The 57,671-nt window shown below is 73.9% G+C and carries 47 protein-coding genes and 1 pseudogene (2 of these 48 running past the window's edge); 14 read left to right on the top strand and 34 right to left on the bottom strand.

Annotated elements, in window-relative coordinates; translation table 11 throughout:
- The 5 genes and pseudogenes from ACGFI9_RS13100 to rimP all read right to left on the bottom strand — a co-directional run.
- On the bottom strand, positions 1–312 hold the 5' end (the start) of the coding sequence (locus tag ACGFI9_RS13100; protein WP_393178165.1) for a TRM11 family SAM-dependent methyltransferase. 744 nt of this gene lie to the left of the window's left edge; only the first 312 of its 1,056 coding nucleotides appear in the window; its start codon is at positions 310–312; its stop codon lies off the left edge, out of view.
- Positions 313–391: 79 nt separating this feature from the next.
- Positions 392–3,409, bottom strand: coding sequence for a translation initiation factor IF-2 (gene infB, locus ACGFI9_RS13095; RefSeq protein WP_393178164.1), 3,018 nt, complete (start codon positions 3,407–3,409; stop codon positions 392–394).
- Positions 3,410–3,502: 93 nt separating this feature from the next.
- Positions 3,503–3,839, bottom strand: a pseudogene (locus tag ACGFI9_RS13090) (YlxR family protein).
- A gap of 16 nt (positions 3,840–3,855) precedes the next feature.
- Positions 3,856–4,899, bottom strand: a complete 1,044-nt coding sequence (gene nusA / locus ACGFI9_RS13085) for a transcription termination factor NusA (RefSeq protein ID WP_393178163.1) — start codon at positions 4,897–4,899, stop codon at positions 3,856–3,858.
- Positions 4,896–5,582: a ribosome maturation factor RimP gene (rimP, locus tag ACGFI9_RS13080; protein WP_393178162.1), complete on the bottom strand. Its 687-nt coding sequence runs from the start codon at positions 5,580–5,582 to the stop codon at positions 4,896–4,898. Before rimP ends, nusA begins: the two co-directional genes overlap by 4 nt.
- Before the next feature lie 174 nt (positions 5,583–5,756).
- On the opposite strand from rimP, the gene ACGFI9_RS13075 reads away from it, so the two are divergent.
- From ACGFI9_RS13075 to ACGFI9_RS13045, 7 genes are all read left to right on the top strand, one after another.
- Complete coding sequence (locus ACGFI9_RS13075) at positions 5,757–6,263, top strand: hypothetical protein (protein ID WP_393178161.1); 507 nt, start codon at positions 5,757–5,759, stop codon at positions 6,261–6,263.
- On the top strand, positions 6,263–6,715 hold the full coding sequence (locus ACGFI9_RS13070) for a ferritin-like domain-containing protein (protein WP_393178467.1): 453 nt from the start codon (positions 6,263–6,265) through the stop codon (positions 6,713–6,715). Before ACGFI9_RS13075 ends, ACGFI9_RS13070 begins: the two co-directional genes overlap by 1 nt.
- A gap of 70 nt (positions 6,716–6,785) precedes the next feature.
- Positions 6,786–7,367 (top strand): PadR family transcriptional regulator, encoded by a 582-nt coding sequence (locus ACGFI9_RS13065; protein ID WP_393178160.1) that lies wholly within the window; start codon positions 6,786–6,788, stop codon positions 7,365–7,367.
- A gap of 37 nt (positions 7,368–7,404) precedes the next feature.
- Positions 7,405–8,127 (top strand): ABC transporter ATP-binding protein, encoded by a 723-nt coding sequence (locus ACGFI9_RS13060; protein WP_393178159.1) that lies wholly within the window; start codon positions 7,405–7,407, stop codon positions 8,125–8,127.
- Positions 8,124–10,829: an FtsX-like permease family protein gene (locus ACGFI9_RS13055; RefSeq protein WP_393178158.1), complete on the top strand. Its 2,706-nt coding sequence runs from the start codon at positions 8,124–8,126 to the stop codon at positions 10,827–10,829. The genes ACGFI9_RS13060 and ACGFI9_RS13055 overlap by 4 nt, the downstream gene beginning before the upstream one ends.
- Before the next feature lie 63 nt (positions 10,830–10,892).
- Complete coding sequence (locus ACGFI9_RS13050) at positions 10,893–11,369, top strand: nitroreductase family deazaflavin-dependent oxidoreductase (RefSeq protein ID WP_393178157.1); 477 nt, start codon at positions 10,893–10,895, stop codon at positions 11,367–11,369.
- Positions 11,370–11,538: 169 nt separating this feature from the next.
- Positions 11,539–12,276, top strand: a complete 738-nt coding sequence (locus ACGFI9_RS13045) for a nucleotidyltransferase domain-containing protein (protein WP_393178156.1) — start codon at positions 11,539–11,541, stop codon at positions 12,274–12,276.
- A 167-nt stretch (positions 12,277–12,443) separates the two neighbouring features.
- Here ACGFI9_RS13045 and ACGFI9_RS13040 read toward each other — a convergent pair whose 3' ends face one another.
- Both ACGFI9_RS13040 and map read right to left on the bottom strand, forming a co-directional pair.
- Entirely contained in the window at positions 12,444–13,160 is a 717-nt protein-coding gene (locus ACGFI9_RS13040; protein ID WP_393178155.1) for a VIT1/CCC1 transporter family protein, read from the bottom strand.
- Positions 13,157–14,014 (bottom strand): type I methionyl aminopeptidase, encoded by an 858-nt coding sequence (gene map, locus ACGFI9_RS13035; protein ID WP_393178154.1) that lies wholly within the window; start codon positions 14,012–14,014, stop codon positions 13,157–13,159. The genes ACGFI9_RS13040 and map overlap by 4 nt, the downstream gene beginning before the upstream one ends.
- 95 nt (positions 14,015–14,109) lie before the next feature.
- Here map and ACGFI9_RS13030 point away from each other — a divergent pair, with 95 nt between their 5' ends.
- Positions 14,110–14,424, top strand: coding sequence for an STAS domain-containing protein (locus tag ACGFI9_RS13030; protein ID WP_393178153.1), 315 nt, complete (start codon positions 14,110–14,112; stop codon positions 14,422–14,424).
- A 41-nt stretch (positions 14,425–14,465) separates the two neighbouring features.
- On the opposite strand, the gene ACGFI9_RS13025 is transcribed toward ACGFI9_RS13030, so the two are convergent.
- The 13 genes from ACGFI9_RS13025 to pcaF form a co-directional block, all read right to left on the bottom strand.
- Entirely contained in the window at positions 14,466–18,125 is a 3,660-nt protein-coding gene (locus ACGFI9_RS13025; protein ID WP_393178152.1) for a SpoIIE family protein phosphatase, read from the bottom strand.
- Between the two features lie 208 nt (positions 18,126–18,333).
- On the bottom strand, positions 18,334–19,029 hold the full coding sequence (locus ACGFI9_RS13020; RefSeq protein WP_393178151.1) for a gamma-glutamyl-gamma-aminobutyrate hydrolase family protein: 696 nt from the start codon (positions 19,027–19,029) through the stop codon (positions 18,334–18,336).
- Positions 19,026–19,793 carry a 3-oxoacyl-ACP reductase gene (locus ACGFI9_RS13015; RefSeq protein WP_393178150.1) on the bottom strand — a complete coding sequence of 256 codons (768 nt, stop codon included), beginning with the start codon at positions 19,791–19,793 and terminating at the stop codon, positions 19,026–19,028. Before ACGFI9_RS13015 ends, ACGFI9_RS13020 begins: the two co-directional genes overlap by 4 nt.
- 5 nt (positions 19,794–19,798) lie before the next feature.
- Positions 19,799–21,154 carry an aldehyde dehydrogenase family protein gene (locus tag ACGFI9_RS13010; RefSeq protein WP_393178149.1) on the bottom strand — a complete coding sequence of 452 codons (1,356 nt, stop codon included), beginning with the start codon at positions 21,152–21,154 and terminating at the stop codon, positions 19,799–19,801.
- Positions 21,155–21,277: 123 nt separating this feature from the next.
- Positions 21,278–22,642: a glutamine synthetase family protein gene (locus ACGFI9_RS13005; RefSeq protein WP_393178148.1), complete on the bottom strand. Its 1,365-nt coding sequence runs from the start codon at positions 22,640–22,642 to the stop codon at positions 21,278–21,280.
- A gap of 63 nt (positions 22,643–22,705) precedes the next feature.
- Positions 22,706–23,524 (bottom strand): FadR/GntR family transcriptional regulator, encoded by an 819-nt coding sequence (locus ACGFI9_RS13000; protein WP_393178147.1) that lies wholly within the window; start codon positions 23,522–23,524, stop codon positions 22,706–22,708.
- A 72-nt stretch (positions 23,525–23,596) separates the two neighbouring features.
- Positions 23,597–25,162, bottom strand: a complete 1,566-nt coding sequence (locus ACGFI9_RS12995; protein WP_393178146.1) for an amino acid permease — start codon at positions 25,160–25,162, stop codon at positions 23,597–23,599.
- A 343-nt stretch (positions 25,163–25,505) separates the two neighbouring features.
- Positions 25,506–26,420 carry a UbiA family prenyltransferase gene (locus ACGFI9_RS12990; protein WP_393178145.1) on the bottom strand — a complete coding sequence of 305 codons (915 nt, stop codon included), beginning with the start codon at positions 26,418–26,420 and terminating at the stop codon, positions 25,506–25,508.
- Between the two features lie 35 nt (positions 26,421–26,455).
- Positions 26,456–27,244 carry an MBL fold metallo-hydrolase gene (locus ACGFI9_RS12985; protein WP_393178144.1) on the bottom strand — a complete coding sequence of 263 codons (789 nt, stop codon included), beginning with the start codon at positions 27,242–27,244 and terminating at the stop codon, positions 26,456–26,458.
- A gap of 34 nt (positions 27,245–27,278) precedes the next feature.
- Entirely contained in the window at positions 27,279–27,755 is a 477-nt protein-coding gene (locus ACGFI9_RS12980; protein ID WP_393178143.1) for a DUF456 domain-containing protein, read from the bottom strand.
- A 20-nt stretch (positions 27,756–27,775) separates the two neighbouring features.
- Positions 27,776–29,941: a putative bifunctional diguanylate cyclase/phosphodiesterase gene (locus tag ACGFI9_RS12975; RefSeq protein WP_393178142.1), complete on the bottom strand. Its 2,166-nt coding sequence runs from the start codon at positions 29,939–29,941 to the stop codon at positions 27,776–27,778.
- A gap of 6 nt (positions 29,942–29,947) precedes the next feature.
- Positions 29,948–30,766 (bottom strand): SAM-dependent methyltransferase, encoded by an 819-nt coding sequence (locus ACGFI9_RS12970; RefSeq protein ID WP_393178466.1) that lies wholly within the window; start codon positions 30,764–30,766, stop codon positions 29,948–29,950.
- Positions 30,767–30,928: 162 nt separating this feature from the next.
- Entirely contained in the window at positions 30,929–32,134 is a 1,206-nt protein-coding gene (gene pcaF, locus ACGFI9_RS12965) for a 3-oxoadipyl-CoA thiolase (protein ID WP_393178141.1), read from the bottom strand.
- A gap of 107 nt (positions 32,135–32,241) precedes the next feature.
- Between pcaF and ACGFI9_RS12960 the strand changes: the two genes are divergently transcribed.
- From ACGFI9_RS12960 to ACGFI9_RS12950, 3 genes are all read left to right on the top strand, one after another.
- Positions 32,242–33,207 (top strand): glutathione S-transferase family protein, encoded by a 966-nt coding sequence (locus tag ACGFI9_RS12960; RefSeq protein ID WP_393178140.1) that lies wholly within the window; start codon positions 32,242–32,244, stop codon positions 33,205–33,207.
- 580 nt (positions 33,208–33,787) lie between these two features.
- Positions 33,788–35,083: a dicarboxylate/amino acid:cation symporter gene (locus ACGFI9_RS12955; RefSeq protein WP_393178465.1), complete on the top strand. Its 1,296-nt coding sequence runs from the start codon at positions 33,788–33,790 to the stop codon at positions 35,081–35,083.
- A gap of 170 nt (positions 35,084–35,253) precedes the next feature.
- On the top strand, positions 35,254–36,321 hold the full coding sequence (locus ACGFI9_RS12950; RefSeq protein WP_393178139.1) for an NADH:flavin oxidoreductase/NADH oxidase: 1,068 nt from the start codon (positions 35,254–35,256) through the stop codon (positions 36,319–36,321).
- 70 nt (positions 36,322–36,391) lie between these two features.
- On the opposite strand, the gene ACGFI9_RS12945 is transcribed toward ACGFI9_RS12950, so the two are convergent.
- The 6 genes from ACGFI9_RS12945 to ACGFI9_RS12920 all read right to left on the bottom strand — a co-directional run bounded on the left by ACGFI9_RS12945 (position 36,392) and on the right by ACGFI9_RS12920 (position 45,867).
- A complete protein-coding gene (locus ACGFI9_RS12945; protein ID WP_393178138.1) occupies positions 36,392–39,889 on the bottom strand; it encodes an ATP-binding cassette domain-containing protein in 3,498 nt (1,165 codons plus the stop codon).
- Positions 39,890–39,965: 76 nt separating this feature from the next.
- The gene (locus ACGFI9_RS12940) at positions 39,966–40,559 is read right to left on the bottom strand and encodes a TetR/AcrR family transcriptional regulator (RefSeq protein WP_148794947.1); all 594 of its coding nucleotides are present in this window, start codon (positions 40,557–40,559) and stop codon (positions 39,966–39,968) included.
- A gap of 83 nt (positions 40,560–40,642) precedes the next feature.
- Positions 40,643–42,793, bottom strand: a complete 2,151-nt coding sequence (locus ACGFI9_RS12935) for a YhgE/Pip family protein (RefSeq protein WP_393178137.1) — start codon at positions 42,791–42,793, stop codon at positions 40,643–40,645.
- Positions 42,794–42,869: 76 nt separating this feature from the next.
- Positions 42,870–43,589, bottom strand: a complete 720-nt coding sequence (locus tag ACGFI9_RS12930) for an ATP-binding cassette domain-containing protein (RefSeq protein WP_393178136.1) — start codon at positions 43,587–43,589, stop codon at positions 42,870–42,872.
- 134 nt (positions 43,590–43,723) lie between these two features.
- Entirely contained in the window at positions 43,724–44,563 is an 840-nt protein-coding gene (locus tag ACGFI9_RS12925) for a GNAT family N-acetyltransferase (protein WP_393178135.1), read from the bottom strand.
- A gap of 80 nt (positions 44,564–44,643) precedes the next feature.
- Positions 44,644–45,867, bottom strand: a complete 1,224-nt coding sequence (locus ACGFI9_RS12920) for an MFS transporter (RefSeq protein ID WP_393178134.1) — start codon at positions 45,865–45,867, stop codon at positions 44,644–44,646.
- 122 nt (positions 45,868–45,989) lie between these two features.
- On the opposite strand from ACGFI9_RS12920, the gene ACGFI9_RS12915 reads away from it, so the two are divergent.
- On the top strand, positions 45,990–46,577 hold the full coding sequence (locus ACGFI9_RS12915) for a PadR family transcriptional regulator (RefSeq protein ID WP_393178133.1): 588 nt from the start codon (positions 45,990–45,992) through the stop codon (positions 46,575–46,577).
- Positions 46,578–46,673: 96 nt separating this feature from the next.
- Here the strand turns inward: ACGFI9_RS12915 and ispG are convergent, their stop codons facing one another.
- The 4 genes from ispG to ACGFI9_RS12895 all read right to left on the bottom strand — a co-directional run bounded on the left by ispG (position 46,674) and on the right by ACGFI9_RS12895 (position 50,999).
- Positions 46,674–47,846: a flavodoxin-dependent (E)-4-hydroxy-3-methylbut-2-enyl-diphosphate synthase gene (ispG, locus tag ACGFI9_RS12910; protein WP_302767651.1), complete on the bottom strand. Its 1,173-nt coding sequence runs from the start codon at positions 47,844–47,846 to the stop codon at positions 46,674–46,676.
- A gap of 9 nt (positions 47,847–47,855) precedes the next feature.
- On the bottom strand, positions 47,856–49,103 hold the full coding sequence (locus ACGFI9_RS12905) for a M50 family metallopeptidase (RefSeq protein ID WP_393178132.1): 1,248 nt from the start codon (positions 49,101–49,103) through the stop codon (positions 47,856–47,858).
- Entirely contained in the window at positions 49,103–50,314 is a 1,212-nt protein-coding gene (gene dxr, locus ACGFI9_RS12900) for a 1-deoxy-D-xylulose-5-phosphate reductoisomerase (protein WP_393178131.1), read from the bottom strand. The genes ACGFI9_RS12905 and dxr overlap by 1 nt, the downstream gene beginning before the upstream one ends.
- A gap of 427 nt (positions 50,315–50,741) precedes the next feature.
- Positions 50,742–50,999, bottom strand: coding sequence for a hypothetical protein (locus ACGFI9_RS12895; RefSeq protein ID WP_393178130.1), 258 nt, complete (start codon positions 50,997–50,999; stop codon positions 50,742–50,744).
- 153 nt (positions 51,000–51,152) lie between these two features.
- Here ACGFI9_RS12895 and ACGFI9_RS12890 point away from each other — a divergent pair, with 153 nt between their 5' ends.
- A complete protein-coding gene (locus ACGFI9_RS12890; RefSeq protein WP_393178129.1) occupies positions 51,153–52,754 on the top strand; it encodes a phytoene desaturase family protein in 1,602 nt (533 codons plus the stop codon).
- On the opposite strand, the gene ACGFI9_RS12885 is transcribed toward ACGFI9_RS12890, so the two are convergent.
- Positions 52,735–53,388, bottom strand: coding sequence for a TMEM175 family protein (locus ACGFI9_RS12885; RefSeq protein ID WP_393178464.1), 654 nt, complete (start codon positions 53,386–53,388; stop codon positions 52,735–52,737). The genes ACGFI9_RS12890 and ACGFI9_RS12885 overlap by 20 nt on opposite strands.
- 109 nt (positions 53,389–53,497) lie before the next feature.
- The gene (locus ACGFI9_RS12880) at positions 53,498–55,078 is read right to left on the bottom strand and encodes a Rieske 2Fe-2S domain-containing protein (protein WP_393178128.1); all 1,581 of its coding nucleotides are present in this window, start codon (positions 55,076–55,078) and stop codon (positions 53,498–53,500) included.
- Positions 55,079–55,312: 234 nt separating this feature from the next.
- On the opposite strand from ACGFI9_RS12880, the gene ACGFI9_RS12875 reads away from it, so the two are divergent.
- A complete protein-coding gene (locus tag ACGFI9_RS12875) occupies positions 55,313–55,537 on the top strand; it encodes a DUF2631 domain-containing protein (protein WP_393178127.1) in 225 nt (74 codons plus the stop codon).
- A 79-nt stretch (positions 55,538–55,616) separates the two neighbouring features.
- Here ACGFI9_RS12875 and ACGFI9_RS12870 read toward each other — a convergent pair whose 3' ends face one another.
- Both ACGFI9_RS12870 and rlmN read right to left on the bottom strand, forming a co-directional pair.
- On the bottom strand, positions 55,617–56,759 hold the full coding sequence (locus tag ACGFI9_RS12870) for a DivIVA domain-containing protein (RefSeq protein WP_393178126.1): 1,143 nt from the start codon (positions 56,757–56,759) through the stop codon (positions 55,617–55,619).
- A 22-nt stretch (positions 56,760–56,781) separates the two neighbouring features.
- On the bottom strand, positions 56,782–57,671 hold the 3' portion of the coding sequence (gene rlmN, locus ACGFI9_RS12865) for a 23S rRNA (adenine(2503)-C(2))-methyltransferase RlmN (RefSeq protein WP_393178125.1). The gene runs 256 nt beyond the window's last position; the window shows 890 of its 1,146 coding nt (coding positions 257–1,146); its start codon lies beyond the right edge, outside the window — the gene reads right to left on this strand; its stop codon occupies positions 56,782–56,784.

Here is a 57,671-nt window from a genome sequence, read left to right as displayed (position 1 = left end):
GTCGGAGTCGTACCGGGCGAGGGGAGACAGCGGCACCGGGCGCAGCAGGTCGTCCCCCACCCGCTCGAACAACGCGTACGCCGCCGACAGGTTGGCCAGGTAGGCCAGATCCCGCCCGCCGAGGCCGGGGTCGGATGCGGCGAAGGTCAGGTACTCCACCCCGCCGATCCGCTCCACGGCGGCGTCCACGGGAGCCGCGTCGAGCACTCCCGAGCCGGCGAAGATCTCCAGCTCGGCCCGGGCCAGCCGGCCCGCGGCGTCGGCGTAGACGCGGTTGGTGGAGGGGGCGAGAAGCAACGCGTACCTGAGCACGCCGGAGATTGTCGCAGTCTCCGGAGACGGTGACGGCCGGGGCCCGCAGGCCCCGGCCGTCGCCGGTCGTTCACGCCGCTCAGGCGCGCGGCTTCTCCCGCATCTCGAAGGTCTCGATGATGTCGCCGACCTGGACGTTGTTGAAACCGCCCAGCGTCAGACCACACTCGAAGCCCTCGCGGACCTCCGTCGCGTCGTCCTTGAACCGCTTGAGGGAGCTGATCGTGAGGTTGTCCGCCACGACCGCCCCGTCCCGCAGCAGCCGCGCCTTGGCGTTGCGGCGGATGAGGCCGGACCGGACGATGCAACCGGAGATGTTGCCGATCTTGGACGAGCGGAAGACGTCGCGGATCTCCGCGGTCCCCAGCTCGACCTCCTCGTACTCCGGCTTGAGCAGCCCCTTGAGCGCGGCGTCGATCTCCTCGATGGCCTGGTAGATGACCGTGTAGTACCGGATCTCCACGCCCTCGCGGTCGGCGATCTCGCGGACCTTGTTGGCGGCCCGCACGTTGAAGCCGATGATCGTGACCGCCTCGGACGAGGCGCTCGCGAGCATGACGTCGCTCTCGGTGATCGCACCCACGCCCCGGTGAATGATCCGAAGCTGGACCTCCTCCGGGATGTCGAGGTTGAACAGCGCGTCCTCGAGGGCCTCCACGGAACCGGAGACGTCGCCCTTGAGCACCAGGTTGAGCGAGGTCTTCTCGCCCTCCTTGAGCTGCTCCATGAGCGTCTCGAGGGTGGCCCGGCCACGGGAGTTGGCGAATGCCGCCGCCCGCCGTCGCGCCTGCCGCTGCTCAGCGATCTGCCGCACGGTCCGGTCGTCCTCGGCGGCCAGGAAGGTGTCACCCGCTCCCGGCACCGTGGTCAGACCCAGCACCATGACCGGACGCGCCGGACCGGCCTCGTCGACCGGCTTGCCGTTCTCGTCCAGCATGGCCCGGACCCGGCCGTGCGCCCCACCGGCGACGATCGAGTCGCCGGCCCGCAGGGTGCCCTTCTGCACCAGCACGGTCGCCACCGCACCGCGGCCCTTGTCCAGGTGCGCCTCGATCGCGACACCCTGCGCCGGCCCGTCGATCGGAGCGGTCAGCTCCAGCGACGCGTCGGCGGTCAGCAGCACGGCCTCCAGGAGGTCCTCGATGCCGATGCCGGGCTTGGCCGCCACGTTGACGAACATGGTGTCGCCGCCGTACTCCTCGGCGACCAGGCCGTACTCGGTCAGCTGCTGGCGGACCTTGTCCGGGTTGGCCTCCGGCTTGTCGACCTTGTTGACCGCGACCACGATCGGCACGTCCGCCGCCTTGGCGTGGTTGAGCGCCTCGATGGTCTGCGGCATCACGCCGTCGTCGGCCGCCACCACCAGGATCACGATGTCCGTGACCTGGGCACCACGGGCACGCATGGCGGTGAACGCCTCGTGACCCGGGGTGTCGATGAAGGTGATCGCCCGGTCCTCGCCGTCGTGCGGGACGTGGACCTGGTAGGCGCCGATGTGCTGGGTGATGCCACCCGCCTCGCCGGCCACGACGTTCGCCTTGCGGATCGCGTCGAGCAGCTTGGTCTTACCGTGGTCGACGTGACCCATGACGGTCACCACCGGCGGCCGGCTGACCAGGCGGTCCTCCGACACCACCGCGTCGAGGTCGATGTTGAACTGCGCGAGCAGCTCGCGGTCCTCGTCCTCCGGGCTGACGATCTGCACGTCGAAGCCGAGGTGCTCACCCAGCAGCAGCAGGGTGTCGTCGGAGCACGACTGGGTCGCGGTCACCATCTCGCCCAGGTTGAACATCTCCTGGACCAGCGAACCCGGGTTGGCGTTGATCTTGTCGGCGAAGTCCGACAGCGAGGCGCCACGGGACAGCCGGACGACCTGACCCTGACCACGGGGAGCACCCGAGGACATGGTCGGGGCCGACAGGTTGTCGAACTCCTGTCTGCGCTGCTTCTTGGACTTGCGACCGCGAGTCGGCTTGCCACCCGGACGCCCGAAGGCACCCGCGGCGCCGCCGCCACGGCCACGACCGCCACCACCCGGACGACCGGCACCACCGGCCGGGGCACCCGGACGGAAGCCACCACCGGCACCGCCGCCGCCACCGGGACCGCCGCGGAAGCCACCGCCACCGCCGCCGCCACCGGGACCGCCGCGGAAGCCACCGCCACCGCCGCCACCGGGACCGCCGCGGAAGCCGCCGCCGCCACCGGGGCGACCGGCGCCGCCACCGGGACCGCCACGACCGCCACCAGGACCGCCGGGGCGACCCGTGGTGGGGCGCTGGCTCGGCATGGAGGCCGGGCTGGGCCGCGGCGGCATGGAAGCCGGGCTGGGCCGCGGCGGCATGCCGGCCGGGCTCGGACGGGGGCCGCCGGCACCGGCGGCCGGGGGCCGCTGCTGCTGGCCGCCCTGGATGCCGAACGGGTTGTTGCCGGCGCCGCGCGCCGGCGGACGCCCGCCCGGACGACCGCCCGGACCCGGGGTCGGCGCGCCGGGACGACCGGCGGCCGGGGAACCCGGACGGGGCGGCACGGCGCCCGGACCCGGGCGCGGACCCGGACGGGGGCCACCCTCGGTCGGAGGCTCCCGGCGGACGTTCTCGCGCTGCTGCTGGCGGGCGGCCTGGGCAGCCTTGACCGCGGCCTCCTGCTCAGCCTTCAGCGCGGCGGCGCGCGCCTCGGCGGCCGCCACCTCGATGTCGTGCGCGCTCGCCGGCTTGGCGATCGGGGTCGCCGGCTGCGGCGGGCCGGGGACCGGGCCCTTGGGCTTCGGTCCAGGGGTCGGCCCGGCCGGCCGCCGGGGCGGCATCGGCTTGGCCGAGACCCGGGGGGCACCCGGGGTTGGGGACGGCGTCGGGGTCGGCGCCGGGCTCGGGGCGGCCGACGGCGGGCTCGGGGCGGCCGACGCCGGGGCAGCCGGCGCCGAGGGGCCACCGGCGGACGCGACGAAGGCGCCACGCAGCCGTCGGGCGACAGGCGCCTCGACGGTGCTCGACGCGGACTTGACGAACTCGCCCATTTCCTTCAGCTTGGCGAGAACGGTCTTGCTTTCGACCCCGAGCTCCTTAGCAAGCTCGTGTACGCGGGCCTTTCCTGCCACTGCACTCCTCACTCCGAGGTCGTGCGGGCAGCACCCGCAGCGACCTCACTCGTGCACTTGAAGCCTGGTCATTTCAGGGACTTCATCGTGTGCTCATGTTGGTCGTCCTACCTTGCTAGCGATCTCTCGTCCGGTCGGGCTGACCGGACGTAGAGGTTGGCGCGTCAATGTGCTCCGCCAGCGCACCGTGATCGATGATCCCGGTGATGCGCAGTGCCCGCCCGAAAGCGCGGCGCCGCACTGCCTGCGCGAAGCAGGCCGGATCAGGGTGCATGCTCGCTCCCCGACCCGGCAGTCTGCGGGCCGGATCGGGCCGGAGGCTGTAATGACCAGCCTCGTCGCCGACCGCGACGATCCGCAGCAACTCGCTGGCCGGCGCTTGCCTCCGACAGCCCACACAGGTGCGCTCCGGTTGCGCGCGTCGTGCCACTGGAGGAAGTCTACCCCTAGCTGTTCGAGATCGCGCCGCCCGGCTCGGGTACGTGATCAGCTCCGCTCCGACCGGCCCCGCCGGCCTGCTCGGCGTCGGACCGGATGTCGATCCGCCAACCGGTCAGGCGGGCAGCAAGTCGGGCATTCTGCCCTTCCCGGCCGATCGCGAGCGACAGCTGGAAGTCCGGGACGGTGACCCGGGCGGTCCGGCTGGCCAGGTCGACCACCTCGACCCGGAGCGCCTTGGCCGGCGAGAGCGCGTTGCCGACGAAGGTGGCCGGGTCGTCCGACCAGTCGATGATGTCGATCTTCTCGCCGTGCAGCTCGCTCATCACCGCGCGGACCCGCTGGCCCATCGGGCCGATGCAGGCGCCCTTGGCGTTCACGCCCGGGGCGGTCGAGCGCACCGCGATCTTCGTACGGTGACCCGCCTCACGGGCGATCGCACCGATCTCCACGGTGCCGTCCGCGATCTCCGGCACCTCGAGGGCGAAGAGCTTCTTCACCAGCGCGGGGTGCGATCGGGACAACGTGATCTGCGGGCCGCGCATTCCCTTGGCCACGTGCACCACGACGCAGCGGATCCGCTCGCCGTGCGCGTACCGCTCGCCGGGGACCTGCTCGGACTGGGGCAGGACGCCCTCCAGCTTGCCCAGGTCGACGCTGACGATGCCCTTCTCGGCGCGCGCCTCGTGCGCCTGCACCACCCCGGTGACCAGGTCGCCGTCGCGGCCGACGTACTCGCCGAAGTGCACCTCGTCGGTGGCCTCCCGCAGCCGCTGCAGGATCACCTGCTTCGCCGTCATGGCGGCGATCCGGCCGAAGTCGTGCGGGGTGTCGTCCCACTCCCGCACCACCGCGCCGTCGGCGTCCACCTCCTGCGCGTACACCGAGGCGGCGCCGGTCTTGCGGTCGATCTCCACCCGGGCGTGCGGCTCGGCGCCGTCGGTGTGCCGGTAGGCGGTCAGCAACGCGGTCTCGATCGCCGCGAGGATGGTGTCGAACGGGATCTCCCGCTCGCGCTCCAGTGCGCGCAGCGCCGCGAGGTCGATGTTCACCTCTCCTCGTCCTCCACATCATCATCGTCGTCGATTTCGTCGGTGTCGTCGCCGAACTCGTCCGCTTCGTCGATCTCGTCCAGGCGACTGAACTCCACCTGGACCCGACCGGGTCCGAGCTCGGCGTACGGGTGTGCCACCCGGCCGGCGTCCGTCTCCAGCACCACGCGCTCGTCGTCCGCCTCGACCACCCGGCCGGTGAGCTGCCGGTCCCCGGCGGTGCGCTGCTCGGGCAGCCCCGCCGCGCCGCGCACGGTCACCTTGACCAGCCGGCCGACGTTGCGCCGCCAGTGCCGCGGCAGGGTGAGCGGCCGGTCCACGCCGGGGGAGCTGACCTCCAGCTGGTACTCGCCGGCCACGATGTCGCCGCCGGCCTCCTCGGCCGCGTCCAGCGCGGCGGAGACCGCCCGGGAGACGTCGGCGACGCCGTCCAGGTTGATCCCGCCGTCGGCGTCCACGATCACGCGGACGACGTGCCGGCGACCGGCGCGGGAGACGGAGAGGTCCTCGAGGTCGTACCCGGCGGCGGTGACCACGGGCTCGATCACCTCGCGCAGCCGGGCCCGGCGGGCGGCCAGATCGCCACGCGGCGCGCCGCTCCGGTCCCCGGCACGGGGCCCGGCGGACCGGCGGGGTCGCCCGGAGGGCCCCGTCGGTCTGGTGGCACGGCCACGCTGCGTCATCTGGCACACCCTTCTGCTCCTGGGACGGGCCGCTCGGCCCGCCATGCCGGCACGCCACCGGGGCGTATGCGCCCGGTGGCTGCGCAGAGCGTAACGCGCGGGCGGGTCGCCGGACCCGGCGGCGCACCGACGCCACTGGCCCACGAGGCGGCGCCGATGGTGTTGACTTGTCCGGTGGCGACGGGCAAGACAACACAGCATCAGGGTGGTCCGGGGCATTCCCGGCGAAATCTCCTGCGCGCGGGGGCGCTGGTCGCGCTCGGCGGCGCCGCCGTGCCGCTGACCGGCTGTGATCCTTTCGACCGAGGGAACAACTCACCGCCCCCGGACCCGCTCGAACCGCTCGCGGCCGAGTCGGCCGCGCTGGAGGCCCGGCAGCGGGCGGCCGTCGCCGCCGCCCCGGCCCTCGCCGACCGGCTCACCGCGATCGCCGACGCGCACCGGGCGCACGCCGAGGAGCTGCGCAAGGTGATCGGCCGGGCGGCCCCCAGCGGCTCCCCCGCCGCCACCCCGACCCTGACCGCCACCGACCCGGAAGGCGTCCTCGCCGAGCTGCGCCAGGCGGAACAGCAGGGCCGGGAGAACGCGGCGAAGGCGTGCGCCGCCGCGCCGGCCGACCGGGCCGCGCTGCTCGGCTCGATCGCCGCGGCCCGGGCGACCCACGTGGAGGCGCTGAAGTGATCCCGCACCGGGCACCGACCAGCAGCGGGCCGACCCAGGCCCTCGCCGACGCGCTCACCGCGGAGTACGCGGCGATCTGGGCGTACGGGGTGATCGGCGTGCACCTCGCCGACAGCGCACGCCAGGCCGCCCGGAACGCGGAGGCGGCGCACCGGGCCCGCCGCGACGCGCTGATCCTCCAGCTCAGCGCGAACGGCGGCCAGGTCCCGCCCGACCAGGCCGGGTACGCCCTGCCGTACCCGGTGACCGACCGGGCGAGCGCGCTCCGGCTGGCGGTCGAGGTCGAGGAGCGGACCGCCGGCCACTGGCGGGCGGCGCTGCCGCACACCACCGGCGCCGACCGGAACCGCGCGCTCGCCGCGCTGACGGACTGCGCGCTGCGGGCCACCCGCTGGCGGCGCACCGCCGGCGTGACCCCGATCACGATCCCGTTCCCCGGACGCCCCGTCTGAGCCGAACGGCCCGTCACGGGGCGGATCGCTCCGGTTGCGGCCCGCATACCAGGTATGCATACTCCACGCCATGTCCATCCGCCACGGCCTGCTCGCCCTGCTCGAACGCGGCCAGATGTACGGCTACCAGCTGCGCGCCGCGTTCGAGGAGTCGACCGGCTCCACCTGGCCGCTGAACATCGGACAGGTCTACACCACCCTCGCTCGGCTGGAGCGCGACGGCCTGGTCCGCTCGCTGCCGGAGAGCGAGGGCGGGCAGCGGCCGTACGAGATCACCGATGCCGGGCGGGCGGACCTGGCGCTCTGGTTCGCCACCCCGATCAGCCGTGCCGACCGGCCCCGGGACGAGCTGTCGATCAAGCTGGCCCTGGCGCTCACCACCCCCGGCGTGGACGTCCGCGCGGTGGTGCAGACCCAGCGCAGCGCCACCATGCGCGCGCTGCAGGAGTTGACCCGGTTGAAGTACGCCAGCGACAAGCCGGAGGATCTGCCCTGGCGGCTGGTGCTGGACGCGATGATCTTCCAGGCCGAGGCGGAGATCCGCTGGCTCGACCACTGCGAGACCAGCCTGGTCCGCTACCGTCCCGCGCCGAGCCGGCCGGCCGGCCTTCCCGAGGCGGTGGACCGGACCGACGAGGCGGCCCGCCGGTGAGCCCGGGGCGGGTCCGGCGGGAGACGGAGGGACCGCGGTGAGCGTGGTGCTGGAGCTGCGCGACGTGCACCGGACCCACGGCGCCGGGGAGGCCGCCGTGCACGCCCTGCGCGGGGTCAGCCTGACCGTCCGAGCCGGCGAGCTGGTCGCGGTGATGGGCCCGTCCGGCTCGGGCAAGTCGACCCTGCTGGCGCTGGCGGGCGGGCTGGACCGGCCGACCCGCGGGGACGTGCTGGTCGAGGGGGAGGCGCTCGGCGCGCTGAGCGCACGCGAACTGGCCCGGCTGCGGCGCCGCCGGATCGGGTACGTCTTCCAGGACCTGAACCTGCTCGGCAGCCTCACCGCGGTGGAGAACGTCGCGCTGCCCCTGGAACTGGACGGCGTCGGCGTCCGGGCGGCCCGCCGGTCGGCGCTGGCCGCGCTGGACGAGGTGGGCGTGGCGGGGCTGGGCGACCGCTTCCCCGACCAGATGTCCGGCGGCCAGCAGCAGCGGGTGGCGATCGCCCGGGCGCTGGTCGGCGAGCGCCGCCTGGTGCTCGCCGACGAACCCACCGGCGCGCTCGACTCGCAGACCGGGGAGGCGGTGCTGCACCTGCTGCGCCGCCGGGTGGACGCCGGCGCGGCGGGGGTGCTGGTCACCCACGAGGCGCGGCACGCCGGGTGGGCCGACCGGGTGGTCTTCCTGCGGGACGGGGACCTGGTCGACTCGACCGCGCCGCTGGTCGGTGTCGAGCAGCTGCTCAGCGGCAGCGGGCGGTGAGCCGGGGCCGGCTCGCCGCCGCGCTCCGCTCGTGGCGCGCCGCGTTGCGGATCGCCCGACGCGAGGCGCGCCGGGCCCGGGGGCGTACGGCGCTGGTGCTGGCGATGATCGCGCTGCCCGTGCTGGGGCTCAGCTTCACCGCCGCCAGCTACGACATGGCGCAGCTGAGCCGGGCGGAGCAGTTGGACCGGCGGCTCGGGGCGGCCGACGTCGAGCTGCGCTGGGTGGCGGAGAACGCGCAGGTCCAGGATGCCTGGGGCAGCAGCTACTGGCCGGCCGGGGAGCAGCCGGGCGTGCCCCGGACCCGACCCGTCACCGCGGACCAGATCGCCGGCCTGCTGCCCGCCGGGAGCCGGTTAACCCGGGTCCGGTGGTGGGCGCCGTTCGAACTCCGGCTCGGCGACAAGATCGGCTCGATCGACGCGCGGGCCGTCGACCTCACCGACCCGATCGCGCGCCCCCTCGCGACCCTGCGTGCCGGCCGGCGGCCGACCGCGCCCGACGAGATCGCGGTCAGCCCGCAGGCGCAGCGCCGGCTGGGCGTACGCCTCGGCGACCCGGTGCGCACCGCCGACGGCACGACGTACCGGGTGGTCGGGACGGTGGAGTTCCCGGACGACCTGCGGGAGCTGGTGACGCTGCGGCCGGAGACGCCACCCGGGCCGCTCGAGCCGCCGGACGAGAGCTGGCTGGTCGATCTGCCCGGGCCGGTGGACCGGGCGCTGGTGGACCGGCTCAACGCGCGCGGGATCGTGGTCGGCGGCCGGGCCCCGCTGCCCGGCCGGGACGAGATCGCCACCGGCCCGAACCTGCCCGACGCGGAGGAGACCGGCAACGCGGTGCTCGTCGGGGGGCTGGGCCTGCTGGAGGTGGTGCTGCTGGTCGGCCCCGCCTTCGCGGTCGGCGTACGCCGGCGCCGCCGGGACCTCGCCCTGGTCGCGGTGGCCGGCGGGGACGCCGCGCACCTGCGCCGGATCGTGCTCGCCGACGGGGTGGTGCTGGGGGCCGGCGGGGCGGTGCTCGGCCTGTTGCTCGGCGTCGGCGCCGCATTCGCCGGCCGCCCGTTGGTCGAGCAGTACGTGGTGTCCGCCCGGTTCGGCGGGTACCGGATCTTCCCGGCGGCCCTGGCCGCGATCGCCGTGGTGGCGGTGCTGGCCGGCGTGCTGGCCGCGCTGGCCCCGGCCTGGACCGCGGCCCGGCAGGACGTGGTGGCCGGGCTGGCCGGCCGGCGCCAGCCGCCCCGGCACCGCCGCCGCTGGCTGGTGCTGGGGGTGCTGCTCACCGTCGTCGGGGCCGCCGTCGCGGCGCTCGGCGCCTCCCGGACCTCCCCCACCGTGGTGCTGGCCGGCGTGGTCCTCGGCGAGCTGGGTCTGGTCTTCGGCACCCCGACGCTGATCGGGCTGCTCGCCAGGGCGGGCCGGCTGCTGCCGCTGACCCCCCGGCTCGCGCTGCGCGACGCCAGCCGCAACCGCTCCTCCGCCGCGCCGGCCATCTCCGCGGTGATGGCGGCGGTGGCCGGGAGCGTCGCCCTCGGCGTCTACGTGGCCAGCGACGAGGCCCGGCAGCGGGCGCAGTGGCAGCCCGGCCTGCCCCCGGGCAACATGCAACTGCTGCGCACGGGCGGCCCGGCGGACGGCCCGCTGCCGCCGGCCCGCGACGTCGCGGAACGGGTGGGGGTGGTGCTGCCCACCGCGACGGTCGCCCCGCTGGCCGTGCCGGCGTGCGCGAAACCGGCGTCCGCGGAGGACTTCTGCCTGGCGTCGGCGGTGCTGCCGCCCGAGCGCCGCTGCCCGTACGGGCCGGAGGACGCCGTCACCGGGGCCGAGCGGGCCCGCGCCCTGGCCGACCCGCGCTGCGTCCGGAGATACCGCGAACCGGACGGCATCTACCAGCCCGCGTTCGTCGACGACGGGGCGGCGTTGTCCGCGCTCACCGACGCCCCGGCGGCGGAGATCGCCGGCGCGACCCGGGTCCTGCGGGCCGGCGGCGTGGTGGTCACGGACCCCCGGTTCCTGGTGGACGGACGGGTGACGGTCACCGGCAACCACGCCGCCGCCGAGACGCCGCCCATCGCCACCGCCGCCCTGCCCGGGTACGTGCTGCGCGGCGGCCTGCCGGTCGACCGGCTCGTCCTCTCCCCGGCGGCGGCGACCGCGGTCGGGCTGGTCGCCGAGCAGTACGGCTACGTGGTCGACACCGCCGGGCCGCCCAGCGCGGCGCAACGGGACCGGCTCACCGCCGAACTGGCCCCGCTCGCCGACCTGAGCGTGCAGGTGGAGGAGGACTACCGGTCGGACCAGCGACCGTTGCTGCTGCTGCTCTCCATCGGCGCCGGGATCATCACGCTGGGCGCGGCCGGGGTGGCCACCGGCCTCGCCGCCGCCGAGGGCCGCCGGGACCTCTCCACGCTCGCTGCGGTCGGGGCCGATCCCCGGGTACGCCGGGTGCTGTCGCTCTGCCAGGCCGGGGTGATCGCGGTACTCGGGTCGGTGCTCGGGCTGGTCGCCGGCCTCGGCTCGGCGGCCATCATCCTGGTCTCGCTCAACCGCCGGTACGCGCAGGCGTGGCCGGTGCAGGATCCGTACCCGCTCGTGGTGCCCGGGCTCACCGTCGCCGTGCTGGTGGTGGTGCCGCTGGTGGCCATGCTCGGGGCGGGGCTGCTCACCCGGTCCCGGCTGCCGGTGGAACGCCGGCTGGACTAGCCGCTGCGCGCCGCGACCGCCCAGGGGATGTCGCGGCGGGTCGCCGGCCGGCACACTGGGCGGGTGTCCGCCCTGGTAACCCTCACCCGCCGCCTCGGGCACCAGAAGTGGTTCGCCGCCACCCTGCGCCTGCTCGTCCCCGCCGACCGGCTGGTCGGCCGGCTGACCAAGGGCCGGGTGGTCGCGTTCGGGCTGGTGCCCTCCCTGGTCCTCACCACCACCGGCCGCCGCTCCGGCAAGCCACGCAGCAACCCGCTGCTGTACGTGCCGGACGGCGACGCGTACGTGGTGATCGGCTCGAACTGGGGGCAGCAGCACCAGCCGGCCTGGTCCTTGAATCTGCTCGCCCAGCCTGCCGCCGAGGTCGACGTCCGGGGGCGCCGGATCCCGGTGCGCGCCGAGGTGATCAGCGGCGACGAACGGGAGCACCTCTTCGCCCGCCTGGTCGCCGAGTGGCCGGCCTACCGGACGTACGTGGAGCGGGCCGGCGGCCGGGAGATCCGCGTCTTCCGCCTGGTCCCCACCGCCCCCACGACCTGACCCGTCGCGCCCGGCCGGCCGGATCGTGTGCGATGCGGGAACAGTGGCATCGGAGCGCGCCCGACACCACTCGATCCAGGTTCGAGCCCGACCTCACCCCCGGGCGCGGCGTACGGGCGGGCCGGCGTCGCCTGGCTAGGGTGAGGACGGTGGCGAACGGAGGTGGGCCGTGGACGCCAGCGGCGCCGAACTGGAGACCGACCGGCACCTGGACGATCCCCGGTGGCGGGTCGCCGAGCGGGTGAGCGACGGGGCGCTGCGCCGGTTCCCGGCCGACCTCCTCGCCGTGGCGGTGCACGGCCCGCTGGCCCACGGCGACGACGACGGCGGCGGGAACGGCGAGGTGGGGCTGCTGCTGGTGACCTACCGGGCGGGCGGCGGGCCGGCCCCGGCCACCCGGCGGGTGGACGGGGTGCTGGTCGACCTGACCGTCGCCGCGGCCGACGACTACCTGCGGCAGGCCCGCACGATCACCCCGCTCTGGCCGTTGACCGCCGACCGGTACGTCACCACCCGCGCGCTGCACGACCCGACCGGCTGGCTACGTACCCTGCGCGACGAGCACCTGGCCCGGCTGGCCCGGGCCCGCCCGGCCGAGTTCACCGCCGCCGCCCGCCAGGCCTGGTACCGGGGCAGCGCGGCGCACGCCCGGGCGCTGCGGCTGGCCGAGTGGTACGAGACCGACCAGGCGCTGCTGATGCTCGGCGAGGCCCGCCTCGCGGCGGCCACCGTGCAGGGGCTGTTCAGCCGCACCTACTTCCGCGACCCCGGGGACGCGGTCCGGCGTACCGGGCTGGCCGGCGCCGACATGACCGAGGTGGGCACGGTGCTGGCCCGGCAGGCCGACGAGCTGGCCGCCCGGGGCCGCCCCGTCGACGGCACCGTCGACGACCTCCTCACCAGCTGACCCGCCCACCCCCCACCGCCCGTCGGTGCGCCCTGTTTCACGGAAAGAGTGGCTTCTCCGCTGCGGATGGCCACTCTTTCCGTGAATCAGCGCGGACGGGGGCGGCGCGGGGCGCGCGGCGGGCGGAGGTGGCGTGGGCGGGCGGGGGTGGTGGGGGGTCAGTGGGGTCAGCCGATGCCGCCCTGGATGCCGATCAGCTTGCCGACCAGGTAGGTCGCGCCGGCGGCCAGGGCGCCGAGCAGGAGCTGGCGCAGGCCGCTGGACCACCAGGCCCGGTTGGTGAACCGGGCGACGACCGCGCCGGCCACGAAGAGGCCCACCCCGCCGACGCCGAGCGCCAGCCAGAGGCTGGTGAAGCCGAGCAGGTAGGTGATCAGGGGCACCAGCGCGCCCACCGAGAAGCAGAGGAACGACGAGATGGCCGCCGCCCACGGGCTCGGCTGCTCGTCCGGGTCGATGCCCAGCTCCTCCCGGACGTGCATCCGCAGCGCCTCTTCCGGGTTGCGCCGGACCGCGTCGGCCACCTGCATGGCCAGGTCCCGGGGCAGGCCGCGGGCCACCCAGGCGTCGGCCAGTTCGCGGGCCTCCGCCTCCGGGTGGCGTTCCAGCTCGCGCCGCTCCTTGGCCACCTCGGCGGCCACCTGCTCGTTGGCCGAGCGGACGCTGGTGTACTCCCCCAGCCCCATCGAGATGGCCCCGGCGACCAGGCCGGCGGTGCCGGTGAGGACGACGCTGCGCGGCGAGACGCCGCCGCCGCCGACACCGGCGATCAGGGCGATGTTGGTGACCAGTCCGTCCATCGCGCCGAACACGGCCGGGCGGAGCCAGCCGCCCGACACGTCGGCGTGGTGCGCCTCGCGCAGCGCCGCCGGGGTCTCCGTCACGGCAGGGTCAGGATCTCGTAGCCGTCGTCGGTCACGACGATCGTGTGCTCGAACTGCGCCGTCCACTTGCGGTCCTTGGTGACCACCGTCCAGCCGTCGTCCCACATGTCGTACTGGTGGGTGCCGAGGGTGATCATCGGCTCGATGGTGAAGGTCATGCCCGGCTCCATCACGTCGGTGGGCCGCGGGCTGTCGTAGTGCGGCACGTAGAGGCCGCTGTGGAAGGACTCGCCGATGCCGTGGCCGGTGAAGTCGCGGACCACGCCGTAGCCGAACCGCTTCGCGTACGACTCGATGACCCGGCCGATCACGTTGATCTGCCGACCCGGGGCCACCGCCTTGATGCCGCGCATCATCGCCTGGTGGGTCCGCTCGACCAGCAGGCGGGCCTCCTCGCTCACCTCGCCCACGCAGAAGGTGGCGTCGGTGTCGCCGTGCACCCCGCCGATGTACGCGGTGACGTCGACGTTGATGATGTCGCCGTCCTGGAGCACCGTCGAGTCCGGGATGCCGTGGCAGATCACCTCGTTGAGGCTGGTGCAGCAGGACTTCGGGAAGCCCTTGTAGCCCAGCGTCGACGGGTACGCCCCGTGGTCGCAGAGGAACTCGTGGACCACCTTGTCGATCTCGTCGGTGGTCACCCCCGGCTTGCAGTGCTCGCCGGCGAGCTGGGTGGCCTGGGCGGCGAGCCGGCCGGCGATCCGCATCTTCTCGATGGTCTCCGGGGTCTGCACGTGCGAGCCGCGCCACTCCTGCGGACGCTTCTTCCCCACGTACTCGGGGCGCGGGATGTGGGCGGGCACCGCTCGCCACGGGGAGAGCGTGCCAGGGGTCAGCGGCGCACGGACGGTCATGACCACAGCCTATCGCCGCCGGTCGGGGTGACCGGCGCCACGGCGGGCTCGGCCGGGTTGTTGCCGGGCCGCAACCGCTGTGCCATTGTTGCTCCGTGGATCAAGGGGGCATACCTCCCGTCTTCTCCGCGACCGCGGAGGTCGACGGTGACCACCTCCGTGTCGTGGTGAGCGGCGAGGTCGACATGGCGACCGCCGACACCATGTTCCAGACCGCGCTCCGCGAACCCGCCCGGCACGTGACGCTCGACCTGCGGTCGGTCACCTTCTTCGACTCGGCGGCCATCCACGCGGTGGTCCGGTTGGCCCAGCGGTTCCCGGGCACGCTGGCCGTGCTCCCCTCCCGCCAGGTACGCCGGGTGCTGGAGGTCTCCGGCCTGGGCGAGCAGGACTGGCTGCTGCCCGCCTGAGTGACCGGGCCGTCCGAGCGGCCCCGAGAGGGCGCCCGAGATCAGTCCGCCAGCCGGCGACGCAGGGTGACCTCGGTGCCCTGGTCGGTCCGGGTCACCGAGAGGTCGCCGAGCGCCTGGATCAGCGCCAGCCCGCGACCCCGGAAGCTCGATCCGGTCGACTCCCGCCACTGTCCGCTGTCCCGGACCGTGGCGGTCACCGTACCGTCCTCGATCGTCACCTCGACGCCGATCATCGCCTCGGCCGGGGCGACCGGGTGTTCGATGGCGTTCGCGGCGGCCTCGGAGATCGCCACGGTGAGGTCGAACAGGTCGGTCTCGCCGACGTGGTGGGCGACGAGGAAGTCCTCCAGCCGCTTGCGCAGCACGCTGAGCCGGGTCGGGTCGGCCGGCAAGCGCAGGGCGAACCGGTTCACCTCGGCCGCCTCCAGCGCGAGCACCGCCACGTCGTCGTGCCGGGCCCGCCCGGCCACCCGCTCCAGCACCGCGTCGACCAGGTCGGCGACGTGCTCGCTCCAGGTGGTCGCGTCCAGCCGGAGCTGGCTCAGGCCGGCGTCGATGCCGACCTGCCGGTCCTCGATCAGGCCGTCGGTGTAGAGCAGCAGGCGACCGCCGGGAGCCAGTTCTCCCTCGACGGTGCGGTACTCGGCCCGCGGGATCGCGCCGACCGGCGGGCCGAGGGCGTGGTCGTAGAGGAACGCCACCTCGTCACCCTGGATCAGCAGGGGTGAGGGGTGGCCCGCGCTGGCGTACCGGAGCCGGCGGGTGCCCGGCGTGAACCAGAGGCAGACCACGGTGGCGAAGGAGCCGCCCTCGGTGGAGCCGACCAGGTGGTTGAGCCGGGTCAGCGCCGCGCCCGGGGCGAAGCCCTCCAGCACGTACGCGCGCAGCGCGTTGCGGAGCTGGCCCATGGCGGCGGCGGCCCGGACGCCCTTGCCCACCACGTCACCGATCACCAGCACCAGCTCGTCGTCCGGGGTGCGGATCACGTCGTACCAGTCGCCGCCGACCTCCACATCGGCGCTGCCGGGCAGGTAGCGGCTGGCCACCACCGCGCCGGGCAGCTGCGGCAGCGTCCGCGGCAGCAGGCTGTGCTGGAGGGTGGTGGCGATCCGGTGCTCGGCCTCGTAGAGCCGGGCGTTCTCCAGCCGTACGCCGATCAGCCGGGCCAGCTCGGCGAGCGCGGCCTGTTCCGTGCCGCCCTCCTCCGTACGCCAGACCCGCAGCTCGCCCAACTGCTCGCCGGTGGTCCCGGTCAGCGGCAGCACCGCCGACGGCTCGACCGGCGCGTCGCCACCGCCGTCCGCCTCGTACCGCGCGCCGGTGGCGGTGACCACCACCCGCGCGGCCTCGGCGAGGCTGAGCGCGTGCCCGGCGGCGACCCGTACGACGTCGGCCGTGGTCCGGGCGGTGTTGATCTCGACCGCCGCGTCGGCGAGGGCGCGCAGCCGGCGGATGATCTGGCCGCGCAGCTGGCCCAGCTCGACGTTGGCCCGGACCCGGGCGATCAGCTCCTGGCTGGAGAAGGGTTTGGTCAGGTAGTCGTCGGCGCCGACGGCCAGCCCGGCGACCTCCTCCGCGGAACCGGCCCGGGCGGTGAGCAGCACGATCGGCACGTGCCGGGTGACCGGGTCCGCGCGCAACGCGGTGACCAGGCCGAAGCCGTCCAGCCGGGGCATCATCACGTCGGCCAACACCAGGTCGAACGGGGTGTCGACGGCCAGCCGCAGAGCCTCCACCCCGTCGGGCACGGCGACCACCTCGTACGCGGGGGCGAGCAGCCGGCTGACGTGCTCGCGCAGGTCGGCGTTGTCGTCGGCGAGCAGGATCCGGCCCGACCCGGCCGGCACGGCGGTCGGCTCCGGCAGGCCGCCGGGCGGGGCCGCCCCGTCGGCCCAGAGCGCGGTCTCGGCGACGTGGAGCCGAGCCTGTTCCGGCTCGGCGAGCGGCTCCGGCGTGAGCGCGGCCACCTGGTCGGCGGGCAGGTGTCCGTACCCGAACGGGACGGTCACCGTGAACGTGCTGCCCTCGTCGACGACGCTGCGCGCCTCGATCGTGCCGCCGTGCATCTCGACCAGCTCGCGGACCAGGGCGAGCCCGATCCCGGTGCCCTCGTGGGTACGCGAGCGTCCCCCGGACACCCGGTGGAACCGCTCGAAGACGTGCGGCAGCTCCTCCGGTGCGATGCCGACGCCGCTGTCGGCCACCTCCAGCACGGCGACGCCGTCGCCGGCCCGGACCCGGACCCGGATCTCGCCGTCGAAGGTGAACTTGACGGCATTGGACAGCAGGTTGAGGACGATCTTCTCCCACATGTCCCGGTCGACGTGGACCGGCGCGGGCAGCGGCGGGCAGTCGACCACCAGGCGCAGCCCGGCCCGTTCGGTGGCCGAACGGAAGGTGCTGGCCAGCCGGGACGTGTAGTCCGCCAGGTCGGTGGGCTGGTAGCGGGCGGTCAGCCGGCCGGACTCCAGGTGGGAGAAGTCCAGCACGGTGTTGACCAGCTTGAGCAGCCGCAACGCGTTGCGGTGCATCATGCCGAGCCGCTCGGCGTACGGGGCCGGCAGGGCCCGGTCGGCGAGCAGGTCCTCCAGCGGGCCGAGGACCAGGGTGAGCGGGGTGCGGAACTCGTGGCTGACGTTGGCGAAGAAGTTCGTCTTGGCCCGGTCCAGCGCGGCCAGCTCGGCGGCCCGGGCCCGCTCCTGTTCGTACGCCCGCTGCTGGTGGACCGCCCGGGAGACCTGGGCGGCGACCAGGTCGACGAAGTCGCGGTAGTCGTCACCGAACGGCAGCCGGCGGGCCACCCCGAGCAGCAGCGTGCCGGCCGGCTCGGTGGCGGTGGTGGTGAGCGGCATCACCAGGGCATGGTCGGCGGCGTCCGGCGGCACCTCGCCGAGCAGGTCGGCGACGGGCACCCAACGAGTCCGGCTCCCCGCGGCGCCCGGCTCGGGCGGCCCGATGGCGACCGCGGCCGGCGCCACCCCGGTGCAGCCGGCCAGCACCGGGGCGCCGGTCTCGTCGGGCAGCCAGATCGCGCCGAACGGCAGGTCCGACCGGTGCGCGTCGAGCACGCGCACGACGGCCCGACCCAGCTCGGTCATGCCCTGCACGTCGGCGAGCTCGGTGCCCAGCTGGGCCAGGGTGCGCAGCCGGCGCTCGCCGAGCACCCGGCCGGTGGTCTCGTTGACGAAGCAGAGGACCCCGTTGACGCTGCCGTCGGCGTCGCGGATCGGGTCGTACGAGACGTCGAAGTAGACGTCCTCCAGGAAGCCGTGCCGGTTCAGCACGAAGGGATGGTTCTCGCCCCGGTACGGCACGCCGGTGCGGCGTACCCCGTCGAGGAGCGGCCCGAGGACGTCCCAGGTCTCGGCCCAGTAGTCACGGGCGGGCTGCCCGATCACCGCCGGGTGCTTGTCGCCGATGGTCGGCCGGTAGGCGTCGTTGTAGAAGGCGAGATGATCCGCGCCCCAGAACACCACCATCTGCGCCCGCGACGAGAGCATCGTGCTCATCGCCTGGGCGAGCGCGGGTGGCCAGGCGTGCGGGGAGCCGAGCGGGGTGGTCGACCAGTCGAAGGAGCGCAGCCGTTCACCCATCTCGCCGCCGGCGGCGAACGCCGCGGCAAGCAGCGGTGGGAGCGCCGTCGCGCCGGTCCCCGAGGACGTGGGATAGCCGTCCTCGCCCCCCTGGGCCGAGCCCATGCAGCCTCCTGCTCCGGCCTTGTCCGCGACGGCCGGCGCAGCTACGCCGGCCACCCTGTCCGCTACCCGGACGGAGGAGCAACGTAACGCACGGCCGCTCGTCGTCGCTGGTTACCTTCGTCTCATCCTGGCGTAACCGTCGCCGGAGGGCGAGTCGGGCGGCGTCGGCGCCCGACCGTTGTCACAAGCTGCGGGTCCGTGCTCCCGGTCAGCCGCCGGCCGCGGCCCGGACCAGGGCGGTCACCGGACGCGGGTCCGGGTCGTTCTCCGGATGCCACTGCACCCCGAGCAGGAACCGCCGGGCCCGGTCCTCGACCGCCTCCGCCACCCCGTCGTCGGCCCAGCCGGTCACGGTCAGGCTGCCCGGGTCCGCCACCCCCTGGTGGTGGTACGAGTTGACCCGCTCCACCCCGGCCATCACCGCCCCGGCCCGGCTGCCGGCGGCGAACCGGACCGGGTGCGATCCGTACACCCCGGGCGCCGGGCGGTGCCCGTCGTGGCCGACCACGTCGGGCAGGTGCTGGTGGAGCGTGCCACCGTGGGCGACGGCGAGCAGTTGCATCCCCCGGCACACCCCGAGCACGGGCAGGTCGGCGGCGAGCGCGGCGGCCAGCAGCGCCAGCTCGCCGGCGTCCCGGTCCGGCCGGCTCTCGGTACGCGGGTCGGGCGGCTGGCCGTACCGCTCCGGGCCGACGTCGGCGCCGCCGGCCAGCAGCAGCCCGTCCAGCACCCGCAGCACGTCCGCGTCCGCGTCGTCCGGGGGCAGCACCACGGCCCGACCGCCGGCGGCGGTCACCGCCCGGACGTACGCCTGCGGCACCAGCGTCGCCGGGACGTCCCGCCAGACCGCCCAGCCGGCCGGCTCGACGTACGCGCTGATCCCGATCAGCGGTCGCCTGGTCACAGGGGGGTGACGTAGGCGCCGGTGATCCCGCCGTCCACCACGAACTGGGCGGCGGTCATGAAGGACGAGTCGTCGCTGGCCAGGAAGGCCACCGCGGCGGCGATCTCCTCCGGCTGGCCGAACCGCCCCATCGGCACGTGCACCAGCCGGCGGGCCGCCCGCTCCGGATCCTTGGCGAAGAGTTCCAGCAGCAGCGGGGTGGCGATCGGGCCGGGGCAGAGCGCGTTGACCCGGATCCCCTCCCGGGCGAACTGCACGCCCAGCTCCCGGGTCATCGCCAGCACCCCGCCCTTGCTCGCGGTGTACGCGATCTGCGACGTCGCCGCGCCCATCAGCGCGACGAAGGACGCGGTGTTGATGATCGAGCCCTTGCCCTGCCGGCGCATGTGCGGGATGACGTACTTGCAGCAGAGGTAGACGCTCGTGGTGTTGACCCGCAGCACCCGCTCCCAGGCGTCCAGCCCGGTGTCCAGGATGGAGTCGTCGTCCGGCGGCGAGATGCCGGCGTTGTTGAACGCCACGTCCACCCGCCCGTGCCGGTCGGCCACCCCGTCGAAGAGGTCCCGCACGCTCGCCTCGTCGGCCACGTCGGCCGCGACGAACTCCCCGCCCACCTCCTCGGCGGCCCGCTTGCCGGCGTCGGCGTCGATGTCGGCGCAGACCACCCGCGCCCCCTCGGCGGCGAACCGCCGCACCGTGGCCAGCCCGATCCCGCTGCCCGCGCCGGTCACCACGGCCACCCGGTCCGTCAATCGACCCTGCACTCTGCTCACTCCTCCGTGCTGATGAACACGTTCTTGACGTCGGTGAAGGCGTGCAGCGCGTCCGGCCCCAGCTCGCGGCCCAGTCCGGAACGCTTCATCCCGCCGAACGGGGTCCAGTAGCGCACCGAGGAGTGCGAGTTGACGCTGAGGTTGCCGGACTCCACCGCCCGAGCCACCCGGACCGCCCGGCCCACGTCCCGGGTCCAGATCGAGCCGGAGAGGCCGTACTCGGTGTCGTTGGCCAGCCGGATCGCGTCCGCCTCGTCGTCGAACGGGAGCACCGAGACCACCGGGCCGAAGATCTCCTCGCGCCAGTGCCGGTCGGCCGGGGACTCGGCGAGCAGCACCGTCGGGGCGTACCAGAAGCCGGGGCCGTCGGGGCGGGAACCGGTGAAGGCGATCTTCGCCCCGTCGACGTACCCGGCGACCCGGTCCCGGTGGCCCGCGGAGATCAGCGGGCCCATCTCGGCGCTCTCGGTGGCCGGGTCCTCGACCCGGAAGGCGCGCACGGCCGGTTCGAGCAGCTCCAGGAAGCGGTCGTACACCGGGCGCTGGACCAGGATCCGGGAGCGGGCGCAGCAGTCCTGGCCGGCGTTGTCGAAGACCGCGTACGGCGCGGTGGCCGCCGCCTTCGCCAGGTCGGCGTCGGCGAAGACCAGGTTCGCGGACTTGCCGCCCAGCTCCAGGGTCACCCGCTTCACCTGGGCGGCGCAGCCGGCCATGATCCGGGTGCCGACCTCGGTGGAGCCGGTGAAGCAGACCTTGCGGACCGCCGGGTGGGTGACGAACCGCTCGCCCACCACGCCGCCCTGTCCGGGGAGGACGGTGAACACGCCCTCCGGCAGGCCGGCCGCCAGGGCCAGCTCGGCCAGGCGCAGCGCGGTCAGCGGGGTCAGCTCGGCCGGCTTCAGCACCACCGTGTTGCCGGCCGCGAGGGCCGGGGCGAACCCCCAGCCGGCGATGGGCATGGGGAAGTTCCACGGCACGATCACCCCGACCACGCCGAGCGGCTCGTGGAAGGTGACGTCGAGGCCGCCGGGCACCGGGATCTGCCGCCCGGTCAGCCGCTCCGGCGCGCCCGCGTAGTAGTCGAGGACGTCGCGGACGTTGCCCGCCTCCCAGCGGGCGTTGCCGATGGTGTGCCCGGCGTTGCGCACCTCCAGCAGCGCCAGCTCCTCCAGGTGGGCGTCCACCACCGCCGCGAACCGCCGCAGCAGCCGCGCCCGGTCCCCCGGCGCCACGTTCCGCCACGTCTCGTACGCCCGGCTCGCCCGCCCGATCGCCGCATCCGTCTCCTCCGCCGAGGTCGCCGCCACCTCCCGCAGCACCTCCCCGTCAGCCGGGTTGACCACCCGAGTCACGCGCCCCACCCCTCTCCGCGCGGGCCCGCTCCGAGCGGGCGATCTTGCAGTTGTGGTGCCGACATTTCCGGCCTACCCGCCCGGACCGGCAACCGTAAGTGCAAGATCGGCGGGCGGGCCGGGTCAGAGGCGTTCGAAGCCACGGACCAGTTCCCAGTCGGTGACGGCGGCGTCGAAGGCGGCGAGCTCGACGCGGGCCTGGTTGGCGTAGTGGGCGACCACGTCGGGGCCGAACGCCTCCTCGGCGAGGGTGGAGCCCGCCCAGAGGGCGAGGGCGTCGCGGAGGGTGGCCGGGACCCGCTCGGCACTGCCGTCGTCGTACGCGTTGCCGGTGCACTCGTCGTCCAGCTCCAGCTCCCGCTCGATGCCGTGCACCGCGCCCGCCACCAGCGCCGCGATCGCCAGGTACGGGTTGACGTCCGCCCCGGGCACCCGGTTCTCCACCCGCATCCCCTGGCCGTGGCCGACCAGCCGCAGCGCGCAGGTGCGGTTGTCGGTGCCCCAGCGCAGCGCGGTCGGGGCGAACGAGCCCGGCTGGTAGCGCTTGTAGGAGTTGACGTTCGGGGCGAAGAAGAGGCTGAAATCGCGCATGGTGGCGAGCAGCCCGGCCAGCACCCGCCGGCCGGTCGTCGACAGGTGCGCCGGCCCGTCCCCGAGCATGGCCGAGCGCCCGTCGGCGTCGCGCAACGAGAAGTGGATGTGGCAGGAGTTGCCCTCCCGGGCGTTCGGCTTGGCCATGAAGGTGATCGACATGCCCTCCTGGGCGGCGATCTCCTTCGCCCCGTTCTTGTAGATGACGTGGTGGTCGGCGCAGGCCAGCGCGGTGTCGTAGCGGAAGGCGATCTCGTGCTGGCCGAGGTTGCACTCGCCCTTGGCGCTCTCTGGGGTCAGCCCGGCGCCGGCCATCTCGGTGCGGATCCGGCGCAGCAGCGGCTCCACCCGCGCGGTGCCGAGCAGCGAGTAGTCCACGTTGTACTGGTTGGCCGGGGTCAGCTCGCGGTAGCCGCGCCGCCACGCCTCCTCGTACGAGTCGCGGAACAGCACGAACTCCAGTTCGGTGCCGGCGTACGCGGTCAGCCCGTGGGCGGCCAGCCGGTCGAGCTGCCGGCGCAGGATCTGCCGGGGCGAGGCGATCACCGGGCCGGAGCCGTCCAGCCACTCCAGGTCGGCCAGGAGCAGCGCGCTCCCCGGCTGCCAGGGCATCCGGCGCAGGGTGTCCAGGTCGGGCTTCATCGCGAAGTCGCCGTAGCCGCGCGCCCAGCTCGACATCGCGTACCCGTCGACGGTGTTCATGTCGACGTCGACCGCGAGCAGGTAGTTGCAGCCCTCGCTGCCGTGCGCGACCACCTGGTCGAGGAAGTAGGGGGCGTGGAACCGTTTGCCCTGCAACCGGCCCTGCATGTCGGTCAGCGCCAGCACCACGGTGTCGATCTCGCCCTCGGCGACCGCGACCCGGAGCTGTTCGAGCGTGAGCGGAGCTTTCCTCATCGGCGAGCCTCCATAGGAAAGGTCTACTACCGAACCTTTGCATCCGTCAATGGCCGGTCCGGCTCAGACGAGGAGCCCGCGCAGCAGCTCGGCCGTACCGTCGCAGTGCTCCTCCATCATCGACCGGGCACCCTCCGGGTCGCCGCCGAGGATCGCGTCGACCACCCGGCTGTGCTGGGCGTCGGAGTGGTCGAGGTTGCGGTCGATCACCGGGATCGCGGCGAGGAGCCGGTCGAGGGTCAACTGCACGTCGGCGATGGCCGCGGCCAACGACGGGGAGCCGCTGGCCGCGGCGATCGCCAGGTGCAGGCGGGAGTCCGAGACGCGACGGGTGAGCGGATCGCGGTCCCGGGAGGCGGCCAGCGCGGCGACCAGATGCTGCCGCTCCGGCGCGGACAGGCTGCGGTTGGCCGCCAGGGCCGCCGCGCCCGACTCCAGCACCCGCCGGAAGTCCAACGCGTCGTGCAGGCTGTCGCCCATCTCCCGGGCCAGCTCGCCCGCGTCCGGGCGGCCACCGCCGGCGCCGGGCGCGGGCAGCGCGGACACGACAAAGGTTCCCCCGGTGCGCCCGCGCCGCGACTCCAGATAGCCGGCGTCCCGCAGGGCGGCGATCGCCTCCCGCAAGGTGACCCGGCTGACCTGCAGTCGTTCGGCCAGCTCGCGCTCGGCCGGCAGCCGCTCGCCGACCCGGACCATGCCGAGCTTGATGGCCTGGACGAGCCGCGCCACGGTGATCTCGAAGGCGTTGCCGCCGCGCACCGGACGCCACACCGGAAGGGCCGGTACGGCTGTCCCGCCCGCGTCCCCCGTCGACACCAGCTCGCCGCCCGCCACCCGGGCGGCGGTGGCCACCGGCTCGACAGTCCCGGCGTCGCCCCGCATCGGCCGTCCCCTCCCCAGCGTCCGGTCGGTGTGGGCGGGTGCGCCGGAGCGCACCCGCCACGCCCCGGCAACCTACTCCGCGGTCGGCTCGGTGACGGGCTCGGCGCCCGCCGCCGGCCGGGGGATCACCGGATCCGGCACGTTGTGCCGGGGGCCGGTGAACCAGTGCCGGGCACTGAGCAGCCACCAGAGCCAGGCGCCGCCGAGCACGATGCCGACCGCGACGATCGTGTAGTTGAAGGTGCTGGCCGTGATGGGGCTGGCGGTGGGGAGCACGAACAGGACGCAGATGATCACCACCCAGACGATGGCCGTCCAGCCGACCGGCGCGCTCCACCGGCCCAGGTTCCACGGCCCGACCGCGAAGTCCGCCGTGCGCCGGCGCAGGAAGACCGGCGCCACGTACGCGATGTAGAGGCCGATCACCGCGATGGAGGTGGCCGCCAGGTAGGCGGTGGTGTTCCACAGCGACGGCAGGACCAGCAGCGAGGAGCACGCCACGCAGAGCCAGATGGAGTTGGTCGGCGTGCCGGTGCGCGGGTTCACGCGCTTCCAGATCCGGGATCCGGGGAGCGCGCCGTCCCGGCTGAACGCGTACGCCATCCGGGAGTTCGCCGTGACCGACGCCATGCCGCAGAAGAACTGGGCGACCACGCAGATGAACAGCAGGAACGTGCCGACGTCGTGCCCCGCGGCGTCGATGAAGATCTGCGCCGGGGGCAGCCCCAGCGCGGTGGTCCGCTCCGCCGCGTAGTCCTGGATGGACCAGGTGATGGCAAACAGCAGTACGAAGCCCGCGATGACCGAAACCACCACCGACATCACGATGCCCCGTGGCGCGGAGCGGGCGGCGTCGTGCGTCTCCTCCGCGACGTGGGCGCTCGCGTCGTAGCCGGTGTAGGTGTACTGGGCCATCAGCAGACCGATGAGGACGGCGTAGCCGGCGGCGCCGGCGAAGGTGAAGCCGGTCTCGTTGCGTACCTCGAAGAAGACCTCGGAGATGGGCTTGTGCTGGTCCGGCACGACGGCGAGCACGGCGACGATGACCGCCACGCCGACGAGATGCCACCAGGCGCTGACGTCCGACAGGACCCGGACGAGGTTGACCCCGAAGGTGTTGAGCAGGCCGTGGGCGACGATGATCAGCAGGAAGATCAGGAAGGTGCGCCCGGCGGTCACCTCCATGTCGAAGGTGAGGCTCAGGAAGGCCGCCGTGGTGATCGCCGCGCCGAAGTCGATCGCGGCGGTCACCGCCACCTCACCGAGGAAGTTGAACCAACCGACGAACCAGGCCCAGGCGGCCTTGTTCCGCTTGGCGAGCGCGGCGGCCCACCAGTAGAGGGCGCCGGCGGTGGGATAGACCGAGCAGATCTCGGCCATGGCCAGCGCGACGAAGACGACCATGACGCCGACGAAGAGCCAGCCCAGGGTGATGGCCAGCGGGCCGCCGGCCGTCATGGCGATGCCGTACGACGTGATGGCGCCGGCGAGGATGGAGATGATGGAGAACGAGACGGCGAAATTGGAGAAGCCGGACAACTTCCGACGCAGCTCCTGCTTGTATCCCAGCTGCGCGAGCCGTTCCTCGTCGCTGACGGGGGAAGCCGGGGGTACGCCGTCCTGGATCGATGAGCTCATCGTGTCTCCCTTGGACCGCAGGGGTGGAGACTGTGACCTGGGCCACTGTCTGACGGGATAATCGCCCCCGCGCTCAACCAGGTCAATGGAGATCGACCGAAAATGTGGCCAGGATCAGACCATTAACCGATGCCGGCGTCCCGCCGCAGTCCTAATTGCCTTGCCCCACCGGCTCCGGCGGCGGCATCCTGGAGCCCGTGACCAGGCCCGATCGCGACGGGCCGCCACCGGGCGCTCGGCAACGCCCGGTCCGCGACGGCGCGGGGCGTCCACCTCTCTCTCACTGACGTACGGCGATGCGCCGTACCCTCCGGACGCCCCGCGTCGCCGCTCCCGCCGGCCGTCAGGACGGCGGGCCGGCGGCGACCCAGGCCAGCAGGAAGTCCCCGGCCGGCACGGCGAAGAGCAGGCAGACCACGGCCATCCGCGGGATCGACGGCCGCCGGACGGCGACGGCGTACCCGGCCACCAGGACCGGTGCCCAGCCGGTCTGCAGGGTGCACGACTCCCGGCGGACCAGCAGGTCCAGGTGGCAACCCGCCAGCCACACCGCCGTCGCCGCCACCCAGAGAACGAGGCCGGCCCGCCGGCACACCCGGGGCGTCCAGCGGACCGCCGCGGTGGTGTCACCGGCCGCCAGGTCGGCGTCGACGTCCAGCACGGTCGTCGGCAGGTAGAGCGCGGCCACCAGGAGCAGTCCCAGCAGCGCCAGCAGCGTCGGGTATCCGGTGACGGGCCGGTGCAGCGACCAGCCCGCCAGCGGCGCGAGCACGCCGACGACGAGGGCGTTGACGGCCACGTCGAGGCCGGGCCGGGCCTTGAGGCGGACCGGCGGGACACTGTAGAGCCAGCCGAGCAGCAGCACGGCGGCCGTACCGGCGGCGAAGCCGGGCCCGACGACGGCCGCCACGGCGAGCGCGGCGACGGAGGCGCCGGTGTGCCAGCGGACCAGGTCGGCCTCGGTGAGCAGGCCGGTGACCAGCGGCGCCGTCGCCTTGCGGGGGTTCCGCCGGTCGCTCGGCAGGTCGTGCAGATCGTTGACCGCGAGTACGGCGCCCCACACCAGCGGCCCGAGCACGACCAGCGCGGCCAGCGACCGCGGCACCGCGTCGCCGGGTGGCAGCCAGCGGCGGGTGGCGAGCACGGATCCGGCGTAGGCGGCCGCCCAGCCGAGCGGCCAGAACCACGGGCGGGTCATGCGGAGCACCGCCCAGGCCCGGTCCGCTCGCCGGACGGCGGCGGGGCGCAGGAGGACCATGAACCCGACGCTAGGAACCGGCCGGGCGGCCGGCCTCACGCTCCCGGGTCGGTCGCCTCCCCCGCCGGAGGGAGTTCCGGCTCCGGGACACGCAGGACCAGACCCGGCGCGGCGACCTGGACCGGCCCACGGTACGCCCGGCGGGCCGCCGCTACCGCCCGGTCGGGCGGTGTGCCCGGCCAGAGGTGGGTGAGCAGCACCCGCCGAGTGCTGGCCTCCGCCGCGTACCGGCCGACCTCGGCGGCGCTGGAGAGATTGCCGGCGTGCCGGTCGGGGATCTCCTCGGGGTACGTCGCGTCGGCGATCAGCAGGTCGGCGTCCCGGGCCAGCTCGACGAGGTCCGGGCTGGTTCCGGTGTCCCCGGTGTAGGCCAGCACCGCGTCCCGGCCGGCGAACCGGGCGCCGGCGTTGGGCACCCAGTGCGGCAAGGACCATGTGTCCACCCGGTACGGCCCGAGCTCGAACGCGTCTCCCGGGGCGAAGGCCCGGACCTGGTACGCCGACTCCACCAGGCCCGGCTCGTCGATGGCGAGCAGCCGGTCCAGGCTGCCGGCGGGCGCGTGGACGGGCAGCGGCGGGCCGGACCGGTCGGCGAGCACCCGGGCCCGCAGCAGCGGTTGCAGGTCGGCGCAGTGGTCCGGGTGGCCGTGGCTGACGTACACGGCGTCCACCCGGGCCGCCGGGACACGGGCCAGCAGCGGTTGCAGGGTGGCGTAGCCGGGGTCGATCAGCAGCCGGAAGCCCTCGTGTTCGACCAGGAAGCCGGAGCATGCCTGGTCGGCGGTGGGCCACGCGCCGAGGCCACCGAGGACGGTGATCCGCATGGGGCAACCCTAGCGTCGTCCCGCAGCCGAGCCCTCAGGCGAACAGCAGCCCGGCGACCCAGAGGGCGGCGATGACCAGGCCGGCCAGGAACTCCACCAGCATGGACAGCCCGGCCGCCTTGAGCGCCTGCACGGTGGCCGGCCAGGCGAGGCGGTTGTCCCCGAGCCGCAACCGCTCGGCGCCCCAGATCCCGCCGACGAAGCCGATCGGCAGGCCGACGACCGGGATGACGAAGAACCCGACCAGTCCGAGCAGGCCCCCGGCCAGCAGGGACGAGGTGGGCACGCCGGTCCGCTTCAGGTTCCGCCCGGGCCAGGCGTACTTGACCACCGCCCCACCGGCCGCGACCACGGTGGCGGCGGCCAGCACCGCCCAGCGCCCCGGGCCGGCCTCGCCGAACAGCGCCCACACCAGCACCCCGCCCCAGCACAACGGCAGCGCCGGCAGTCCCGGCACCACCACCCCGGCCAGCCCGGCCAGGATCGCCAGCCCGGCCACCAGCGAGACCACCGCCTACGTGTCGGTCAGACTCATGCGGCCTCCTCGGTGGCGGCCAGGCGGGCGCGGATCCCGTCGGCCGGGACGGGACCGCCGAACCAGCGGCCCTGCCCGGTGTCGCAGCGCAGCGCCCGCAGCCGCTCGGCCTGCACCTCGGTCTCCACCGCCTCGGCGGTCACCCAGAGCTCCAACGCGTGCGCCAGCCGGACCAGCGCGTCGACGATCCGCTCGTCCCGGTGGTCGGCGGCGGCGTCCGCCCCGTCGGCCAGGATCCCCTCGACGAACGGGCCGGCCAGCTTCAGGCAGTGGATCGGCAACCGCCGCAGGTACGCGAGGTTCGAGTACCCGGTGCCGAAGTCGTCGACGGCCAGCCGTACGCCGAGGTCGGCGAGGCGGTGCAGGGAGCGCAGCGGCTCCCCGGCGGTGCCCATCACGGCGCTCTCGGTCAGCTCCAGTTGCAGCAGTTCGGCGGGAAGCCCGGTGTGCTGCAACGCCTCCGCCACGGTCTCCACGATCGCCGGGTCGTCGGCCTGCCGGGCGGCGAGGTTGACGCTGACCACCAGCCGCGTCCCCGGGTACGCCCGCCGCCAGCCCTCGGCGTCCCGGCAGGACTGCTTCAGCACCCAGGCGCCGAGCCGGACGATCAGGCCGGTCTCCTCGGCCAGCCCGATGAACCGGTCCGGGCCGATCAATCCCAGCTGCGGGTGCTGCCAGCGGACCAGCGCCTCCACCGCGACCATCGACCCGTCGAGCAGGGACACGATGGGCTGGTAGTGCACCACGAACTCACCCCGGTCCAGCGCGGCCGGCAGCCCCGCGGCCAGGGCCGCGCGGGCGATGTCCGCGGCGCTGCGTTCCGGGTCGTGGATCGCCCAGCGGCCCCGCCCCTCGGCCTTCGCCCAGTAGAGGGTCGTGTCGGCGGCCTTCATCAGCTCCGAGACGCTGGTCTCCCCCACCGGGCACTCCACGATGCCGATGCTGGCCGAGACGGCGAGCTGCTGGTCTCCGACGTGGACCGGGGCGGAGACCGCGGCGAGGGCCAACTCGGCCACCTCCACCGCGTCGTCGAGGCCGCCGTCGGAGTCGACCAGGATGACGAACTCGTCGCCGCCCATCCGGGCCACCAGATGACCCTGGCCGGCCACGCAATCGGCCAGCCGCCGGCCGATCACCTTGAGCAGGCGGTCCCCGACGTCGTGGCCGAGGCTGTCGTTGATCGCCTTGAAGCCGTCCAGGTCGAGGAAGCAGATACCGACCCGCTGCTCCGGTCCGGCGGTGTCGAAGACCTCGCCCAGCGTCTCGAAGAAGAGCGTCCGGTTGGGCAGGCCGGTGAGCGGGTCGTGCAGCGCCTGGAAGCGCAGCCGCTGCTGGAGCTCGTACCGCTGGGTGATGTCCTCGATCATCGCGACGGTGAACCGGGGCCGGCCGTCGGCGTACCGGATCAGCGAGACGGCGAGGTCGGTCCAGACCAGGCTGCCGTCCTTGCGGTGGTAGCGCTTCTCCACCCGTACGCTGTCGTGCTTGCCCTCGGTCAGCTCCTGGTAGAGCTCCCACATGCCGGCCGCGTCGTCGGCGTGGAACAGCGCGGCGACGTTGATCTCGCGCAGCTCCTCCGCGGAGTAGCCCAGCATGTCGGCGAAGGACTGGTTGACCTCGAGGATGGTGCCGTCGACGGCGGCGACGCCGATCCCGATCGCCGCGCCGGTGAAGACCGCGCGGAACCGGGCCTCGCTGTCCCGCAGGGCCTGCTCCACCGCGTCGCGGGCCTGCCAGGCCGAGCGGGCGATCCGCTCCTGCTGGCTGAAGGTACGGTCGCGCAGCGCCCGGGCGAAACCGGCGGCGAGGGCGCCCTGCAGTGCGGCGATCCGCTCCCGCGCCTCGGGCCGCTCGGCCAGGGGCGCCAGCACCCAGGACAGGTACCGGTCGCCGAGCGCCTGGACGGACCAGTCCAGCACGCCCGGATCGGTGAGGTGCGCCTCCACCAGGGCGCGCCCGACGTCCTCCGCCGCCTGGGCGGAGAACGCCGGGGCGAGCAGGGCCTGCCCGAGCCGTACCGTGTGCACCAGCAGCAGCCGCTCGGTCTCGGCCGCGCTGAGCGGCACGAACCCGATGCGTCGTACCGCCCGGGCCCACTCGGCGGCGTACGCCTGGGCACCCGGCCGGCTGAGCCCGCCCCCGTCGGGGTCCGGGGCGTACATGTCGGCTCAGCCGGCGGGCCGGTCGTACCGGGCGACGCCGCCGAACGCCCCGAACCGTTCGGGATGTTCGTCGACGTCGGACGGCGAGTCGGGCCGCCACAGCGGCATGTGCACCACGCCCGGTTCGAGGATGGTCCAGTCCCCGAAGTAGCCGGTGATCTCGGCGCGGGAGCGGAGGGTGATCTCGGTGGCGGTACGCGCGGAGAGCCGCTGCGCGTCCAGCATCTCCTGTGGCTGATCCTCGAACGTCGAGTGTGAGATGACCAGGTAGCTGCCGGGCGCGGCGGCGGCCCGCAGGGTGGCCAGGATGTCGCCGGGCCGGTCGGCGTCGGGGATGAAGTGCACCACCCCGGCGAGCAGGATGCCCAGGGGCCGGTCGAAGTCGAGCAGGCCGCCGGCCCGGGCCTGGTCCAGGATCAGCTTCGGCTCGCGCAGGTCGCCGTGGATGGCGGTGGCCCGGTCGTTGCCGGCGAGCAGCTCGCGGCTGTGCGCCACCGCGACCGGGTCGATGTCCACGTAGACGATCCGCGCGTCCGGGTTGGCCGCCTGGGCCACCTCATGCACGTTGCCGACGGTGGGAATCCCGGAGCCGATGTCGAGGAACTGGTCGATCCCCGCGTCGAGCAGCACCCGTACCGCCCGGCGCAGGAACTCCCGGCCGGAGCGCATGGTGGCGGCCAGGTTCGGGGTCATGGCCGCGATCTGCTCGGCCAACTGGCGGTCGATCTCGAAGTTGTGCGCACCACCGAGGAAGTAGTCGTAGACCCGGGCCGCGCTGGGCCGGGTCAGGTCGATCTCGGCGGGAAGTCCTTCCGGCGTGTGCATCGCTCGGTCCCCCAGGTCGTCGCCGCGTGCGGCGGACAGCCCCGGTACGGCCGCCCGCGCGATCGTGTGGTCCACACCACTCTATGCGCGCGCTCCCAGATCCGGGACATCCACTCTCGACGGTGACCGGCGGCCGGGGGTCGACGCCCCGGCCGCCGACGGTCAGGCGGCCGACTCGAGCAGCAGCGAGATGCCCTGCCCGACGCCGATGCACATGGTGGCCAGGGCCCGCCGGCCGCCTCGGCGGCGCAGCTCCAGCGCGGCGGTCAGCGCCAGCCGGGCGCCGCTGGCGCCGAGCGGGTGGCCGAGGGCGATCGCGCCGCCGTTCGGGTTGACGTGCTCGGCGTCCTCGGGCAGTCCCAGTTCGCGCAGCACCGCCACCGACTGGGCCGCGAACGCCTCGTTCAGCTCGATCACGTCGACGTCGGCCAGGCCCAGGCCGTGCCGGTCGAGCAGCTTGCGGGTGGCCGGGACCGGGCCGATCCCCATGATCCGGGGCGGTACGCCGGCCGCCGCCGCGCCGGTCACCCGGGCGAGGGGGGTGAGGCCGTACCGGGCGACGGCCGCCTCGGAGGCGACCAGCAGGGCCACCGCGCCGTCGTTGACGCCGGAGGAGTTGCCCGCGGTCACCGTGCCGCCCTCGCGGAACGGGGTGGGCAGCGCGGCGAGCTTCTCCAGCGAGGTCTCCCGGGGGTGCTCGTCGGTCTCGACCAGCTTCGTCTCGCGTCTGCCGGCCGGCACGGTGACCGGCACGATCTCCTCGGCCAGCCGGCCGTCCGCCTGGGCCTTGGCGGCCCGCTGCTGGGAGCGGAGGGCGAACTCGTCCTGCGCCACGCGGTCCACGCCGTAGTCGGCGGCCACGTTCTCCGCCGTCTCGGGCATGGAGTCGATGCCCCAGCCCTTCTTCATCAGCGGGTTGACCAGCCGCCAGCCGATGGTGGTGTCGTAGACCTCGGCGGTGCGGGCGAACGCGGTGGTCGCCTTCGGCATGACGAAGGGTGCCCGGCTCATGCTCTCCACGCCGCCGGCGACCACCAGGTCGGCCTCGCCGGCGACGATCGACCGGGCGGCCGTGGCCAGGGCGTCCAGGCCGGAGCCGCAGAGCCGGTTGACCGTGCTGCCGGGGACTTCCTCGGGCAGCCCGCCGAGCAGCGCGGCCATCCGCGCGACGTTGCGGTTGTCCTCGCCGGCCTGGTTGGCGCAGCCCAGGATCACGTCGTCGGTGCGGGCCCAGTCCACGCCGGGGTGGCGGGCGACCAGTTCGCGGATCACGTGGGCGGCCAGATCGTCGGGGCGTACCCCGGCGAGGGCGCCGGCGTACCGGCCGATCGGGGTACGGACTCCGGCCACGAGGTATGCCACGGTCATGGTGCTGCGTCCTTCGGGGGTGGAAGGGGCTGGCGGCGGGTCGCCCGCCGGGTCACGGGGACGCCCGGCGCCAGGATATCCGCGCCCGGAACGGTTAGGTTGGCGGCATGGCCCGCGCCCAGTTCAGCGCAGAGAGCACCCGCAGCGGTGAGTTCGTCCGCCAGCCCAACCGGTTCACCGGTCGGGTCACCCCGCACTCCACCTCGCCGGAGGGCGGCGGCCCCGACGACCAGGACCGCTGGCCGCTGGAGGGCGGCCGGTACCGGCTGATCTGGTGCCGGGCCTGCCCGTGGGCGCACCGGGCCCGGATCGTCCGGAGCCTGCTGGGTCTGGACGAGGTGATCTCGCTCGGCACGGTCGACCCGATCCGGGACGAGCGGGGCTGGCGGTTCACCCTCGACCCGGACGGCTTCGACCCGGTGCTGGGCATCGGCTTCCTCTCCGACGCGTACCTGGCCACCGACCCGGACTACACCGGCCGGGTGACCGTGCCGGCCCTGGTCGACACGCTCACCGGCCGGGTGGTCACCAACGACTACCCGCAGCTCACCCTGGACTTCGCCACCGAGTGGCGGCGGTTCCACAAGCCGGGCGCACCGGACCTGTACCCGGTCGAGCTACGCCCGGAGATGGACGCGCTGATGGCCGAGATCCACCGGGACGTCAACAACGGCGTCTACCGGTGCGGCTTCGCCACCTCGCAGGAGGCGTACGACGAGGCGTACCGCACGCTCTTCGCCCGGCTGGACGCGTTGTCGGAGCGGCTGGCCGGGCGCCGCTTCCTGATGGGCGACCAGATCACCGAGGCGGACGTGCGGCTGTTCACCACGCTGGTCCGCTTCGACGTGGCGTACCACGGGCACTTCAAGTGCAACCGGCAGAAGCTGACCGAGATGCCGGTGCTCTGGGCGTACGCCCGGGACCTGTTCCAGACCCCCGGCTTCGGCGAGACGGTGGACTTCGACCACATCAAGCGGCACTACTACGCCACCCACGAGATGATCAACCCGACCCGGATCGTGCCGCTCGGTCCGGACCTGCACGGCTGGACCACGCCGCACGGGCGGGGTTGACCTCGGCGCCGTCCGGGCCGCCCGCCGCCTGGTCCCCACAGCCGAGGCCAGCACTGACGGTGATGGTCACGCTACGTCACCCCATCGCGCGACAACCCTGTTTGAGCGCGCGGCCGAAAGCCCCTCAACCGGACAGAAAGCCCAACGCGCAAGCCGACCCCCACACCCTCCTTCCCGCCTTTGCTCTGCAGCCACGGACGCATCACCAACACACGGTTACCGCTGCGCCGATGGCTGCAGAGCAAAGGGAGCCGGAGGGTGGGTGGCAGGGGTCGGCGGTTGTTACCCAGCGTGAGTCTCGGGACGGCACTCGCCTGCCCCGCGGGCCGGACGATCGTGACGTACGGATCAGCAGGTCGTGAACCGACCCTGTAAGGATCGTCACGCTGATCGCTCCTTCCACCTGAGAGTCGGCTGGGAGTACCGTCACCAGGCGATGACCAACGTCTGGCACCTCACCGTGCGCCTGTACGTCGACCTCCGACGGCAGGCCAGCGGCATCTGTCCGGCGCAGCCGCGTTCCTGACCGCTGCCCCGTTCACCTCCACCAGACCTTGGACACATCCTCATGGCTTCCGCCCTGCGCAAGATCCCCTTTTCCGCACAGATCCTGCTCGGCCTCGTGCTCGGCGTGGCGCTCGGCTTCCTCGCCCGCGCCAACGACGTCGCCTGGCTGACCAGCACCCTCGACACCGTCGGCCACCTCTTCGTCCAGCTGCTCAAGCTGGCCGTGCCGCCGCTGGTCTTCACCGCCATCGTGGTCAGCGTGGTCAGCCTGCGCGGCGTGGCCAACGCCGCCCGGCTGGCGCTCAAGACGCTGCTCTGGTTCGGCATCACCGCGCTGATCGCGGTGAGCATCGGCATCGGCCTCGGCCTGCTCACCGACCCGGGCAAGGGCGTCACGCTCGACCTGGCCGGCGCCGCCGCGCCGAAGAAGACCGGCTCCTGGACCGACTTCCTCACCGGCATCGTCCCGACCAACCCGCTCGGCGCGTTCGTCGAGGGCAACGTCCTGCAGATCGTCTTCCTCGCCCTGGTGGTCGGCGCCGCCGCGCTGCTGATCGGCGAGGCCGCCGAACCGTTCGTGACGCTCAACCGCTCGGTGCTGGCCATCGTGCAGAAGGCGCTCTGGTGGGTCATCCGGCTCGCCCCGATCGGCACCCTCGGCCTGATCGGCAACGCCGTCGCCTCGTACGGCTGGGACCTGCTGGCCCCGCTCGCGAAGTTCACCACCGCCGTCTACGTCGGCTGCGCGATCGTGCTCTTCGTGGTCTACCCGGTGCTGCTGGTGGCCGCCGGCCGGCTCAACCCGCTGCGCTTCTTCGCCGGCGCCTGGCCGGCCATCGAGCTGGCCTTCGTGTCCCGCTCCTCGGTGGGCACCATGCCGGTGACCCAGCGTTCGGTCGAGCGGCTCGGCGTCCCCCGCGAGTACGCCTCCTTCGCCGTGCCGTTCGGCGCCACCACCAAGATGGACGGGTGCGCGGCCATCTACCCGGCCCTGGCGGCGATCTTCGTCGCGCAGGTGTTCGGGGTGCACCTGGGCGTCACCGACTACCTGCTGATCGCCTTCGTCTCGGTGGTCGGCTCGGCGGCCACCGCCGGCCTGACCGGGGCGATCGTGATGCTCACCCTGACCCTCAGCACGCTGGGCCTGCCGCTGGCCGGCGCCGGCCTGCTGCTGGCGATCGACCCGATCCTGGACATGATCCGGACCGCCACCAACGTGGCCGGCCAGGCCCTCGTCCCGACGATCGTGGCGGCCCGCGAGGGCACCCTCGACCGGACGGCGTACGACTCGGCCGGCAAGCGCGGCCTGGTCGACGTCGACGAGCCGCGGCCCGCCCGCTCCGACGAGCTGGCGCCGGTCCCGGCCTGAGCCTTCCTTCGGGTGCGTTTCTCGTCGCTCCGGTGACAAGAAACGCACCCGAAGCACGTGAACGGGGCCGGACGGGGCGGCCCCGGGCCCGGGTGTCCCGCGCCCACCGCCGGTCGGGCCGAGCCCTCCCCGACGGGTCCTGCCCCTCACCTCTCCCGGAGGATCACCGCATGAATGCCCTGTTCACCCCGCTCGCCCTGCGCGCCGTCACCCTGCCCAACCGGGTGGCGCTCGCCCCGATGTGCCAGTACAGCGCCGGCCCGGACGGCCTGCCCACCGACTGGCACCGGATCCACCTCGGCTCCCGCGCGGTCGGCGGAGCCGGCCTGATCCTCACCGAGGCCACCGCCGTGGTGCCCGAGGGGCGGATCAGCCCGCAGGACGTCGGGCTCTGGTCCGGGGCGCACGTCGACGCGTGGCGGCCGATCACCGCGTTCGTCGCCGCGCAGGGCGCGGTGCCGGCCGTGCAGCTCGCGCACGCCGGCTTCAAGGCCTCGACGTACCGGCCGTGGGCCGGGCACCGGGGCGGCGTGCCGGACGCCGAGGGCGGCTGGACCCCGGTCGGCCCCGGCAGCGAGCCGTTCCTGCCCGACTACCGGCGGCCGGCGGCGCTGGACGAGGCCGGCATCGCCCGGGTGGTCGAGGCGTTCGCCGTGGCCGCGGGACGCGCCCTCGATGCCGGTTTCGCCGCGGTGGAGATCCACGCCGCGCACGGCTACCTGCTACACGAGTTCCTGTCCCCGCTGACCAACCGGCGGACGGACGGCTACGGCGGCGACCGGGCCGGCCGGATGCGGCTCACCCTGGAGGTGGCCCGGGCGGTCCGCGCCGCGGTCGGCGAGTCGGTGCCCGTGCTCACCCGGATCTCCGCCACCGACTGGGTGGACGGCGGCTGGACGGTCGAGGACAGCGTGGCGCTCGCCGGCGAGCTGGCCGCCGCCGGGGTGGACCTGGTGGACACCTCCTCCGGCGGAGCCTCGGCCGCGGCGAGCGTCCCGGTGGGCCCCGGTTACCAGGTGCCCCTGGCCGCCCGGATCCGCCGCGACGCGGGCGTGCCCACCGGCGCGGTCGGCCTGATCGTCGAGCCCGAGCAGGCCGAGCAGATCGTCGCCGGCGGCGAGGCCGACCTGGTGCTGCTGGGCCGGGAACTGCTCCGCGACCCGTACTGGCCGCGCCGCGCCGCCGCCAAGCTCGGCGCCACCCCTGCCTGGCCCGACCAGTACACCCGCGCCTTCTGACCCACACCACTGCGGCGATGTGGCGGTATCCCGGAACGGGGATACCGCCACATCGCGCATCCGGAGTCGGTCACCCCGCCAGGTGCCCCCAGCGGGACTCCAGGTCGTGCCACGGTCCCTGGGCGGCCACCGTGCCGTCGACCAGCACCACCACGTGGTCCGCCCGGACCAGGGCGGCCCGCTTGGCGGTCGAGCCCACCACGGTCACCCCGTGCTCCCGCAGCGCGGCCCAGAGCGCCAGCTCGGTGGTGACGTCCAGCGCCGACGACACGTCGTCGGCGACCAGCAGCTCGGTACGCGGGGCGAGGGCCCGGGCCAGGGCCAGCCGCTGGAGCTGGCCGCCGGAGAGCCGGGTGCCCTTGTGCCCGATGAGCAGCCCGAGCCCGCCACCCGCCGCGGCCAGGTCGTGGTCGAGCTGGGCGGTGGACACCGCGTCGGCGGCGTCCACCTGGTGCCCGAGCGCGATGTTGTCGGCCACCGTCCCGGAGAGCACCCGGGGCAGCTGCCCGACGTAGCCAACCTGGTTGGGCCGGAGGAACAGCTCCGGCTCGGTGACCGGCTCGCCGTTCCAGCGCAGCACGCCGGTGTGGTGGACGATCCCCGCGAGCGCCCGCAGGAGTGACGACTTGCCGGACCCGACCGGCCCGACGACGAGCACCAACTGCCCCCGCTCGACGGTGAGGTCGACGTCCCGGACCGCGAGGGTGCCGTCGGTGTGCAGCGCGCCGAACCCGGCCAGTTCCAGCCGGCGCAGCGGGTGCCGCGGCGGTGGCTCCGGTGCCGGTGCGGTACCGGCGGCCAGGTCCACCCCGGGCACCGCCGCCGAGTACACGCCGACACCGCTCATCGCCACGGTCCGCCGGGTCCACACCCGGGCCGACGGGTAGTTCGAGACCAGCGAGGCGGTGGTCCAGGCGAACCAGCGGGCCGCGCCCAGCGTGGAGACGGCCACCAGGGTGGCCCCGGCGGAGAGCCCACCGGCCAGGTAGAGCGCCCAGGCGCCGATCGGCAGCAGCCCGCTCGCGAGGGACGGTGTGGACCGCGCCCACACCTGCATGGCGATCTCCCGGCGCTGCCGGTCGCTGCGCACGGTGTCCAGCGCCGCCAGGTGGTCCAGCACCGGCCGGGTCGCCCCGGCGAGCTTCACCGTACGGGCGGCGGAGAGCGAGGAGACCAGTGCGGTGGCGAACGCGGCGCGGGCCTTGACCGTGCCCCGGGCGGTCCGTTCGAGCCGGGGCGCGAACAGCGTCGCGGCCAGCCCGGAGACCACCATGGTGCCGAGGAAGAACAGCGCCGGCACGAAGCTGCCGGTGACCACCGTCATCGTGACCAGGATGGCCACGCTGATGAACTGGTCCATCAGGTTGTCGGCGAGTTGCACCACCCGGTCGGTGTCGCCGCCCTGTGCCACCACCTCCGCCGGGGTGTGGCCGCTGACCCGGCGCGCCCCGGTCTGCCCGTGCACCAGCCGCGCGCTGATCCGCAGCATCTGCCGGATCCACCACTGCGGGAACCAGAGGTTGGTCAGGTACGGCAGCGGCAGCACCACCAGCAGCGCGGCCGCGATGCCCAGCGCCGGCAGCCACGGGTCTCCCCCGCCGACCACCCCGGCCCAGAGCCAGGGCAGCACCGAGCCGTCCAGCCCGAGCAGGGTCATCACGATGAACAGCGCCACCGAGACCAGCCCGTACCGGGGATCGTTGGTGCCCAGCCGGAGGATCTCCCGCAGCGTCCGCGCGGGCGGCGGGTCGGGGACCGGCGGCGGGTCCGCGCGCGGCACCGCGACCTGCCGGGGGACGCCGGCCGACGCGGCGTCCTCCGCCGGTTCCGGATCCCACGCGTCGGGCGGCCCGTCGAGCAGGTCCACCCCGCCGCCGCGGCCACCCGCACCGGCGTACGCGCCGGCATGGCTGGCGGCCAGCAGCTCGGCGAAGCGGACGGACTCGCTCAGCGGCGCGGCCTCCAGCACCGCGCCGTCGGCCATCACCACCACGTCGTCGCAGCGCCGCACCGAGGAGAGCCGGTGCGCGATGACGATGCCGATCCGGTCGGTGAGCAGCCGCTCGGTGGCCTGGCGTACCCGGTTCTCGGTGACCGGGTCGAGCCGGGCGGTGGCCTCGTCGAGGATCACCACGCGCGGGTCCCGGACCAGGATCCGGGCGAACGCCACGAGCTGCTCCTGCCCGGCGGAGAGGACGTGCCCGCCCTCGCCCAGCCGGGTGTGCACCCCGTCGGGAAGTTCGGCGATCCAGCCGTCGAGGCCCAGCTCGGCCAGCGCCCGGGTGGCGTCGTCGAGCAGGGCGGGGTCGAAGAGGGCGACGTTCTCGGCGAGCGTGCCGGCGAGGATCTCGGTGCGCTGGGGCACCACGGCGATCCACCGGCGCAGCGCCTCGACGTCCAGGTCGACCAGGTCGGTGTCGCCGAGGAAGACCGTGCCGCGCGGCACGTCCACCGCCCGGGTGAGCACCTTCGCGAGGGTCGACTTGCCCGATCCGGTCCGGCCGACCAGGGCGTACGAGCGGCCCCGGGCGAAGCTGAGCCGGACGTCGCGCAGCGCGGGCCCCCGGTCGTCCTCCACGGTCGGGTAGCGGAAGGTGAGGCCGCGGACGGTGAGGTCGCCGTCCACCGGGGTGACGCCACCGGCCGGCTCCTGGCGCGAGCCGGCGAGCAGTTGCACCCGCGCCCACGCGCCGAACGCCTGCTGCAGGTGCGGCACCCAGCGGGCGATGTGCTCGACCGTCGCGCCGAAGGCGAGCACCAGCAGCCAGATGGCGGTGAGCCGGGCGGGGTCCACCCGGCCGGTGGACAGCGCCCAGGCCCCGGCCAGCACCACGCCGACGATGCCGAGCCGGACCCCGCCGGCGGCCAGCGCGGTGACCCGGGCGGACAGCCGGAACACGGTGCCGCCCCGGCGGATCACCGCGGCGGCCCGCTGCGCGTAGAGCCGCAGCACGTACGGCCGGGCCAGGCTGGTCCGGACGTCGTCCTGGCCGTGCACCGCCTCCTCCATGACGGCGGCGAGGTCGGACCACGCCTCCTCCTCGACCATCCGGGCCGGGGCGATCCGCGCGGTGGGTCGGCGCAGCAGCACGCCGAGCAGCGCGGTCAGCAGGATCATCCCGACGCCGGCCGGCCACCAGACGAACAGCGCGCTGACCGTGGCGAGCAGGCAGACGGCGACGCCCTGCACGAGGCGCACGCCGGTGTTCCGCATCTCGGAACCGACCTGGTAGACGTCGTTGTCGATCCGGTCGAGCAGCTCGCCGACCGGGGTGGTCTCCAGCGTGGGCAGGTCCTGCCCGAACGCCACCCGGCAGAGCCGGCGGCGCACGTCGGCCGACCAGTCGGCGGTCAGCCGGGCCATCACCAGCCCGATCACCAGATCGGTGACGACCGCGGCGACCAGCGCGGCGGCCAGCAGCACGAACCAGCCGGTGGATCGGTGCACGAGGACCGGCCCCGCCAGCGCGGAGGCGGCTGCCTGCCCGGCGGCGCCCAGGACGATCAGGAACCCCACCAGGGCCAGGCGGCGAGGTGCGGTGGCCCAGAGATCTCGGAGCAGGCGCATGGAAGGTCCTCCGGACTCGGATCGGTGGGGGCGGTACCCCCAGCCTCGCCGGTCCGGGCGGGACGGCTCAAACGATTTACGTCTGAGCGACCCGGCGGACGATGCCGAGCAGGGCCTCCTGCACGTCCTCGATCGGCCGGTCCGGCTGGAAGACCAGCCAGTCCACGGCCACCACGAGCCCCACCCCGAACAGCGCCGAGCTGGCCGTACGAACGTCCAGGTCGGCGGGGAGGTCGCCGCTGGCGACGCCGGCCCGCACGGTCTCGGCGATCACCTCGATCGCCTCGCCGCGCAACAGCCGCAGGGTCTGCTGCCACTCCCGGTTGGTGCGCCACATCTCGGAGAGCAGGAGCTGGGCGAAGGCCCGGTAGCGGCGGATGTACTCCAGCTCGGCGCGGACCAGCGCGGCGAGCGCCTCGCGGGGCGGCAGGCCGTCGACGGCGGCCCGGAAGTCGGCGGTGAGCAGGCCGATGCCGTGCCGCAGCAGCTCCTCGAAGAGGACCGTCTTGGACTCGAAGTTGTAGTAGACGGTGCCCTTGGCCACCCCGGCCCGGGCCGCGATGTCGTCCACGGTGGTGGCGGAGAAGCCCTGCTCGGCGATGAGTTCCACCGCCGCCACGAAGAGACGCTGGCGGGTGTCCCCCCGCCGGCGCGACCGTCCGTCCGTCACTCGCCCTCCCCGTCGACCCCGCCGGTACGGGCCGCCCGGGCGACCCTGGCCCGGCGCCACCGCCGTACGACCCATCAGCATCCTCACATGGTCAGTTCGGGGTGCAGCCTGGCCGGGGTGAGGCGGCGGGACCGGCGCGCCGCGCCGACGGTGAGCACCATGGCGCCGATCCCGAAGGCGAGCAGGACCAGGGCGCCGGTGACCACCGGTGCGGCCGGGCCGCCGTTGATCGTGTGCCGCAGGCCGGCCACCACGTACGTCATCGGCAGCCAGGGGTGGATCGCCTGGAAGAAGCCGGGCGAGGTCTGCACCGGGTAGGTGCCGCCGGAGGAGGTGAGCTGAAGCATCAGCAGGGCCAGCGCGGCGAGCCGGCCGGCCGGGCCGAGCGCCACCCCGAGCAGCTGCATGATCGCGGTGAAGGCCAGCGAGGCGAGCGCGAGCAGCCCGAAGGTCGCGACCGGGTGTGTCGGGTCGAGGCCCAGCGCCAGGGTGACCACGGTGAACAGGACCGCCACCTGGGCCAGGCCGATCGCCGCGGCGGGCAGCCAGCCGGCCAGCGCCACCCGCCAGCCGGGCGCGCCGGACATGACGTGCCGCCGGTTGACCGGCCGCAGCAGCATGTACGTGATCATCGCGCCCACCCAGAGGGCGAGGGCCAGGAAGTACGGGGCGAACCCGACGCCGTACGAGCCGGCGGGATGGTGCGAGTTGCGGATCAGGCCGACCGGGTCGCCGAGGATGCCGGAGCGGGTGTCCGCGTCGTGGTACCCGGGCAGCTTCTCCGCCCCGGAGGCGAGCCCGTCGGCGAGGTCCCCGGCGCCGCCCTCCAGCTTGGTGAGGCCGCTGACCAGCCGGTCGCTGCCGCTGCCGTGCTGGGCCAGCCCGCCGTCGAGCTGCCGGGCGCCGGTGGCGAGCCGGTAGAGGCCGCCGCGGAGCTGGTCGGCGCCGTTCGCGGCGTCGCCGAGGCCGTCGCGGAGCTTGGCGCTGCCCTGGGCGAGGGTGTTCAGGCCGCTGGCGAGCTGGTCGACCTTGGCCCGGGCGGAGGCGACGTCGTCGGCCAGGTGCGGCGCGGCGGCGGCCACCTCTCGGGCGGTCTGCGCGACCTCGGTCATCTGCTTCTTCAGGGCGGCCAGGTCGGTCCGGTCCAGCGCGGCGGCCATCGCCCGGGCGGTGCTGGCCGCCTTGTCGGCGGCCTGCCGGGCGGCCACGAAGTTCGGGTCGTCGGCCAGCTCCGGGTGGGCCTGGGCCAGCGCGTCGAGGCGGTCGCGGACCTCCTCGGCCCGGCTCACCACCTCGTCGGCCCTGGCCGGCAGCGCGTCGATGCCGTCGGCCAGCGTCTGCGCGCCCTCGGCGACGAGCGTGGCGGCCCGCTGGATGTCGTCGGCGTTCTCGCGCAGCAGCGGCTCGTACCTGTCGGCGGCGGCGTCGACCTTGGCCGCGGCGGCCTTCGTCTCGGTCGCCGCGCGGCTGGTCCCGTCGGCGATCTGCGCCGCGCCGGTGTAGAGCTGGTCGAGGCCGCCGGCCAGCTTGTCCGCGCCCTGCACGGACCTGTCGAGCCCGTCGGCGAGCTGCCCGGCGCCGTCCTCGGCGCTGTCCAGCCCGTCGGCGATCTTCCCGGCGCCCTCCTCGGAGGCGCCGAGCCCGTCGTGGATCTTCCCGGCCCCGTCGGCGGCCCGGCCCGTCTCGGCCTTGGCGTCGGTGAAGCCGATCAGCATCCGGTCGAAGTACGTGGCGGCGGTGCTCTCCGCGGCGGCGGCCCGGATCTCGCTGAACGCGGAGCGGGCGAGCAGCCCGGACAGGTAGTTGGTGGCGTCGTCGTTGACCACCTTCAGCTCGCCCCGGCGGGCCGGCTGGTCCGGCTCGGGGCTGGCCACCAGGGTGGCCGAGAAGTCGGCCGGGATGGAGAAGACCAGGTGGTACCGGCCGTCCCGGAGCCCCTCGGTGGCGTCGGCCTGGTCGGTCACGGTCCAGCCGAAGACCTTCCGGTCGAGCAGTTCGTCGGTGAGGTCCTGGCCGGCGTGCACCTCGCTGCCGTCGCCGGCCTTCGCCGGCCGGTCCGCGTTGACCAGGGCGACCGGGATGCGGTCGAGGTTCCCGTACGGGTCCCAGAAGGCGTAGAGGTAGAGAGCGCCGTAGAGCAACGGGATGACAGTGAGGACGGCGAGCGCGGCGCGCGGCAGCCGGCCCCGGGTCATCCGGCGCAGCTCGAAGAGCGCGAGTCGAACGACACTCATGCCGGCACTCCGCTCCGCTCCGTGCCGTCATGAGGCACCAACACACTGAACTTGATGATTCGCTCGCTACGCTCGCTCATGCGGTCACCTCGGGGGTCTGGTCCTGCGCCGCGCGGGGCGCGACGAGGGCGGGGGTGGGGAGGGTCGGGTCGCCGATCCGGTGCACGATCGCGGTGGCGCCGGGCTCGACGGCGCGGGCGCTGGCGATCACCGCGTACCCCTGGTCGGCGAGGCGGGCCAGGGCGGCCCAGATCCACTCCCGCTCGGGGGCGTCGGAGCCGGCGTCGACGTCGTCGGCGACGATCAGGTTCGGGCCGCTCAGGCTGGCCAGCACCAGGCCGAGCACCTGCCGTTCGACGGGGGTGAGGTCGCGGCCGTACCGGTCGGGGTCGAGCGGGGCGTCGGTGAAGCCGGCGCCGGCGATGGCGGCGGCGAAGGCGTCCCGGCGGTAGGCCCGGCGGGCCCGCACCGCAGCGACCGGGACGAGCTGGCGGCGGCGGCGCGGCACCGGCCCGAGCAGCAGCAGCCGCTCCTGGATGTGCTCGGCGACGGTCAGCGTCGGGTCGGGCTCGTGCACCCCGGCGACCTGCCCGAGCGCGGCCGGTCCCCGGCGGCGCAGCTCCCCGTCGGTGTGCGGGAAGCGCCCGGCCAGGGCCAGCAGCAGGGAGGTGCGTCCGCTGCCGGGCGGGCCGGTGACGGCGTGCAGCTCGCCCGCCTCGGCGGTGAGGTCGACGTCCCGATACACCCAGCCGCGGCGGGTCCGCAGACCCAGCCCGCTGGCCTCGACGATCTTCACGATCCCGTCCCAACTTCTGAACTGACCGGTCAGTACAAAAACATGACCAGCATAGCGCCGCCTGTCCGATTCGGCGCAATTCGAAGCGACGTGATCCCGGCCATGCCAGGGCCGGGGCTCGACCCGGCGGCGGCTCAGAAGAGCACGGTGGCGAGCGTGCCCACGGGCCGGAACCCGCAGCGCTCGTAGACCCGCCGGGCGGGCAGGTTGAAGTCGTTCACGTAGAGGCTGACCGTCGGCGCGAACCGGGCCAGCGCGTCGCGGACCACCGCCGCCATCGCCGCGGTCGCGATCCCCCGGCCCCGCCACTCCGGCGCCACCCAGACCCCCTGCACCTGGGCGGTCCGCCGGGTCACCACGGCCAGCTCGGCCTTGAAGATCACCTTGCCGTCCGCGAACCGGGCGTAGGCCCGCCCGGCGCGGACCAGGTCGGCCACCCGCCGCCGGTAGCCGCGCCCGCCGTCGTCGGCCAGCGGCGATACCCCGACCTCCTCGGTGTACATCGCCACCGCCGCCGGGAAGAGCTGGTCGACCTCACCGCCGCGCACCCGGCGCACCTCGGGGTCGGCCGCCACCGTGGGCAGCGCGTCCGTGGCCAGCAGCGGCTGGTTGGGGCGTACGTCCCGGGCCGGGCCCCAGTGGGCGGAGAGGCGGTCCCAGAGACCGAGCACCGCGTCGGCGCGGCCGACGATCGAGGAGCAGAGCCGCTCCTCGGTGCACAACTGCTCGGCGAAGGCGGCCACCGCCGGCTCGGAGGCGAGCACCGGGGTCAGGTTGCCGCCCAGCCAGCAGATCGACTCCAGGTTGCGCCGGGGGCCGTAGCCCAGGATCCGGCCCTCGGCCCGCCACCAGGCCAGCCCGCGGGCGGCGACCCGCTCGGCGACCTGCGCGCCGGCGTACGGGTCGAGGTCGAGCAGCCGCTCGACCGCGCGGCGCTCCGACTCCCCGAGTTGGCGTACCGGCACCGTGAGCACGGGTACCAGCCTGCCAGATCCAGCGGGGGGCGCGCGGGCCGACCTGAAGACCTCCGCCGATCCGTTGGGTGAGCAGCGACTCAGCCCACCGGCACGGGCGCCGCCGGCTCGGCCGGCCGGGTCCGGGCGGCCCAGGCCACCACCGGCGGCACCAGCGCCCCGAGCACCAGGAACAGCCCGCCGAGCAGCAGCCAGCCGGGTACGCCCCAGCCGACGGCCAGGGTGGTCACCACCACCGGGGCCACCATCGAGCCGAGCTGCATGCCCATCCCGTACGCGCCCTGGTACTGGCCCTGAGCGTGGGCCGGGGCCAGGCCGAACGAGATGCCCCAGCCGGCGGCGGCGTGCCACAACTCCCCCACCACGTGCACCAGCGCCCCGCCGAGCAACAGCGGTACGGCGACTGCGGCGGACACGCCACCGCTGGCCGCGAAGAGCGCGCAGGCCGCCGCAATGACGGCGCCGGCCCGCCGGGCGGCCCGACCCGCGCCGACCAGTTCCTCGGTGCCGCGCGAGGCCCGGACCTGGAAGAGCACCACCACCACGGTGTTGAGCAACAGACAGCCGGAGACGAGCCAGTCCGGCGCGCTGGTGTGGTCGGCGATCCACAGCGGCAGGGCGATGTTGATCAGCCCGAAGTGCATGGACATCAGGCCGTCGAGCACGGTGAAGGCGAGGAACGGGCGGTCCCGCAGGGCGATCAGGCGGGGGCCGTGCGTCGGCGCGGGCACCGGCGGCACCACCGGCAGCCGCAGCAGGATCGCCGCCGCCCCCAGGTAGGTCACCGCGTCGAGCAGGATCAGTGCCACGTACCCGGTGCGGGTGTCCGCCGCGATGCCGAAGCCGGCGGCGACCGTCCCGACGGCGATCCCCACGTTGGTGACCGCGCGCAGCCAGGCCCGGGTGCGGACCCGCTGGTCGGCGGGGACCGCCCCGGCGATCAGGGCCCCCCGGGCACCCCGGCTGGCCGCGTCGGCGACCGCCATCAGCACGCCGACCGCGAGGAAGGCCGGGAACGACCGGACGGCGACCAGCGCCGCGGTGAAGCCCGCCGAGGCGAGCAGCGCGGCGAGCTGCATCCCGCGCGGACCGTGCCGGTCGGCGAGGTAGCCCATGGGCGTGCTGGCCAGCAGGCTGACCAGCGCGGTGATGGTGAGCCCGAGGCCGACCTGGGCCACGGTCAGCCCGACCGACCGGGTCAGGAAGAGGGCGCTGACGGTCAGCCAGGTGCCGCGTCCGACGGTGTTGACCAGGGTGGAGAGGGCGAGGGTCCGGGCCGGGCCCGGTTCGGGAAGCAGGCGCACGCCCGACACCCTAGCAAGACGTACGTACGGTTTGCGTCCCCGTCCCACATTCCGCCTTGTCGGCGATGCATTGCCGATATATCGTTGATGTATCAGCGATAGGATGAGAGAAGGAGAGCCCGATGGGTTTCCACCGACGGATGCACGCGATGCACGAGATGCGGATGCGCGGCTTCGGCTTCCCGCCCGTACCGCCCGGCCCGCCGCCGTTCCCGCCCGGACCGCACGGTCACGGGCACGGCCGGGGCGGCCGGGGGCGCGGCCGGGGACGGCGACCGAACGTCCGCGGCGCCGTGCTGGCCCTGCTCACCGAGCGGCCGATGCACGGCTACGAGATGATCCAGGAGATCGACTCCCGGACCGGCGGGGCCTGGCGGCCCAGCCCCGGCTCGATCTACCCGACCCTGCAACTGCTGGAGGACGAGGGCGTCATCGCCGCGGCCGCCGACTCCGACGGCGGGCGGAAGCGGTTCACCCTCACCGAGCAGGGGCGGGCCGAGGCGGCGGAGGCGGCGCAGACCCCGCCCTGGGCGGAGTTCGCCGAGAAGACCGTCAGCAGCTGGCACGACATCCGGGACGCCGGCGCGCAGGCCATGCACGCGCTGCGCCAGGTGATGATGACCGGCACCGACGACCAGCGGGAGCGGGCCGCCCAGGTGCTCGACGAGACCCGCCGCAAGCTCTACGCCATCCTCGCCGAATCCGAGTGACCTCCGAAGCGGCCTCGTACAGAGAAAGAGTGGCCATTCCGCGTGGAATGGCCACTCTTTCCGTGAATCAGCGCGCCTGCGGCGCGGGGTGGGGCGTCAGTGCACGGTGACCGTGGCGCCGGGCACCAGGTCGCGGAGCTCCTCGGGGATCTCGGCGCCCATCTCGTCGGCGAGGCGGAGCGCCTCCTCGATCAGCGTCTCCACGATCTGGCCCTCGGGGACGGTCTTGATGACCTGGCCCTTCACGAAGATCTGGCCCTTGCCGTTGCCGGAGGCGACACCGAGGTCGGCCTCGCGGGCCTCGCCCGGGCCGTTCACCACGCAGCCCATGACGGCCACCCGCAGCGGCACCGGCAGCCCCTCCAGGCCGGCGGTGACCTCCTCGGCCAGCTTGTAGACGTCGACCTGGGCCCGGCCGCAGGACGGGCAGGAGACGATCTCCAGGCCCCGCTCGCGCAGGCCCAGCGACTCCAGGATCGCGGCGCCGACCTTGATCTCCTCGACCGGCGGCGCGGAGAGGGAGACCCGGATGGTGTCGCCGATCCCCTCCGCCAGCAGCGCGCCGAACGCGACCGCCGACTTGATGGTGCCCTGGAACGCCGGGCCCGCCTCGGTCACGCCCAGGTGCAGCGGGTAGTCGCACTTCTCGGCGAGCTGCCGGTACGCCCGGATCATCACCACCGGGTCGTTGTGCTTGACCGAGATCTTGATGTCCCGGAAGCCGTGCTCCTCGAAGAGCGAGCACTCCCAGAGCGCCGACTCGACCAGCGCCTCGGCGGTGGCCTTGCCGTACTTGGCCAGGAGCCGCTTGTCCAGCGAGCCGGCGTTCACGCCGATCCGGATCGGCACGCCCGCGTCGCCGGCGGCCTTGGCGATCTCCTTGACCTTGTCGTCGAACTGCCGGATGTTGCCCGGGTTCACCCGGACCGCCGCGCAGCCGGCGTCGATCGCGGCGAAGACGTACTTCGGCTGGAAGTGGATGTCGGCGATCACCGGGATCTGCGACTTCTTGGCGATCGCCGGCAGCGCCTCGACGTCGTCCTGGGACGGCACCGCCACCCGGACGATCTGGCAGCCGGACGCGGTGAGCTCGGCGATCTGCTGGAGGGTGGCGTTCACGTCGGCGGTCAGGGTGGTGGTCATGGACTGCACGGAGACCGGCGCGCCCCCGCCGACCGGCACCGAGCCGACCATGATCTGGCGGCTGGCCCGGCGCGGGGCGAGCGGCGGCGGCGGTACGGGGGGCATACCGAGACTGACAGCGGTCACTTCAGGCACTCACCTTGAGAAGAGCGTGATCGGGTTGACGACGTCCGCGGTGACGGTCAGCAGCGTGAACGCGCCACCGATCAGGATCACCGCGTACGTGATGGGCATGAGCTTGAGGTAGTCGACGCGCCCGGGGTCGGGGCGGCCCATCCGGGCGTAGACCCAGGAGCGGGCCCGCTCGAACCAGGCGATGGCGATGTGGCCGCCGTCCAGCGGCAGCAACGGCAGCAGGTTGAACACGCCGATGAAGAAGTTCAGGTTGACGAAGAGCATGAAGAAGACGAACCAGGCATCGTTCGCCACCGCCTCGCCGCCGAGCCGGCTGGCCCCGACCACGCTGATCGGGGTGTCCGCGTCCCGCTCGCCGCCGGTGATCGCGGTCCACAGGGCGGGCACCTTCTGCGGGATGCGCTGCAGGGCGTGCAGCGTGCCCACCGCCATCTGGCCGGTGAAGTCGGCGGTGGCCCCGAAGGCGCCGACCGGGCCGTACTGGACCATGCGCGGGGTGCTGGGCTCGAGCGCGACGCCCATCGCGGAGACCGCCGAGGTGGCGCCCTTCGGGTCGGTCAGCGGCGGCCGCTGCACCGCGGCCAGGTCAATCATGGCGGTGGCCGTCCGGCCGTCGCGGACGTACTCGACGGTGGCCTTGCCCGGCTTGGTGGCGCGGACCACGTCGAGCATCTGACCCCAGGTGGAGATCGGCTTGCCGTTCACCGCGGTGATCCGGTCGCCGTCCTTGAGCTGGGCCTGGGCCGCCGGGCTGGCCGGGTCGCCGGCCTGGCAGGCGCGGCTGACGTTCTCCACCACCACGCACGGGGCCAGGGCGATCACGGCCGGCTCGGCCTTGAAGGCCTCCTCCGTGCTGGGGAACTTCGGGTTGGGCAGGCCGACGGAGACCGCCATCACCCAGAGCGCGCCCAGGGCCAGGGCGAAGTGGGTGATGGAGCCCGCGGACATCACGATCGTCCGCTTCCACACCGGGTAACGCCACATGGCGCGCTTCTCGTCCCCCGGCTCCACATCGTCGTCCTGCGGGGTCATCCCGACGATCTTGCAGAAGCCGCCGAGCGGGATGCCCTTCACGCCGTACTCGGTCTCGCCCCGCTTGAACGACCAGAGGGTCGGGCCGAACCCGACGAAGTAGCGGGTGACCTTCATCCCGAAGCCCTTGGCGGTGAGCATGTGCCCCGCCTCGTGCAGGCTCACCGAGATGAGAATCGCGAGGGCGAAGAGCACCACCCCGAGCAGGTAAACCATCAGGCTCCTTCCACCGACCCGACGATGATCTCCTGGGCGTGCGCCCGTGCCCACGATTCGGCGGCGAGCACGTCCTCGACGGTACCTGGTTCGTCGAAGTCGGGAGCGTCCTCCAGCACGCGCTGGAGGGTGTCGACGATGCCGAGGAAGGGCAGCCGCCCGGCGACGAACGCCGCCACGCACTCCTCGTTCGCCGCGTTGTAGATCGCCGGCCGGCACCGCCCGGCCTCGCCGGCCGCCTTCGCCAGCGCGACCGCCGGGAACGCGGCGTCGTCGAGCGGGAAGAACTCCCAGGTGTGGGCCCTGGTCCAGTCGACCGCGGCGGCTGCCGCCGGCACCCGGTCCGGCCAGCCGAGCCCGAGCGCGATGGGCAGCCGCATGTCCGGCGGGCTGGCCTGGGCGAGGGTGGACCCGTCGGTGAACTCCACCATCGAGTGGATCACCGACTGCGGGTGGACCATCACCTCGATGTCGGCGTACGGCACGTCGAACAGCTCGTGCGCCTCGATCACCTCGAGCGCCTTGTTGACCATCGTGGCGGAGTTGATGGTGACCACGGGGCCCATGTTCCAGGTGGGGTGGGCGAGGGCCTGCTCGGGCGTGACCTCGGTCAGCTCGTCGCGCCGCCGGCCGCGGAACGGCCCGCCGCTGGCGGTGACCACGAGGCGGCGGACCTCGCCCCGGCTGCCGCCGCGCAGGCACTGCGCCAGCGCCGAGTGCTCGGAATCGACCGGGACGATCTGCCCCGGCCGCGTCACCGCGGCCTTGACCAGCGGGCCGCCGGCCACGAGCGACTCCTTGTTGGCCAGGGCGAGGGTACGCCCGGAGCGCAGCGCGGCCAGGGTCGGCGCCAGCCCGAGCGAGCCCACCACGCCGTTGAGCACCACGTCGCAGGGCCACCCGGCCAGCTCGGTCATCGCGTCCGGCCCGGCCACGATCTTGGGCAGCTTGAAGTCGCCGGTGGCCCAGCCGCGCCGGCTCGCCTCGGCGTAGAACGCCAGCTGGAGATCCTGGGCGGCCGACGCCTTCGCCACGCCGACCACCTCGACGCCCAGCTCCAGGGCCTGCGCGGCGAGCAGCTCGACGTTGCCACCGCCGGCGCCGAGGGCCACCACGCGGAAGCGGTCGGGGTTGCGCCGGACGATGTCGACGGCCTGGGTGCCGATGGAGCCGGTCGAGCCGAGCAGGACGAGGTCGCGGGGAGACGTCACCCGCCCATTCTTCCCCAGCGCTCCTGGGCGCCCGCTGGGAGCCTCACTCCCCGATGTCCGACTCCTGCACGAGGACCGCCTCGTGGGTTCCGAAGATCAGCTTTCCGTTGCGGCCGGCTCGTCGGCTGGACGCACCCCAGGCGTGTCGCGCACACCGGAAGGACCACCTGAGATCGATATGCCTGTGAGGCATATTTATGCCTCACAGGCATATCCGTCTCACCTCATCACGCTGCCACCGGATGGCCGAGTCGTCGCCCAAGCCTCCTGCGGTCCTCCCTCAGCAGGCCGGCGGCGGGGTTCCGGTCCGGCTGCGTGGTGAAGGTGACGGCACCCGGTCCGCCGCCGTCAGCACGAAGGTCTCCAGCGGTTCGGCATGACCCACCTCGGCACCCGCACCGACTGGTACGGCGGCTGGCGGCAGCCGTCAGAGGCTCTCCACGTACCGCTTCGCCTCGGCCAGCTTCCAGCCGGTCCGGTCCCGGAGCAGCTTGATCGCCTGGATCTTCTTCCCCTGCCGGGCGAGCGCCGTGACGTCGGCCCGTACGCGGTCGTCGACCGGGAGCTTCGCGGGGCCGTCGACCGGTCCCATGGTGGCGAACCAGGGCGGCGGTGAGCCGCCGTCATCGAGGTGGTCGACCACCTGCTTCGCCTCGGCCAGCGGCAGGCCGGTGTGCTGACGCATCACCTTGATCGCGTCGATCTTCCGCCGCTGCTGGATCAGCCACAGGATCCGCGCCTGCGGCGGCCCCAGCGCCCCGGCGCACCCCCGCCGTGACCTGACCGGTCGGCCCGGAACCCTCCCGTGCGGCGGGGCGCGGCAGTAGGCTGCGCGGGCATGAGCGAAGCGAGTGAGTTGCCGCGCCGCGCCGACGTCGTCGTGGTCGGCTCCGGGCACAACGGGCTGGTGTCGGCGATCCTGCTGGCCCGCGCCGGGCTGGACGTGCTGGTGCTGGAGGCGGCCGAGGTGATCGGCGGGGCCACCCGGACGGAGAACCCGTTCCCCAAGGTGCCGGGGCTGCGGCACTCCACCGGCTCCTACCTGCTCGGGCTGATGCCGCCCGAACTGCTCGCCGCCCTGGACGTGACGATCCCGGTGCTGCGCCGCGACCCGCACTACTTCCTGCCCACCCCGGGCGGGCTCGGCTCGCCGTACCTGCTCTTCGGCAGCGACGCCGCGGCCAGCCGGCGGCAGGTCGCGGAGATGTTCTCCCCCGCCGACGCGGCCGCCGACGACGCCCTCCAGGCCGAACTGGCCCACCTCCGCGCGGACCTGGCGCCCGCCTGGCTGGCCGAGCCGGTGTCCGTGGAGGAGACCGCCGAGCGGTACGTCCGTCCCGCCCTGCGTCAGGTCTTCGTCGACCTGGTACGCGGCTCGGTGGCCGACTACCTGGCCCGCTTCGACTTCCGCTCCGAGCTGCTGGTCAGCATGTACGCGGTCACCGACGGTCTCTCCGGCCTCAACGCCGGCCCGGACGACCCCGGCACCGGGCACAACTTCCTGGTGCACAACATGTGCCGGCTGCCCGGCTCCGGCGGCACCTGGATGATCGCCCGGGGCGGCATGGGCACCGTCTCCCGGACCTTCGCCGAGGCCGCCCGCGCGGCCGGAGCCCGCATCCTGACCGGTACGCCGGTCACCGCGATCACCCTGGACCGGGGCGCGGCCAGCGGGGTGGTGCTGGCCGACGGCCGGGAGGTGGCCGCGTCCGTGGTGCTCGGGGCCTGCGACCCGTACCGGCTGATGGAGCTGTTGCCCGACGGCGCGCTCCCGGCGGGCCTCGGCGAGCGGATGGCGGCGGTCCGCCGCCCCGGCACCACGCTCAAGCTCAACCTGGCGCTGACCGGACTGCCCCGCTTCTCCTGCCTGCCGGCGGACGCGCCGAGCCCGTTCGGCTCCACCATCCACCTGCTCCCCGGCTCGGCCTCGCTGGTCGGATCGGGCGGCGAGCCGCCGATGGCCGCGCTGCGCGCGATGTGGGCGGACGTGCAGGCCGGACGGCTGCCGGAGGAGCCGACCATCGAGTGGTACCTGCACACCACGGTCGACCCGTCGCTCTCCGACGGCGAGGGGCACCACTCCTCGGCGCTGTTCGTGCAGTCCGTGCCGTACGAGCTGGCCGGCACCACCTGGGACGAGGCGCTGCCCGGCTACGTGGAGAAGCTGATCGCGATCTGCGAGCGGTACGCCCCGGGCACCGGCGACCTGATCGCCGACGCGGTGCCGCTGCCCCCGCCCGGCATCGAGGCGCACTTCGGCATCACCGGCGGGCACATCCACCACGTCGACAACACGGTCTCGTTCACCGACCGGATGCCGTACGCCACCGGGGTCGACGGCGTCTACGCGGGCAGCGCCGGCTGCCACCCGGGGGGCAGCGTGATCGGAGCCGCCGGCCACAACGCCGCCCAGCGCATCCTCAGCGACCTCGGCCGCTGACCTCCCCGCCGGTCTCGGCGGCGAACCGGGGCAGGTCGCCGGGGCGGCGGATGAGGGAGAGGCCGACGAGCAGCAGGTAGAGGAAGAGGCTGAGGATCGGGTCGACGAAGACGAAGGCGAAGGCGATCAGGTAGAGCAGGGGGCGCAGCCGCAGTCGCCGCGCGACTGCCCGGGCCAGCCGGGGATCCAGGTCGGGGTGGAGCAGCCGGTGCCGCCGGGCCCACCACCAGCTCAGGTTGAAGAAGAGGGATTCGCCGAGCACGGTGCCGAGATAGAGGGCGGCGGTCAGCCGCTGCTCGGTCGCGGAGCCGCGCAGGTTGTCCGAGAGCAGGTCGGCGGTGAACGGGATGGCGGCCACGACGAGCAGCAGGAGCAGGTTGAACACCAGCAGCACCTGGTCGACCCGGACCACGTACCGCCACATGTTGTGGTGGCCGAGCCAGATCTGGCCGGCGATCCCGAAGGTGATCACGTACGCCAGGTAGGACGGCCAGGCCTGGGCGAGGGCGTCGGGAAGCTCTCGCCCGGGATCCCGGGCCGGGCCGTTCTGCAGCAGCTCGACGGCCATCACCGTCAGCACGACCGCGAAGACGCCGTCGCTGAACGTCTCCACCCGGGAGGCGTCCCGGGCCATCTCCCGGTCGCGCCGGTACCGGTACTGCTTCTCCTCCGCGCCCGCCCCCGTCACGCCGCCCCCTTCCGACCTGATGGTCACCCGGCGGGGGCGGCGTGCGCGGGGAAACTCAGCTGACGGCCTCCCCGGCGGGGGCCGGGGCGTCGGCGTCCGCGCGGTGGGCGCGGATCTTGTGGCCGACGCTGGTCAGGCAGCGGCCACTGGCCAGGTCGAACCGCCAGCCGTGCAGCTGGCAGGTGAGCTGGTCGCCGTCGACGATGCCGAACCGGCTCAGGTCCGCCTTCAGGTGCGGGCAGCGGCGCTGCACCACCCAGCCGTCCAGCGTGATGTCCTCGGCGTCGACCGCCCGCTCGTGCTCGTCGTACCAGCCCTCGGCGTACTGGAGGCGCTCCTCGGAGAGGCACTTGAAGAAGGCGTAGACGAACTCGTTGTACTGGCCGATCCGGGCGGCGGAGAAGCGGCAGGAGAGGAAGAGGGAGTTGACCCAGTCCACCTCGCCGATGTGCAGCAGGTGCTCGACCAGCGCGCGCTCGGTGCGGAACCGGTAGCGGACCTTCTCGTCCGCGTACGGCCGGACCTCCTTGCCCGGGAAGTCCACCACGATGGATTCGACGCTCTCCCCGTCGTAGCCGACCAGGTCGAAGCGGACCGGCCCGCCGACCCCCTTGGCCAGGTAGATCGACTCGTCCAGCAGCGGCTCGATCCGGCGCTTCATCTCGCCCAGCACGTCGACCTCGGGGTGCCGCCAGGACGCCTTCTCCGCCTCGATGATCGGGCGCTTGCGCTCCCGCATCTCCTCCAGGTGGGCGACCTTGTTCGCGAAGAACTCCTCGACCGGCACCGGGTGGGTCGTCGTCGTCCCCTCGGTAGTGATCTCCGCGACGCTGCCCGGCAGCAGCACGATGCCGTTGGTGCCGCCGACCTTGGCGTACTCGGCCAGGAAGACCGACTGGTCCGGGAAGATGTTGCCCTCGTCGCCGAAGATGTCGTTGAACTGCCACAGCGTGTCGTCGAGGAAGCACGGCGGGCCGGCGATCGGGAAGACGTGGTCGGCCTTCAGGTCGTCGATGTAGCGCCAGGTGCGGTCGAACTGCCGGTCGCGCTTCTGCTTGCCGAACGCGGTCTTCGCCGCCTGCGGCAGCTCGTAGACCATCGGGTACCAGATGGCGCCGGAGAACTGCAGCATGTGCGCGTGCACGTGGCCCAGCTCGGCGAAGACGCTCAGGTCGGTCGGGCGGGCGTCGTTCTGGTTGAGCAGCCGCACGCCCTCGTACTCCACCCAGAGCGAGGAGTCGCCGATCGGGCCGTCGGTGGGGCTGGTCAGCGCCTGAATCATGATCTTCAGGCCGCCGGGCAGCTCCACGACCTGCTCGTTCGGGGCCTTGAGGAACTTGGTGAAGCCCAGCGCCCGCAGCTCGTCCTCCATCTCCGAGGTGGGGAACTCGGGGAGCAGGACGGTGGCGTCCTTGGAGACGAAGTCCCGCAGGTGCTTCGCGTCGAAGTGGTCGCGGTGCAGGTGCGACACGTAGAGGTAGTCGACCTGACCGAGGGCCGCCCAGTCGAGCTGTGAATTGTCCGGGAAAGGGAACCAGGAGGCGAAATAGGCGGGATTGACCCACGGGTCGCACAGGATGCTGCCCGCGGCCGTGTCGATCCGCATGCTGGCATGTCCCGTACCGGTCACTCGCACCGCAGTCCCCCTCAAAAAGGCAATCAGGCGTACGTCAAGACGCTACCGGAGGCAGTGTGATCGGCGTTCCGCGACGCCGGTAGTGCCCTTCCGACCGCCCCCGACGGGACCATCGGCCCGGGCGCCACTCAGCCCTCGTGGTCCGGACAGCCCGATCAGGGCGGACCCCGCACCGGGCCCGCCACGGGGCGTGCCAGACTAACCGGAGATCCGATCGCGAGGGAAGGACCGACAGTGGCAGGAAGCGAGCCGGTAACCGCGCCAGATCAGCACAAGCCCGGACACCGCAAGTCCGGACGGATCGGGGCGGTGCTGTCGGCGGTGGTGTTGGTGGTCATGGCCTTCTGCGGCAACCACGAGGGCAAGGTCGAGGACATCTGGCTGATCGGGCTCGCCGTGGTGCTGCTGGCCATCGTGATCGGCGACGCGGTGCTGCGCCGCAACGGCCTGCGGTCCTGACCACGGTCACGCTCGACGGCGTACGCGCGAGGGCCCGCCCCCGGTCGGGGGCGGGCCCTCGTCGTCGTTCCCGGCCGGCTCAGCGACCCAGGAGGATGTCCTGCACGTCCTTGAGCGCGGCGTCGACCTCGGCCTCGAAGTAGCCGCCGGGCACCAGCCCGAAGCGCAACGTGTCCAGGTCCTTCGGGTTCACCGGCATCGGGTTGCGGCCCTGCATGCCGCCGAGCAGGCTCTCGAAGAACCGGTCGACCTGGTCCGGGTCGTAGCCGCTGCCGAAGCGACGGACCTGGAAGCTGCGCCGGATCTGGTCCACCCGGTAGAGGTCGCTGCCGGGCGGGCCGGCCATCGGCGGACCCACCATCGGCGGGCCGGACATACCGGGGCCCGGGCCGTAGCCCTGGTCGGGGCCAGGACCGTAGCCCTGGTCGGGGCCGGGGCCGGGCCCGTAGCCCTGGTCGGGGCCAGGACCGTAGCCCTGGTCGGGGCCCGGGCCGGGGCCGTAGCCCTGCTGCGGCAGCGGCGGCGGGCCGGCCGGACCACGGCGCAGGTCACGCAGGTCCCGCTCGGGCATCCGGATCTCGGCGGTCATGTCGGTCCGGCCGGGGTGCCGGCCGGCCTCGAAGCCGTCGAACCGTTCGTCCTGGCCGTAGCCGCCCGGGCCGGGCGGAAGGCCCCGCGACGGCGGGCCGCCGTGGCCCATCGGGCCGGGACCGCCTGGACCCATCGGGCCGGGACCGCCCGGGCCGCGCGGCGGCTCGTAGTTGACCCGCCGGCCCTCGTACCCGCCGGCGGCGAAGGCGCCGGTGGGCTCGTCGTAACGGTTGCCGTAGCGGTCGGCGGGCGGGCCGGGCTGCGTGGGCATCGACCGGGGCGGCATCGGCGGCTGCGGCACGGGCGAGAGACCACGGTCGTCGCGCATCGGCGGGCCGAGCCGGTCGGCCATGCGCGGGTCGCCGCCGCGCCCGCCGGGGACGCCGCCACGCTCCTCCAGCTCGGCCAGTTGCCGCTCGACCCGGTCGAGGTGCAGGTCGACCTGCCACTCGTCGTAGCCGTTGAACCGGACCCGGAAGACGACGTCGTGGACCTCCTGGGAGGCCACGGGCGCGCCGACCGGCTGGCCGGCGAGTGTCGCCTCCACCCGGTCGAGGAAGGCGTCCACCTCGTCGACCTTGTATCCCCGGCGGAGCGCCTTACGCCGGAAACGCTGACCCTGACTCGCCACTATGTCTCCTGGTCTCGTACCGCTACGCCGTCGCGGTGCGTGGCTCGGTGTCCCTGTCCTCGGCGGCCGCGAGCTGCCCACACGCGCCGTCGATCTCGCGCCCCCGGGTGTCCCGCACCGTGGTCGACACCCCGGCGTCGCGCAACCGCCGGACGAACTCCCGCTCGACCGGCTTCGGGCTGGCGTCCCAGCGGCTGCCCGGGGTCGGGTTGAGCGGGATGAGGTTCACGTGGGCCAGCTTGCCGGCCAGCAGCCGCCCGAGCAGATCGGCTCTCCACGGCTGGTCGTTCACGTCCTTGATCATCGCGTACTCGATCGACACGCGACGGCCCGTCGTGGCTGCGTAGTCCCACGCCGCATCCAGCACCTCGGACACCTTCCAGCGCTGGTTGACCGGGACGAGTTCGTCGCGCAGCTCATCATCGGGGGCGTGCAGCGACAACGCAAGGGTCACGGAGAGGTCTTCGCTGGCCAGTCGGCGGATGGCCGGGACCAGGCCAACCGTGGAAACGGTGATGTGCCGCTGGGACAGGCCGAGCCCCTCCGGGGCCGGCGCGACCAGCCGGCGGATCGCCGCCACCACCCGGGAGTAGTTGGCCAGCGGCTCGCCCATGCCCATGAAGACCACGTGCGACAGGCGCGGCGGCGAGCCGGCGACCGCCCCCGAGGCGGCCACCCCGGCGAGGTAGACCGCCTGGTCGACGATCTCCGCCGTGGAGAGGTTGCGGGTCAGCCCGGCCTGGCCGGTGGCGCAGAACGGGCAGGCCATGCCGCAGCCGGCCTGGCTGGAGATGCAGACGGTGACCCGGTCCGGGTAACCCATCAGCACGCTCTCCACCAGCGAGCCGTCGTGCAACCGCCAGAGCGCCTTGCGGGTGGCGCCGTCGTCGCAGGCCAGCTCCCGCACCGGGG

This window comes from Micromonospora sp. NPDC048930 (assembly GCF_043197935.1).
Lineage (GTDB): Bacteria > Actinomycetota > Actinomycetes > Mycobacteriales > Micromonosporaceae > Micromonospora.
Note: the sequence above shows the minus strand (reverse complement) of the source record. Positions and strands in the feature narration are given on the sequence as shown.

What these genes read in the sequence shown, in the direction of transcription:
- ACGFI9_RS13000 (WP_393178147.1), bottom strand. Translation starts at nt 23,524, where the DNA reads ATGCGGGGCGACGCCGGGACTGTCGAGCCGGTGGCCACCGCCGCCCGG.
- ACGFI9_RS12905 (WP_393178132.1), bottom strand. Translation starts at nt 49,103, where the DNA reads ATGGTTTACCTGCTCGGGGTGGTGCTCTTCGCCCTCGCGATTCTCATC.
- ACGFI9_RS12950 (WP_393178139.1), top strand. Translation starts at nt 35,254, where the DNA reads ATGAATGCCCTGTTCACCCCGCTCGCCCTGCGCGCCGTCACCCTGCCC.
- ACGFI9_RS13065 (WP_393178160.1), top strand. Translation starts at nt 6,786, where the DNA reads ATGTCCATCCGCCACGGCCTGCTCGCCCTGCTCGAACGCGGCCAGATG.
- rimP (WP_393178162.1), bottom strand. Translation starts at nt 5,582, where the DNA reads ATGACGCAGCGTGGCCGTGCCACCAGACCGACGGGGCCCTCCGGGCGA.
- ACGFI9_RS12960 (WP_393178140.1), top strand. Translation starts at nt 32,242, where the DNA reads ATGGCCCGCGCCCAGTTCAGCGCAGAGAGCACCCGCAGCGGTGAGTTC.
- ACGFI9_RS12975 (WP_393178142.1), bottom strand. Translation starts at nt 29,941, where the DNA reads ATGTACGCCCCGGACCCCGACGGGGGCGGGCTCAGCCGGCCGGGTGCC.
- ACGFI9_RS12970 (WP_393178466.1), bottom strand. Translation starts at nt 30,766, where the DNA reads ATGCACACGCCGGAAGGACTTCCCGCCGAGATCGACCTGACCCGGCCC.
- ACGFI9_RS12890 (WP_393178129.1), top strand. Translation starts at nt 51,153, where the DNA reads ATGAGCGAAGCGAGTGAGTTGCCGCGCCGCGCCGACGTCGTCGTGGTC.
- ACGFI9_RS12935 (WP_393178137.1), bottom strand. Translation starts at nt 42,793, where the DNA reads ATGAGTGTCGTTCGACTCGCGCTCTTCGAGCTGCGCCGGATGACCCGG.
- ACGFI9_RS13025 (WP_393178152.1), bottom strand. Translation starts at nt 18,125, where the DNA reads ATGGGCTCGGCCCAGGGGGGCGAGGACGGCTATCCCACGTCCTCGGGG.
- ACGFI9_RS12995 (WP_393178146.1), bottom strand. Translation starts at nt 25,162, where the DNA reads ATGAGCTCATCGATCCAGGACGGCGTACCCCCGGCTTCCCCCGTCAGC.
- ACGFI9_RS12885 (WP_393178464.1), bottom strand. Translation starts at nt 53,388, where the DNA reads ATGGCCCGGGACGCCTCCCGGGTGGAGACGTTCAGCGACGGCGTCTTC.
- ACGFI9_RS12915 (WP_393178133.1), top strand. Translation starts at nt 45,990, where the DNA reads ATGGGTTTCCACCGACGGATGCACGCGATGCACGAGATGCGGATGCGC.
- ACGFI9_RS12990 (WP_393178145.1), bottom strand. Translation starts at nt 26,420, where the DNA reads ATGGTCCTCCTGCGCCCCGCCGCCGTCCGGCGAGCGGACCGGGCCTGG.
- ACGFI9_RS13005 (WP_393178148.1), bottom strand. Translation starts at nt 22,642, where the DNA reads ATGAGGAAAGCTCCGCTCACGCTCGAACAGCTCCGGGTCGCGGTCGCC.
- ACGFI9_RS12895 (WP_393178130.1), bottom strand. Translation starts at nt 50,999, where the DNA reads ATGCGTCAGCACACCGGCCTGCCGCTGGCCGAGGCGAAGCAGGTGGTC.
- map (WP_393178154.1), bottom strand. Translation starts at nt 14,014, where the DNA reads ATGACCGTCCGTGCGCCGCTGACCCCTGGCACGCTCTCCCCGTGGCGA.
- ACGFI9_RS12945 (WP_393178138.1), bottom strand. Translation starts at nt 39,889, where the DNA reads ATGCGCCTGCTCCGAGATCTCTGGGCCACCGCACCTCGCCGCCTGGCC.
- ACGFI9_RS12985 (WP_393178144.1), bottom strand. Translation starts at nt 27,244, where the DNA reads ATGCGGATCACCGTCCTCGGTGGCCTCGGCGCGTGGCCCACCGCCGAC.
- pcaF (WP_393178141.1), bottom strand. Translation starts at nt 32,134, where the DNA reads ATGACCGTGGCATACCTCGTGGCCGGAGTCCGTACCCCGATCGGCCGG.